This window comes from Paenibacillus sp. J31R98, from assembly GCF_056269245.1.
Map to the genome: position 1 here is coordinate 979,996 of NZ_JBWDNO010000001.1, position 57,671 is coordinate 1,037,666.

Below are 57,671 nucleotides of genomic sequence, written 5' to 3' on the forward strand. Positions count from 1 at the left end.
AGAGGAACTTGGAGCTACTACGAGCTGAATCCGAACGAAATTAACGCTCTGCTCTCTGAGCAGCTATGTTGTATATTTAGGCCGGCAGATAGCAATTCAACCTGCTGCTAATTTTTTTGAGTAATTAATCAAATAATTTTGATAAAGAAAGAGGGATTACAATGAAAATGCACGTCGCCATTAATGTTAGAAAACTGGAGGAATCGCTTGCCTTTTACAAAAAGCTGTTTAATGCTGAGCCGACCAAAGTGAGAGAAAACTATGCCAAGTTCGAGCTTGATAACCCTGCTTTGCATTTTTCGTTAAACGTTCGTCCATTTGACAATCGCGGTGTGTTAAATCATTTCGGCTTTCAAGTTCAAAACACGGAAGAAGTACTGGCGACTAAAGCACGTTTGCAAGATGCGGGATTAGTTTCGTTCGATGAGATGAATACAACATGCTGTTATGCGGTCCAGGATAAAATTTGGGTATCTGACCCGGAAGGAAATCCGTGGGAAGTGTTTTATACCAAAGAGGATAGCGAGTTTGAGGCAGCTGAGGATCACGTTAGTGCTGGGCAAGACGTTTGCTGTATCACACCATCACCAGCTCCTCAAAAAGTGGAGCTAACAGATATGCGAGTAAAAAATAAATGCTGCTAAAGAATAACTGCTGCAAGTGAGTGATTTGGGGGGACAGCATGACGGTAATAGCGTTTCTTATTTTTCTGGTTACTTTAACATTTGTTATTTGGCAACCCAGAGGGCTTAATATTGGCTGGTCAGCGAGTGGCGGTGCCATTCTTGCTCTGATCTGCGGAGTTGTGAATTTTGCTGATGTTGGCACTGTCACGGGCATCGTGTGGAATGCAACACTCGCCTTCGTTGCAATCATACTCATTTCACTTATTTTAGATGAGATTGGTTTCTTTGAATGGGCTGCATTGCATATGGCTCGTCTGGCTAAAGGGAACGGCAAGCTAATGTTTGTATACGTTGTTCTCCTCGGCGCAGCCGTAGCAGCATTCTTCGCGAATGACGGAGCAGCACTTATATTGACACCTATTGTACTTGCGATGGTACGCGCACTTAAATTTGATCAACGGATGATATTGCCGTTCATCATGGCGAGTGGTTTTATAGCCGATACGACTTCGTTGCCGCTTGTGGTCAGCAATCTCGTTAACATTGTGTCAGCTGATTATTTTGGTATTGGGTTTGTGGAATACGCCAGTAGGATGATCATTCCGAATATGTTCTCGCTATTGGCAAGCCTGTTGGTCTTATTCCTGTTCTTCCGCAAGAGTATCCCTGGCAATTATGATTTGAAACAGCTTAAGAAGCCTGTCGAAGCTATTAAGGATAAGAAGATGTTTCAACTATCATGGATTATTTTAGGGGTTCTTCTCGTTGCGTATCTGGTAAGCCAGTTCATCCATGTTCCGGTATCAGTCATTGCTGGAGTGGTTGCGATTTGGTTTATACTTGCTGCGCGGCGCAGCCCAGCTATTCATACGTGGAAGCTTGTAAAAGATGCTCCGTGGGCTGTCGTGATCTTCTCCATAGGCATGTATGTCGTTGTATATGGGCTTCGTAATGTTGGACTCACAGACGAGTTAGGAAGTGTAATACAAGCCTTAGCGGACAAAGGACTTTTCATCTCCACGCTTGGAATGGGTTTCCTTGCAGCTGTCTTGTCGTCGATTATGAACAATATGCCAACGGTAATGATAGATGCCCTCGCCATTAAAGGAACGGCAACTGAAGGCATCATTCGAGAATCGCTTGTGTATGCGAATGTAATCGGTAGTGATCTGGGTCCGAAGATTACGCCGATTGGCTCACTGGCAACTCTTCTATGGCTGCACGTGTTATCGCGTAAAGACGTGAAAATCACCTGGAGCAACTATTTTAAAACAGGCATAATACTGACAGTTCCAACGCTGTTTATTACGCTTACTGGCCTATATCTATGGCTGCACTTGATCAACTCGACAAGCATTAACGTTTGGATTTTAATCGCTGTGTTTACGGTTGTATTACTCGTTGTAGCCTTACTACTTAAAGGCATTTTCGTTTCCAAAAGAGAACGCATTGAAGAAGTCGTACAAATCAAACAAATTCACGATAAGGGAGACCATCAACAATGAACAACAAGCCGCTCGTTTACTTTTTATGCACAGGAAATTCTTGCAGAAGCCAAATTGCTGATGGATTCCTAAAAGCACTTGGCAGCGATAAATACGAGGTCAGAAGCGCAGGTCTGGAAGCACATGGACTAAATCCTCGAGCAGTTCAAACAATGAAAGAAGCCGGCATTGATATTTCAAATCACACATCGGATGTCATTGATCCTGAGATTTTAAAGCAGGCTGATTACATCATCACGCTCTGCGGTCACGCGAACGATAACTGTCCGGTTGTTCATAATGACAAAGCGGAGAGATGGCACTGGGGCTTTGACGATCCTGCTAAAGCAACAGGAACAGAGGAAGAAATCACAGCAAAATTCCGTGAAGCTCGTGATTCCATAAAAAATCGCATTGAGCAGTTTGTGAAAGAGGGTAAATAAACATATGACGCAAGAAAAGAATTATCATGCTCTACATGACAACATGATCTTCATGGGTGGGGCTGCCGATGTAGAAGCAATGGTAAAAAACGAAGGCGTTGAAGTAATCGTCGACTTAAGAGGCGAAGCGACAGAGTGCGCTTATCCGGATGCAGGTGTGAAGTGGATTCAAGTCCCACTCGAAGATAATACCGAAGAGCTAGAGGATGAACTTTTCAAACAAGCTATTTCTCACGTATTGGATGCATATCAAGGCGGCAAGAAGGTTGGTTTTCATTGCGGGGGCGGGAGAGGCAGAACAGGAACTGTTGCTGCAGGTACGCTGATTGCTTTAGGTGAGTCCCGATCAGTGGATGAAGCTGAACAAAAAGCAAAAAGTATTCGCTCGATATTAAATATTAAACCTCCGCAGCGACAGGCGCTCGAAAAGCTTTTTCCCAATAAATAAACGAAATAAATGTTGGCGTCTCGAGGACAAACGGCTGTAGCTAATGCTACAGCCGTTTTATTTTATTTATGTCATAAGTACAACCTTGTGATTTGAATGCAGCAATCTTATCTTGCATCGAGGGAAGTTGATCCAGAACTTGCATCAGATAAGGCTTATCGTCCAGGTTGATTGAATAATAAATCCATTGGCTGCGGCGTTCTTCGTTAATCAATCCGCCGTTCCTTAATTTCTTCAAATGCTGACTAATATTCGGTTGTGTTGTCTTCGTTAGATCTACAATATCGCAGACACACATCTCTTGATGCCGGAGTAGCGCCATAATCGACAATCTGGTTGTATCCGAGAGAAGCTTCAGCGTTTCGGACATTTCTTCGATGGATTGCAATCAGGAGTACACTCCTTTCGCAGGAATTTCCTCAAGTAGTCACCACGTATTATACACATTAAATATATAAGTGAAAAGTTATATAAGTGCGCAATGCATGAATATAACAATCCCTCTAGGATGAGCAAGGTTCACCATGACGTTTTTTCAAAATATAGTTAAAGAGTTATTGCAAAGTTGAAAAGAGGTGATTGGTTCTGAATCATATTTCAGTGCAAGCCTATTGTCCTCATTGTAGAGAATTAAAGTGGATTACTGCAGCTCCCGGTCATTATCAATACTCGGAATCGAATATTTTTCCAGTATCCGTTTGTTTGGATTGTATAGAAGAGATTACAGATAAAATAAAACAATATTTATATGATGAATGATCATCCCTTCTCAAGAGAAGGATGGGTTGCTTGTGCTCCGAGAAGTCGTCGCGACAAGAATAACGCAAAAGCCAGGAATATGATCACGATAAATCCATACAACAGCAGATAGCCGCCGATGCGGTAGATAAAACTCCCAACGATTGGACTAGTCGCCATGCCCATGTAACGGAAGAAGTTATAGGCGCCGACGGCTGTCGCACGGTTGTTCGTGAAAGCTCCGGTCAACAGCGTAGTCTGTACGGGTAGCGAGAGCCCGAGAGTTAATCCAAAGAGTATGATACCCGCCAGCAGCCAACCTAATGAGAATGAATAGGTGACGAGGAAGAACAACACCGACATGGGATTCAGGTAAGTCATCAGAACGAGCAGCTTTTCTCCTTCTATCCTTGCTTGGATCTTCCCGCCTAAGTAACTGCCGACCACGATGCCAAGCGACATCGGCAGAAATACCAGCCCTTTCTGCTCGGCAGACAAGCCATAACGATCGCTTAAGATGTTCGGCAGGAAGACAAGGAAATCATAGAATACATAATATTGAATAAAACCAAGATAAATAATGGATGAACCGATCCGATTCTGAAGAATCACTGCAAAATCCCGTAGTTGAAAGCGGCCAGCTACGACGTTATCCGGCTTCGTTTCTTTCAAATATAGGAAGTTGAAAATCAGAATAACGAACCCCGTTGCAGCAAGCGCGAGAAACACGGAGTGGAAATTAAACATCCCGCTAAGGAACCCGCCGATAACCGGCCCAAGTACGGGTCCTAATGAAACAAGCATTTGGAAAGTTCCCATCGCTTGCCCGCGTTCTTTGCCATCGAACAAGTCACTGATGACCGTAACGGCAACGACAGATCCCGCAGCAATTCCGATCGCCTGCAACGCGCGGAAGACGATTAGCAGTTCGATGGTTTCGGAGAAGAAACACCCTACTGAAGCGAGTACATATAGCGTAATCCCGAAAAGCATGATTTTACGGCGCCCCTTCGAGTCAGTGAGCGGACCATAGATCATCTGCATGATGGCAAGAAATAAGGTGAACACCGAAATCGTCAAATTGACGACGAATGAGGTCGAGTGGAGCTGACTGGTAACCTCGGGCAGTACCGGAGTATATATCGTCTGCGTGAACGGCCCGAGAAATGCTGCGAACGCAACAAGATAAACAATGAATTTCAGATTCATGATGTTCAATCCTTTCTGATGAAAATTGGATGTCATCATCATACTGGATATCAATCATTTATTCCAACGCATTGCATGCTATAATCTCATTGACTAGAAGGAATGAATGAGGTGTGCGAGAGTGGAACTTCTTCAACTGCAATATTTTCTCGAGGTAGCAAGATCGGAGCATGTGACCGAGGCTGCCAGGAGTCTGCACGTTACGCAGTCGTCATTAAGCAAAACGATACAACGCCTGGAGGAAGATCTGGGAGTTCCGTTATTCGATCGAAAAGGCAGGAAGCTGCAATTAAATGAGTTCGGAAGAAGGTTTCTTCGGCGTGCAGAAAGGGCCTTGTTCGAATTGGAGCAGGGGAAGCTGGAGCTGAGCGATTTATCCAGCCCTGATCATGGCACACTTGAATTAGGCGTGACTAGTGCCAGCGTATTGCCAGAGATCCTTCGTGAATTTCGAAAAAAGCGGCCTAAAATTCAGTTTCATGTGCAAATGCTGACCACGCAGGAGATGATTATGCTTCTGGAGAGAGGCGAGGTCGATTATTGTTTGTCCTCGCCTCCTGTGGAGCGGGCTGACATCGAATGCCAGATCGTGTTCACAGATCCCATCCTGGTCGCCGTTCCGAAGGGACATCGGCTCGCAGACCGGAAGAGTGTATCCTTGACCGAGCTGAAGGATGAATGGTTTGTCGGGGTTAAGGTCGGCTTCGGTACGCGTGATTTAATGGATTCGGTATGCAGATCGGTTGGGTTTGTGCCTCATTATGTGTACGAGGGAGATGAACCAGCCAGGCTGGTCAATCTGGTGGAAGCCGATATTGGCATCGCCTTCATACCAAGCACGGCACGGAATGAACGAGCGCAAATCCAATATCTTCAGGTAGAGACGCATGAAGTGGTGAGGGAAATCGCATTATTGTGGCACAGAAGTCGATATATATCGCCGGCTGCACAGGAATTTCGTGAAGTCGTTGTAGATTTTTTCGAAGCTAGATCCAAGCAGAGCATTTAATCTGTAGAGATGAGGCAGCATAAGTAGGCTGCATGAGGACACAAGAAAAGCCGCGAATACGACAATCGCGGCTTTTTGTTCTTGCCATGTATGCTTCATAAGCATTTGCATCCGCCACGGACACGCATAGGCTTCTGATGATACGGACATTAATGACCGTTAGCGGCGATTATTTGAAATTCGAGCTTTCATGCGGTCATTAGTGTCCATTAGCGAGGAAATAGACAGCGAAAACCTTGAAGTTCTCACTCTAACGGTCATTCGTGTCCCTCAAAAAAGTGGATGCACGTTATTTCGGTTCTAAGGGTCAAAATTGACCACTCGGTGGGCACTTGGATCGTCACTATAAGCAGCCCTACGCAAATACGCCGGATGTCCGTACTTATTAGTTAGTTGATAGCACCCTCTTGTCGCAATCAACGGAAATCAACGAACCAGGCTATTCGCCCAGTTCGTTAGTTCACTTCATTCTTCCTGCTGTCCGTACGTAATCGCAACCTCGATATCTTGATCGTAATTGCCGAACTGGCGTCCGAACAGGCTGATGCCGCCGCAATGCGTTGCCGTCTCAAGGCACGAAATTCGGAACCGCAGCTCGTCGTTCGGCTGTATGCCCAGATGGGCGGGCGTCAGTTCAGATAACTTAATGCCGTCGAGGAACGTGCCGTCCTTGCGAATTGTGATCGTTTTCAGCAGTCCGTGCTGTGTGCCATGATACCACCAGTCCGGCGTGAACACGCCTTTCTGTGCGCCGAAATCGCCGGGACAGGTCCACGTGCCGAGCTCGCGACCGTTCATCCAGAAGGTTATATCTGATGGCCAGTTGTCGTTATAGCCCGGTGCTTCCGAACACATCTCGAACGAGATCGTCACGCTCGAGGCGGTCTGCCCGCCGACCAAATAATTCGGAATGCGGTATTCGACGTAACCGCTGCCGAACCATAGCATCTTAGCCTTCACATGGTCCGGGTCCCAGAAATACCGGGGATCGTCGACGATGCCGATCATGGAGGTCTCCGAAGCCAGGCCACAGGTAGGCTTCACCTTGAAATCGTTGTACTGCCCAACCGGTATCGAGACAATGTAGCTGCTCGCGTCTCGGGCAACAGGAGAGCGCAGCTGCAGCGTCATCGTATCGATAATCAGCCGGCACACCTTGAGACGGCCCCGCGTTCCCGATACGCTCTCCGTACCAACGATGGCGGCTGCCTCCAGCTTCTGAATATGCTTGGTCACGATGGCGGAGGAGACGCCGAGCTCGGCGGCAAGTTCCTTGATGCTCCTCGGCGCTTGGTCTATCAGCTCGATGATGCGGACGCGTGTCTCTGAGGAGAAGCATTCGAGCAGAGCCATGTTGGCGGTCGTAACTTGAATATTCATGGGGCATCCATCCTCATTCTCTCGTCATAGTTGTCTCATTATATAACTCAGAAGTTAATTAATCAACTTAACATTGACGAAATTAGTAGAAACAAGGCATAATGTGATAAAGAAACGTGTTTCAGTTATTTTATTAACTTTGTAGTTACTTAATATGGAGGAGATTCAAATGACAGAACAACTGCGCGCGGAGCATCCGCGTCCGCAATTCATGAGGAACGATTGGGTAAACTTGAACGGGGAATGGGAGTTCGAATTCGACGATGAGCAGACCGGCGAGGCTGCTGGTTGGCACAGCGGGCGCCAATCGTTCTCGAAGCGAATCCAGGTGCCTTTTGCTTATCAAAGCAAGCTGAGCGGCATCGGCGATACCGACTTCCACGATACGGTGTGGTACAGAACGGGCTTTAACGTGCCGGCACAGTTCGATGGCAAGCGGACTTTGCTCCACTTCGGCGCCGTCGATTATGCAGCTTCCGTCTGGGTGAACGGCATCTTGGTAGCCACGCATGAAGGCGGGCATACGCCATTCCGTGCGGACATCACGAACGCGCTGCAGGCTGAGGGAAATGTGCTCGTCGTGAAAGCTGTCGATTATAGCAAGGATCTGGCTCTGCCGCGCGGCAAACAATATTGGATGCGGGAGTCAGCCAGCATCTTCTATACCCGGACGACGGGAATTTGGCAGACAGTCTGGATGGAAGCCGTGTCGCCGGTCCACCTGGACAAAGTGAAGATTACGCCGGACATCGATCGGCATGAAGTCCGCGTAGCCGCTTTTGTGAAAGGCACAACGTCTGGCGCTGCTCTTCGCGTGAAGGCGAAAGTCACTTACGAGGGACAACCTGTCGCCGAGGATGTGTTCACGATCCGCGAAGGTCGTTCATCCGTGGTACGCGCAATCGGCATTGAGGATCTGAGCGAGCTGAAGATCGGCGGATTCTGGAGTCCGGAGCATCCGCACTTATACGATGTCGAATTCACGCTTCTCGAAGGGGATACCGTACTCGACGAAGTTCAGAGTTATTTCGGCATGCGCAAGGTGTCCATTGCGGGTGGCAAGCTTTGCTTGAACAACCGTCCATACTACTTGCGTATGGTGCTGGACCAAGGCTACTTCCCGGACGGCATCCTGACAGCGCCAAGCGACGAAGCGCTTAAGCGGGACGTCGAGCTGACGAAAGCGATGGGCTTTAACGGGGCGCGCAAGCACCAGAAGCTAGAAGATCCGCGTTATCTGTACTGGTGCGACAAGCTCGGCCTCGCGATGTGGAGCGAAGCTGCGAATGCGTTCGAATACAGTGACGAGTATGTGCGTCGGTTCACGAATGAGTGGATCGAATCCGTGGATCGCGACTACAACCATCCGTCGATTCTCGCCTGGGTGCCGATTAATGAAAGCTGGGGCGTGCCAAACATCCCTGTCGACAAGCTGCAGCAGCAGCATGCGATGGCGATGTATCATCTGACCAAGTCGCTCGACGAGATGCGGCCTGTCATTTCCAACGACGGTTGGGAGCTCGTTAAGACAGATCTCTTCAGCATTCACGACTACGAATGGCGCCGCGAGGTGCTGATGGATCGCTACAGCACGGCGGAGAAAGCCGTCAAGGCGATGCCGGCTAACCGTGTGCTTGCCGTTGAAGGCTACCCGTACGAGGGCCAGCCGATTCTTATCTCGGAATTCGGCGGTATCTTCTACAATAAGAGCGATCGCGAAGGCTGGGGCTATTCCGCAGCGGCCGACGACGAAGACTTCAAGAAGCGCCTCCGCGATGTTGTGCAGCCGATGTATCTGGCTGGCGTCGTGCAAGGCTTCTGCTACACGCAGTTGACCGATGTGGAACAAGAGATTAACGGCCTCTTGACGTACGACCGTCAGCCGAAGCTGCCGCTCGATGAGATCAAAGAGATCGTGGAAGGCCGCTAAACCGCGGACCTGATTACGGTGAAATAGATGAGAGAAGCTCGCAGACGTTGGTGTCTGCGAGCTTCTTTTATTCTCTAAGTAAGATTTCGTGATTCGGGTTTGAGTAGTAGAGGTTTTGTTCTTTTACGTGATTATCTTCTGATTCCTCTAATATAATTGAATGTCCACAGCCCCGCCAATCCGATGATGACAATGGAAACGATAGGGGCGATGACGAGCATTCGATCCGCTGAAAGCACAAACACCAAATATATTTTCACACATACTTCGAGGACGAGCACAATGCCCCAGATCGCCGTTAATGTACGAAACGTTCCCCGTACCGCTGAATTTCTCTCGAATTTACTCTCGAGCTGTGGATCATTCATCATTCGTTTGGCAAAAACAAAAATAAGCGGTTGTGGAAACAGCAGTGAAACTAATAACGCGATCCCCATTATCCCCGTAGCGTAAGATTCTTTCAGGAGAATGAAGCGTTCATCGCCAGTTATGAGTGTTGCGATAACTCCAAGAATCAATGAAACGAAAATAAATAATGAAAATGCATTAAGCTTGCTGGTTTTGACAAAACCATAGATGATGTCCAGCAGTGGAACAGCCGCAGCGATGGTGAGGGCAGCCACGCTGCTCATATGGGATTCCAGCAGGCGGTAAAGTAAGAATGGAATGACGACGTTGATGATTAACATTCGTTTTAAGGCGCTTTTCGGTGATGTTCCTTGTGCAAATTGCATATAGGTTTGCGCTCCCTTGTTGTTTAATATGTCAATAATGGATGAAGTTTAGACTAGTATGACTTGGATTGAAAAACGGTATCCCACGTGCCTGAGGCAACGTTATTTGCTTACTTTCGGCAACAATGCCGATGGGATTAGAGCGACCACGGTAAATACTATCGACCACACAAAAGTATGATCAAACGCTGTAGCGACGGATGCTGGGTCATGAGCTTGAAGTGAATTGAATTGATGCTGCAAAATAATAGCGATGATCGAAGCCCCGAATGCGCCGCCAATTTGCTGCATAATGCGGGTTGTGCTGCTGGCGTGCGGAATATCTTTAGGTGACAGGCCTTGATATGCGGTAGCCATAACCGGCATGAATACGGCGCCTAATCCGGCCCCACGTACGACTAATGCCGCAATGATATACAGGTAGCTTGTATCTGCACCGATCCGGGTAAATGGCAACGTTCCTAGGATGGTAAGAATGGTACCAAGCAGAACGACCGGTCTTGGACCTAATTGATCCGTAAATTTCCCGGCAATCGATCTTGTAAGCAGCATTCCTAGACCCTGCGGCACGAGAAGCAGACCGGCCATCAACACGGATTCGCCGCGGATTTGCTGGAAGTATAATGGAAGCAGCAACATGGACCCGTAAGTGGTCAACCCGGACAAGAAGAGCAAGATGCTGGTTACGTTGAAAGAACCTATTCTGAACAAATTCACATCGAGCAGAGCTTTGCTGCCTCTACTCAATGCGTACAGCACAAACGCAGCAAGCAGCACTAAACCCGCAGCTACCGGAACGATAACATGAGCATTACCGAAGCCGTTATGGCTGCTCACTTCGCCTAGACCATAGATAATGAGCACGATGGAAGGAGAAAGCAAGAGCAAGCCAAGCCAATCCAGACGCATGGTACGGGCATCGCTATCTTCTTTCGGAAGTCCTCTCCATGCCATAACAATAGCAACCAGACAGATGGGAATATTGACAAAGAAGATCCATCTCCAGTCCAGATGATTAATAATGAGACCGCCTAACACCGGACCTAGAATCGGTCCAAGCAACGCAGGCAATGAAGCCACGGCCATCGCTTTGCCCATGCCTTGACCCTTGGAAGCGCGTGCCCCCATCGTCTGCATGACCGGCATGAGCAATCCGCCGCCGACTCCTTGAATGGTTCGGAATACGATGAGGCTTTCCACGTTCCATGCCATACTGCACAATACGGAGCCGAGAAGAAACACGATCAGAGAGAACAACCATGTTGTTTTACCGCCAAATCTCTCCACGGCCCAACCAGTAATCGGAATGACCATGCCAATAGCAAGTAGATAACTGGTCATTACCCATTGAATGGTCGACACCGAGGTTTGAAACTCCTTAACCAACGTTTCAATGGCCACGTTAGTGATCGTTGTGTCGAATAAAGGCGCCAGGATGCCGATCATTAGAATCAACATCATCTTCTTATTGGCCTTCTGATCATCATCCTGTATTGCTGTTGCTGCATTTTTTACTTCTTGCATCGTTGTTACCAACCCCTAACTGTCTAATATAAGATACTATTAGTTTCTTATTTGAGCTTATGATATACTATCCATGAAGAAAACGCAACGGATATTCATAAGGGAGTTTGATGAAATAATGAGCACTGATATAGATAAAACAAATACGAGACGCCGGGGTAAGGAATTGGAGACAGCTATATTGCAAGCTGTGCGGGATGAACTGATTGAGCACGGCTACAATCAGCTTACGATGGACAGAGTTGCGACAAGGTCGGGGACGAGCAAGGCTGTCCTGTATCGACGATGGGCCAATCGGGGAGAGATTGTATTGGCTGCGATTAGTTCACGCATTCCTCTGCCTGTCGAGGAGATACCCGATCGCGGCAATTTGAGGGATGACGTATGCGACGTGCTTCGAGCCATGAATCGGAATGTAACCGAATTAGTACCAGGAGCTCTGTTTGGGCTCATGACCGAACTGGGAGTCCAGTCTTTAGCCGACGTATTGTTCCCGCATGGCAGACCGAACAGGACGATGGACATTGTTATGAAGCGAGCTGTCGAACGCGGTGAAGTGCTTGGGGAATCGTTCTCATCACGCATTCTGACGCTGCCAAGTGATCTGGCTCGTAACGAATTAATTATGTACAACAAACCGATGTCAGACGAGACGATCGAGGAGATCGTGGATCAGGTATTTCTACCGCTGGTCTTGCGGCGGTCATAAACTTTAGAACAACGCAAGCCGCGAGATTCGCGGCTTTTTTTAATTACAGTCACCGCATGAATGTCTCGCATTCTGGACAACCTGACTGAAGAAATTGCAGGAGGGGAAAGTTTCCATGACGGAGCAGCAGCAGGATCTTGCAGATCGGATAACGGAACGGCTTGGAGCTTCCCCAGACGTTGTGCGCCGCCATCTTATGACAAGCGCGGGATTCGAGGCATCCTGTATTTTTCTCACTTCGCTAGCCGATCAGAACCAGGTGGACGCAACCATAGTTCGTCCGCTTCTTCACGCAGATCGGGAGACAGACACGGAACATCTCGAGGTTGAACCTTTCACTTGGTTGAAGAAGGTCATCTATCATGGTCAATTGAAGGAAACAGTCGGACTCGATGAGTGTTTGGATGCGGTGCTGAGTGGACATTGCCTTATTCTTCTCCCGGGGAAGAATCAAGCGCTCGCAATGGATATATGCAAACGGGAACAACGCAGCGTGGAGGAACCGAGCACGGAATCGACGATTCGCGGACCGCGAGAAGGGTTCGTCGAGGATTTATTCCGCAACCTCTCCCTGATACGCAAGAGACTCAAAAGCGATAAACTCGTTTTCGAATCCATGGTCATTGGATCCGAAACGAAAACGATGGTTTGCCTAGCCTATATGCGCGGTATTGCCTCAGCGGAGTTAGTGGATGAATTCCGCAAGCGGCTGCAGGCTATTCATACAGACAGCATATTAGAGAGCGCTTATATCGAAGAATGGATTCAAGACAAATACCTGACTCCATTCCCGCAATTAATAGCAACCGAAAGGCCGGATGCGATTACCGCGAAATTGTTAGAGGGACAAGTGGCGGTGCTGACCGACGGTACGCCGATCGCGCTAGCAGGACCTTTGACTTTCTTCCAATTGTTCTCCGCGCCTGAAGATTATTATCAGCGTGCCGATTTCGCGACGCTGATGCGCTGGCTTCGGATGGCTGCATTTATGCTCGCTATTTTCGTTCCTGCACTTTATATTTCCGTCGTTAGCTATCATCAGGAATTGCTTCCGAACCCGCTCTTGGTCAACTTGGCAGCCCAGCGGGAAGGGGTGCCTTTTCCTGCTTTCATTGAAGCGATCATGATGATGCTCACGTTCGAAGTGCTGCGGGAGGCAGGTCTGCGGATGCCGCGAATTGCCGGACAAGCGATCTCCATCGTCGGAGCGCTTGTGCTTGGGCAAGCGGCTGTCGAGGCAGGGATCGTCTCCGCAGCCATGGTTATTGTCGTCTCCGTTACTGCGATATCCAATTTCGTATCACCGATGTACAGCTTTGGTATCGCCCAGCGGATTGTACAATTTTCTTTCATGATTCTTGCCGGCATGATGGGACTGTTCGGGCTCATGTGCGGCGTTTTCTTTCTGCTGGTTCATCTGACTTCTCTCCGTTCGTTCGGAGTTCGGTATTTCGCACCATTCGCCCCTATGTATCTGCCCGATTGGAAGGATACGTTCGTTCGGGCACCTAGGCCGCTTCTAAAGCGCCGCCCGAATATCTTTCAACAGAGAAAGATCAGAAGGTGATCTGATGAAATGGGTATTGGTTGCCGCAATGCTGTTCATGTGCGCAGGATGTTGGGATATGAGAGAGATCAATCATTTGGCTATGGTCGAATTGACTGCAGCTGATATCGATCCTGAAACCAAGCGTGTAACGGCTTATTATCAAGTCATTAATCCGACCGGGCTCTCATCCCGGCAATCCGGTCCTACCAAAGCGTCCGTCTATACGTATGTCGTCTCGGAACAGAGCCCCGGCCTGCTAACCGAAAAAACAGGCTCGGTCATGTCCAGGATGCTGTTCACTGCTCACTTGCAAGGCTACGTATATACCGAGAGGATCGCAAGATATGGATTGCTCGAATTAATCAATTATCTGGAACTGAATACGGATAGACGAACCAATGTCTATGCCGTCGTGACGGATGCGCCCATTCAGAACGTGATGGAGAGCTTCACGCCTCTTGATCGGGTACCCGGGCGTAATCTTCGGATGATGTTGGACTGGCAAGCGAGAACATTCGGAATGACCAGTAAACTGGCGCAAGTGAAAGATATTGTGAGAGGGATTCCGCTGAGCCGGCCAACGGTCATTCCAATGCTTCATTACACCGGAAGTCGTCCAGCCTCCCAATCGGATCGGCTGGAGAACATCAAGGCGACAGAGCCGGGTTTTGAAATCGCTGATGGCGCGGTGTTCATCCATGCGAAGATGGTAGGGAAGATTGACCAAATCACGAAGAAGCTGTTCTATGTTCTGAACGGTGATGCCCGCAGGTGCTTGGATCACATCCAAGTAAACGGCAGCAATGTCGATTTGGAGACGAGGAATATTAAAGTCAAACGAAAATGGGGGCCATCAAGGTTACATATCTCAATCCGTACCAACCTGCGGGTTCTGCACAATTCGCAAACGAGCCCTCTCACTGTTCAGAATTCGCACGAGATCGAGAAGGCTTTCAACAAAAGCTTAAAGGAGCAGGCGGACCAATTCGTCCGATTAGCGCATGAGAAGAACTGGGATCTGCTCGGAATCGGTGATACCAGACAAGGACGCGGCAAATGGCAGGATTTCGACGTTACGTTCGAGGTGCACTCTGAAGCATCCTTGTTCGGCAACATGAGAACGCCATATCAATAAGGAGAGATGGCATTGGATAAACCGCAACAACTTGGCGGGTGGCAATTATTCGCAATGACAGCTGCGTTTGTCGCGGGGACGTCGTTCATCTTGCTGCCCGTAGGACTTATCTCTTCAGCTCATCAATATGGGTGGCTCGTCCAATTGTGGAGCACGCTGTTTGGCGTTGCCGCCGGAGCGTTCTGGCTGTACGTGGCAAACCGATATCCTGGTCTGTCCCTTGTTCAAATTTGCAGACAGGCGTTAGGGAAGTATGTAGGAGGCTTCGTAGCCCTTTGTTATATCGTGTTCTTCGTGCAAATTGCGGCATGGGTGACACGAAACATGAGCGACTATATGCAGATAAACTTAATGCCAAGAACACCGATCAGCGTATTTAACATTCTGGCATTACTTGTATGTGCCTATGCGGTAATCAAAGGAATCGATACGATATCGATGGTCAGCGTTGTCCTGCTGCCTTTTCTGATCCTCGCTTATTGGATGCCATTTACCGTTATGCTGAGAGAATGGAACTGGAAAAACTTTGATTATCCAGGCACCTTTGAAATATTGCCGACCCTAGCGGATACGAATTACGCGCTCGGGTTTCCATTCATGGAGACAGTCGCTTTCATGATGGCCTTCCCGTTAGTACGTACCAAACGGAATATCGCTTTTCTAGGCGGTATCTCTTTTATGGGCTTCCAGCTAGCGCTGTCGATTTTCTTTACCATCGGTATACTTGGCGTATACAGAGGGTCACACTTGACTTACCCGATCTATGTCATCTTCCGCGAAATGCAATTCTCTACTTTCATCGAGCATTTTGAAGCCATCATATCCGTGAATGCGCTTATGCTCGTGTTCCTTAAGCTCAGCGTGCTGTTCTATTTCGCCGTTTCGGGGATTTGCCAGCTGTTCTCTATCACGAATAGAGCAGTCGTCGCTTACCCGCTTGTGTGGGTCATCTCAGCCTACGCTTTGTTATTCGCTAATATCGTCGAAAACACGGAATGGGTCCAGAAGTATTTGTTCATTTACTACATTCCGTTCGGATTTGGTTTTCCCTTCTTGTTCCTCGTCGCGGCTTGGGTCCGCAATTGGAGTGGAAGGGCGAAGGAGGCAGCGATATGACCTGGTTAATTCTATTGTACATCGCGTTCCTGGCATTCGGGTTACGCTTGATGAAAGCGAGGCAGATTGGCCGGAAAGAAAAGACGTTGTTCGTCACGATAACGACAATCGGCTGCATTTTCTGGATGAGCTTGGTTATGCAACAGCCTCTTGATTTTAACAAAGTAATCGGCAAGGTCATCGATTTCATGTTTTGAACTAGAGAGCGCAGCCTGACACGGCTGCGTTTTTATGCGAGAATGAACATGATACGTTGAAGGAGGGTGGCTGAATGCTTGACGAACAATGGAGGAAGCCTGAATCCAGAGGAAGAAACTCGCGTCCTCTTGTGTATAAATTGCTTTTCATGCTGAAATTCGCGTTCGATCTGGCACTGACTGGTTTTTTTTATTTTGAACATTCGATTGCGATCTTCTGGCGGCTGAGCTTCATCATCCTATCGTTAGCGGCTTTTCTACTCATCAATGCCGTTTACTTTAACAAGCAGAGACGGAGCAATTGGCTGTTTCAACTGCTTATCATCGATTTCTTAGTGTCGGCCTCATATGGGTATGTGTATATTGGCGGTGGTTTCCCTAATCACCTCTTTGTCGGAATAACGACTTTAGCGATACTGATGTTCATCAGAAAGACTCGTACGCTCATTCTGACTTGTGCGTTGCTGCTCGTTCTTTATTTGGTCACAATGGGCAGTATCGATTGGTATTTGTACAAGCAGTTGGATGAAGTCAATTATTTTACGACTAGCTCGTTTATCATTTTCTCCGGCATCGTATGTGCATTGGTCAATTTCTACCGGCAGGCGCGCCAGAATACGGAACGATTGTACACGGAATTGATGGCTTCCCATGCACGTCTGCAGGAGTATGCGCTCCAAACGGAGGAGCTGGGTGCTGCCAAGGAGAGAGTGCGGATAGCTCGTGACATGCATGACAACGTGGGTCATAAACTGACCGCTCTGATCGTTCAAATGCAGGCAGCCCGCAAGCTGAGCAAGCTGGATGCAGAGCGCAGCGAACAAACCTACATGGAATGCGAGCAATTACTCCGTGAATCGTTGCAGGACATTCGTCTGTCAGTGAGGGCGATTCGGGATGAACCGGTTAGATCCGCAACGCTTGGCGATAAGCTGGAGCAGCTCGCCGTGGAATTTAGCAAGTGGGCAGAGGTCCAAACGACCCTTGATGTAGATGGGACGCCGGTCGCGCTGCCGGGAGAGCTGCAGCTGACCGCTTATCGCATCGTGCAGGAATCGCTGACGAATGCCCAGAAGCATGGTCATGCGAGAACAGCCGCCATCAAGCTCGCTTATGCCGAGAACGGATTTTCTCTCCGTATCCGCAATGACGGGGATGTGCCCTCGGCAATCAAGCCGGGGTTCGGCATTATGAATTTGCAAGATCGAGTACGGGAGTGGAATGGGGAAGTACATGTAGGGGCGGATCGGCAGGCAGGCTTTGCCGTGGAAGTCAAATTCCCTTATTCCGCGGCGGAAATGGAGCGATAGGCATTGAGAATTCTAATAGTTGACGATCAACGGCTCATGCGCGAGGGTCTCGCGACCATCATCGGGTTGGAAGAGGGAATGGAAGTCATCGGAACGGCCATTGATGGAAGAGATGCGTATACGAAGGCGCTTGAGCAGCGGCCGGATGTGGTGCTGATGGATATTCGAATGCCAGGCATGGATGGCATCGAAGGGGCTGATCTGATCCTAAGGCATATTCCTGACACGAAGGTGCTCATTCTGACTACGTTCGACGACGCGGAATTAATCATGCAGGTACTCGAGAAAGGCGTCCATGGCTATCTTCTGAAGGATCTGCCCTCCGAGGCGATCGTAAGCGCGATTCATACGGTATACAACGGTGGCACCGTGCTTCAACCGGAAATAACCGAAGTGCTGCTGATGGAAATGAAGAAGATGTCGGAATGGAATCCGGCTAAGCTGCAGCCTTTAAGCATGGAAGCGCCTGAAGGATTAATGACGCTGACCGAACGGGAGAAGGAGATACTCTCCTTATTAGGCCTTGGATTAAACAACAAGGAAATTGCGGAATCATTGTCGATAACGGAAGGTACGGCGAAGAATCACGTATCCAACCTGATCGCGAAGCTCGGGCTCCGCGACAGAACGCAAGCCGCCTTATTCGCGGTTCGGCATTCAATTTGATGGAGCAGGCATTACTTTTGGCATAGGGCATGACATTGATCATGACCGATGACCGGAAGTGGTGCTTTTTTTTGCGTGAAATCATGACTTTCAATAGATTTGCGCAATCGTATTCCTTGTTAAGATCAGAGGGCAAGGAAACGAGGAGGACGCTTGAGCAGTAAACCTCCCGCAATGCCAAAAACGTTTAAGGAGAGTGAACGCGATGATGGAGAACAAAACAAGCTTCAAGCTGCGGTTCGTGACGATAGCTCTGCTTGCTATGCTGGTGGTTGGATCCTTTTTTGAAATCAATTGTTTCTTGAACTATTAATCGATTCATCGCTTCAGACTGCCATGATCGATTCTCGCGGAGGTGAGGGTTATGAGAAAGAATCTAATACGATATGCGCTGCCTGCAGGGCTTGCCGCCATGATCTTGGCCTTCGTGTATGCTCCGTCTCATGAGCGCAGTACCGCGGAGGCGTCGGGATTACGGAATCAGCTTAACCAAATAACCGCTGCGAATTACGAGACCGCAATATTTGCCGGAGGTTGTTTCTGGAGCGAGGAAGAGCCTTTCGAACAACTAGACGGCGTCTTGAGCGTCGTCACGGGATATACGGGTGGACATACGACCGATCCCACTTATTCGAAGGTATCTTCCGGCAGTACGGGACATCTCGAAGCCGTACAGGTACAGTATAACCCGGATCGGATAACGTATGATGAGCTGCTCCAGGTTTTCTGGCGCAACACGGACCCGACGGACGCTAACGGCCAATTCGGTGACCGCGGCACGGAATATCGTTCTACGATCTTCTACAACAGCAAAGAGCAGCAAGCGTCAGCAGAAGCTTCGAAGGCGTCGCTCGCCGCGAATCATAAATTCGATCGTCTGCTCGTGACGAGCATTGCACCGGCTGCCGCATTCTATGCAGCAGAGGATGAGCATCAGGATTTCTTCAAGAAGAACCCTGAAGCTTTCCAAATGAACATGATCGGCTCCGGCCGGGATGCCTACCTCGATCGCGTATGGGGAAATGATCGCGTCTTGAGGAAACTCGAGAGCCGCTATGCGGTGATCGACAAAGCGGCAAGACTGGATTCACTGACGGAGCTTCAATACAACGTTACTCAGCATGATCAGGACGAATCGCCGTTTCACAACGAATACTGGGACAATAAGGCAGAGGGTATCTACGTAGATATCGTGTCAGGCGAGCCGTTGTTCAGCTCGAAGGACCAATTCGACGCCGGAACGGGCTGGGCGAGCTTCACAAGACCGTTGGAGTCTAGCCATATCGTGTACCGCGAGGTCGGCGGCGCATTCTCATCCACGACCGAAGTGAGAAGCCGCTATGCGGATTCTTTCCTCGGCCATGTATACGGCGACGGTCCCGAACCAACCGGACTACGGTTCTGTACGAATTCTGCCTCGTTGCGGTTTATTCCCATTGATCAACTCGCAGGGCAAGGCTACGCCGAGTATGTCCAAGCTTTTCAAGAGGATGGCAAACGAATCGGCTAATACATGAATGGGGTGGTTCAAATGACTATGATGAAAAACGATTCTATAGATGCCAATGAGCCCTTGGAAACCGCTGTTTTTGCCGGTGGCTGCTTCTGGCACATGGAGGATTCTTTTCAGAAGCTTGATGGTGTCTCGCATGTCTTTGCCGGATATACTGGCGGATTGATGGATAATCCAACTTACCACAAAGTTGTTTCTCATCTCTCGGACCATATCGAGGCAGTCGAAGTTCATTATAATCCGAATGTGATTACGTATAACGAGTTGCTCGACAATTTCTGGCGAAATGCAGATTTAAGGGAATCCGGCATCTTCTATGCAACCCATCAACAAAGAGAGCTCGCAGAAGCATCCCGAAACGACGCAGCTGCACGTTCCAATAAACGTATCGCAACGACAATTAGCGCTGCAACAACGTTCTATTTGGCAGAGGACGAACATCAGGACTATTACGCTAAAAATACATTAGCAGCTTGCGTGAACAAAGTCTGGAGGTTAGGGAAATGAGAAGCACTTCCATGTTCAACAAAGAAGAGAAGCTGCGAACATTGACGAAGCTTCAATATAATGTGACTCAGAAAGGCGCCGATGAGCCGCCATTCAACAACGAATACTGGGATAATGACGCAGAGGGAATCTATGTTGATATAGTCTCGGGTGAGCCACTGTTTAGCTCTAAGGACAAATATGATGCGCAGACCGGCTGGCCCAGTTTTACTAAATCTCTGGATACGAACAATGTGGTGCTGAAACGTCCGGCATTCTCCTTCGGGCCGACCGAAGCCAGAAGCCGCAATGCCGATTCCATCTTGGGACATGTGTTTAATGACGGCCCACAGCCAACGGGGCTCCGATACTGCATGAATTCTGCCTCCATGGCGTTTATTCCGAAAGCCGATCTGGAGGAGAGAGGCTACGGAGAGTTCTTAGCACACTTCAGCGATTAATCTTAACCGCAAAAAAAGTCCGCAGACGCCGATGTCTGCGGGCTTTTTTACGCCCTCAATCTCTGAAATAAATTCTTATATTTATAGCGTTCCCCTCATATAAATAGAGATGTAGATTCGTTGACAGAGAGGACGGGAGACATGGAACTTTATCAGAGACTGATCAACTCGATCGAGAATCGCAAAGGGGTTGCTTTAATCACAGTCACCAAGATCAGTCTTCATGCCTCTAATCACAATCGACGAACCATAGAAGCTGCTGTTGGAACCAAGCTCTTGTTGTTCTCTGATGGAGAAGTATTCTCCGAACAAGAAATAGCCATAGAACAATGGCAGCCTCTATTGGAACATGCAAGAACGGCACTTGCTAAGCGAATATCGAATATGTTCATCACGCGACTTCATGACTGTGAATTGGAGTATTTTGTGGAAGTGTATCCGCCGCCGCTGCATCTCATCGTAGCGGGAGCCGGCCATGTGGCCAAGCCGTTGGTCGAAATGGGCCATAAACTTGGCTTTTCTATCACGGTCATTTGCGATAGGCCTCAATACGCAACAGCCGAACAATTCCCTTTCGCAGACGAGGTTGTATGCATGCACTATGAGGAGTTTTTCCGGAGTTTGGATATTTCGGACAAGCCATATATCGTGCTTCTTACGCGAGGTCATCAATTCGATGTCGCAATCCTCCGCGAGATCCTGCATCTGCAGTTATCTGTACCGTATATCGGCATGATTGGGAGCCGCAGACGTATCTCGGGCGTGTTCTCTCAACTCCACGAGGAATATCCGGACATCGGATTTCAGAACATATATGCGCCTATCGGCCTCGATATAGGCGCGCAAACGCCTGAGGAAATTGCCGTCAGCGTATTGGCTGAAATTCTGCGAGTGAAGAATCATGCGTCCGGTAATTCGCTTAAAGAAGAGATCAGCCATTTTATCGTGAACAGATAGGGGGGCGCGTAAATGACCGATCTTGAGTTGTTGAAACGGATCGTGACGATTAGAGCTGACGGTGCTGAAGCGGTTCTCGCTACGGTCATAAGAACGAAGGGCTCTACGCCAAGAAAGGCCGGCGCCAAAATGATCATTTATGCCGATGGCACGTCAGCCGGAACCATCGGAGGGGGCTGCGGAGAAGGAGAAGTGATTGAGCTCGCCATACAGGTTATCGCTACCAAACAGAGTATCCATCACACGGTCGATCTGACGGCTGGACTGTTTTATGAAGATGGCGGGATCTGCGGCGGTGTGCAGGTTGTATTTATTGAACCCATCCATTGAGGGCGAGCTAGGAGGCCATATGGCGGAATCGTTGGAAGCGGTCATTCTCGCAGCTGGATATTCTAGCCGAGCATCAGCATTTAAAATGACTTTACGTTTAGGGACAATGACCGTGTTGGAGCATACGGTTTCCAAGTTTGATGGTATTTGCAATCGAGTCATCATCGTTAGCGGGTTCCAGTGGGAACGGGTCCATGATGCCGTAACCATGATGCAGAGGAAGAACGCGTATGACATGGAGATCGTATGCGCATATAATCCGAGCTTTGACCGAGGTATGTTTAGTTCGATTCAAACAGGCTGCGGAGAAGTGAAAGCCTCTCAGTTCTTCATTACGCCTGGAGACTTTCCGCTTGTCTTGAAGGATACGATTCGGGACTTAGCGATCGCAGAAGGGAAGATCGTTATTCCGAGTTACCAGAAGAGGGCCGGTCACCCCATCAAATTAACAGAAGAGATGAAGACATGTATTACTGAGGCTAAGGCAGATCAGAATCAGAATCTGAGAAGGATTCTTCAAGAGTATGACAAGCATTACTTGAATACCGATGATCCCGGCGTTCTGATGGATCTGGATACACCGGAAGATTACATATTCGCCAGCAATTATTACAACGAATACAGCAAGAACAGATAACAACTATAAGGGTAGTTATGAGTTTTACAGCACATTTGTATCAAGGCATGAAGAAGACCGCTTTTCCCTTTTGGTACATCACAGGGGATCGGCGGTCTATTATTATTTCACGTTCTTCATGATCGTATTGAATGATGCGTTTACTAATTGTGTGGGAGTCTACTCACATGCGACTCCATCGCCGTCACGGTCCAACTTTCTGCTATATCCAGGGTCGCCCTCATATATTGGATCTGCTCCCGCTTCTCTGACAGCAGTACAGTTTTTATAATAAACTTGTGTAGATGGTTGTGCTGCAGGCTTCTTCGTTGGTCTTGATGACTGCTTTGTAGTAGAGCTGCTGCTTTTAGTTGAAGTTGAGTTCGTGCTCTTCGTAGCTGTCTCGGGAGTAGCCGAATATTTCCCGCCATCTATTACGAATAATACCCTCGTTCCGTCGGAATAGCCTTCCAGTTTATTTCCGACCCATGATCCTGAGCCGCGGTTGTCCGAAGAGTGAACATAAGCGATATCTGCACCAGTTCCGCCTTCTGCACACATTGCCATTGGCCACTCGTCCCGATCATACTCTTTCTTTGTCGGAATGCCAGCCAAAGACTCACTTCGGTTTTCATCCGCACCGTCACGATCAATCGTGCATACTGACGATTCACCATGCTTAATTGCGTTTTTAATATGCGCAGCTGTTTCCGGGTACTTATCGGCAGGGAATACGATTGTGATGTCGTATGATTCTTGCTTTGCTGGTGTTGTTGTCTTGTTTGCTTTTGGAGCCTGTTGTGTAGTTGCTTCTGACGCTACTGGTTCCGTTTTATTCTCTTTAGGAGTAACAGGAGTAGCAGAGGAGTCCTTCTTTGGTGCAGTCGTGGATTCTTGAATAACTGCAGTCTGAGTTGTACTCTCATTACCACCAGGTAACATACTACCCAATACAGGTAACAAGCAAATAAATGCCCAGATTAAAGCGAGGACTCGGACAGTTGCACCGATCCTTCTCCAATTGAAAATAATCATGATGTAAGGAATAAATAACCAACCTAAAACTTTTAGAAGCCGCAAAATGAAATCCCCCTGTATGAAATGTCATTGACCATTCTACTATAGGGAGTTAATCCATTACGATGTAATATTTGTAAAACTGGAATGTTGTAAATTATTACCTGCTATGCAAAACGATACTTTCACAGTAAAATCAATGGGAATATAAAACTATTAAGGGGCATACTTGAAATGAAGAAAATTATTGTTGCATCTGTTATCGGAACAGCGTTTCGACGGATGGTACAAGCACAGGAGCTCCATCCGGTAACGCAATCACCATTAATAATGTAACACTCAAGATCGACAAGGTTGTACAGGACAATGACTCTCTTCGCCTGTATGTCTCTTACACGAATAATACAGATAAGTCTCTAATGACGGCTGACTCACTGGCTAAGGTTGTTTTCAATGGGAAACAGTACAATTATGACCATGATTTCAATTTTGAACGCTACTATGATAAAGTCGATGTTGAAAAAGCGCCGGACTCTATCGAGCCGGGAGTTACAGCACATTCAACCATCTTCTTCCCATCGATTGATAACGTGGGCAAAATTAATGTCGTACTTGATGCAGGATATGAGGATTTCAGATTCAACGGTGTAAGTGTTCAACACCCATAACTTGTTATGACGCTCGCTCGTCTTGAATGCATTGCTGAGCGAGTGAAGGAGTCCGAGCAGCAGCCATTGTTTATTGTGAGATGAGAAAAAGAACCGTGAGGGTAAATCCCAACGGTTCTTTTTTTTGCAATTGTACATCTCTACGCGTATGTCATATGGAACAAAGCAGATTACTTGAATACTGCCGCAATATACTGCCCAAACTTCTTCGCAATTTCTGCCCTAACAAGACTTCTTAGCATCTCGAATACACCGCGGTAGCCTTTATTCGAGTATTCGTATTTGAACGCCGATTTCTCACGTACTTCAGCGTTATCGACCTTCCACATCTTGATGTCTGCGGCACGGAGATGCTTTCGAGTATTCACAAGATCGGAATGAATAGTATCCTGCAGTCTGACGAGAGCTGCCAAGTACAGGGTCTTCATTGGTGATGTAGACTTATCCATCTCCAAACGTTGCTTCTCAACGACATCCAGCATGATCGGCAACAAGCAGCACTCTTTAATCATCACAATTTCTTCTGGTGTCGAATTCACACATATCACCTCAATGGTAGTATATGCGAACACTTGTTCTTTATCAACTGACTAACTAACCCGTTTACCAATAAAGTGAATAATTGCGGTATCAGTAAAGCTACTCAGTTCATGAGCATATCTCAGTCGGCATAAGCTTGTATTAGGAGACTTTTAGAATGTTTAACTCAGTTTATGTTACTAACAACCATAAGGAGGCTGTTCCCATGCAGGCGAAGGATATAAGTAGCCCAGTGAAAAAGAAAGATCACGATGGGAAAGTATCCGGTCAGCTCGCTTATATTGGCGACTTGAAACCAGATTCAATGCTCTATGGTGTCTTGTCTCGCTCTCCTGTCGCTTACGGGAAAGTACGATCGATCCAGCTGCCGCAGCTGCCTGCAGGTTACGTCAAGATAGGGGCAGAACACATCTCCGCCGGAGCAAATTTTGTGAAGTTGCTGCATCAGGATCAACCGATCTTTGCGGATGAATGGGTCAATTATATTGGCGAACCTATATTTATGCTCGTTGGCCCAAATCTGGCTGTGCTCCATCAATTAATAGAAGAAGCAGAGGTGGATATTGAAGAACATCAAGCCATCTTTACTCTGGAGGAAGCCATTCGGCAAAAGGATCATACGGGCGTATTCGCTAGTCATGAATTCGGAGAAAGCCTCGAAGTGATACAAGCAATCGAAGCAAATGCGTACTTAGTCATAGAGGAAGAGTATGAGACAGGCTATCAAGAACATGTCTATCTGGAACCACAAGGCATGCTTGGGATTTATAACGATCAAGAAATTCTTGTACAAGGGTCGATGCAATGTCTTTATTATGTGAAGAATGCCTTGGTCAGCGCTCTAGCTTGCGGGGAAGATGAGGTGCGTGTCATACAGAGTCCAACTGGCGGCGGATTTGGCGGGAAAGAAGATTTCCCTTCCATGATGGCTTGTCACGTTGGCATTGCGGCTAAGGTTGTCCAGAAACCGGTCATGCTGCTGTTTGACCGGGCCGAAGACTTTGAAGCAACGACGAAGAGACATCCCGCGATATTCAAATACCGAACCGCTCTAGATGATCAGTGAAAGATCCTAAGTATGACAGTGGAGTTGTATCTTAACGGCGGGGCAAATGCTGGTTTAAGTCCAGTTGTCCTGCAGAGGTGTTTATTGAACAGTGCGGGTGTATATCGAATACCGCATTTCCATGCGAAAGGGTATGCGCTGAAGACCAATACGGTGCCCAATGGAGCTTTCAGAGGTTTTGGCGCGCCTCAAAGCTTTGCAGCCATTGAAAGTGTTCTCGGACACATCAGCAGCAAGCTGAACATGGATCCCATTGCCTATAAACGGAACTACTTGGTGAAACAAGGTGATCCCACCATTACGGGCGGCAGGTTCAAGGATCCGGTATTGATGGACAATATGATCAATGACATGCTGCAAACGACGGACTATGCGAAGAAGAGAGAAGCCTTTCATAACTTGAACAAGCAGAATAAACGCTACAAAAAAGGAATCGGTGCTTCCCTTTTCCTGCATGGCTGTGGATTCACAGGGAGCGGTGAACGAGACCATATTAAAGCTATAGTGAAGTTAGCCAAAGATGAAAACGATCAAGTATTAATCAAGATTTCCAACTCGGATATGGGTCAAGGCGCGATTACCTCGATGTGCAAGATTGTAGCGAATGTAATTGGATTGCCTTACGATGCTATTTCGTTCCCCTATCCAGATACGAAGGTAGTTCCGGATTCCGGTCCAACCGTAGCATCCAGAACCACGATGATTGTCGGCAAATTGCTGGAACGAGCCGCAAGTAAGTTAAAGGCGCAGTGGCAAGATGGCGCAGCTCAAGAAGTGATTGAACATTATGTTCATGAACAAATGATCCCGTGGGATGAGAGCAAATTTACGGGGGACGCGTACCCTGCTTATTCGTGGGGAGTGAATATCGTGGAGCTCGAAGTGGATACCTTAACCGGATTTGTGAAAGTGGAGAAGGTTTACGGCGGGTTCGATATCGGCAAAGCAATCGATGAACAGATCGTTAAAGGTCAGATCGATGGCGGCATGGCACAGGGACTCGCTTACGGGAGTATGGAGAAAATGACGTCTAATCGAGGCCGAATAGAGCAGAAGAGCATATCAGACTACGGGCCTCCTACCGCTATGGATGTCGTCCGAATCGAAAGCAAGCTGTATGATAATCCATTCGCGGGCGGACCTTATGGCGCGAAAGGCGTAGGTGAATTGCCGCTGACCGGAGGGGCTCCCGCGGTGCAAGCAGCAATCGAGAATGCATTGCAGGTCGACTTCTATCACATCCCCATCACACCGGAATTGATTATAGACAGCTTGATGAAGAAGGGAGGGAGCCATGGATGAAATTCCGTCTGAATGGAACGGAGGTAGAAACAGAAGCTCCTTCTACCGTAAGATTAATCGACTTATTAAGGGATGAGTTCCGATTAATCGGCTCCAAAGAAGGCTGCGGCGAGGGAGAATGCGGAACTTGCAGTGTCCTAGTCAATAATCGTTTGCAGAATAGCTGCCTTATTCCCATTGGCTCCATCGAAGGAAAGGACATCGTTACCATTGATGGATATTGCAGCACGGAGCAGTTCCGTGTGTTAAGCGAATGTTACTCTGAAGCGGGCGCGGTTCAATGCGGCTTCTGCATACCGGGAATGGTTATGGCAAGCGCAGCCCTGCTCATGAACAATCCTCATCCTACTGAAGATGAGATTCGTGTAGGAATCTCCGGCAATTTGTGCCGCTGTACCGGCTACAATATGATTGTTGATGCGATTGACTTGGCCGCGAAGAAGGGGGATGGCTTATGGTAATGAACGCCATAACTTCCTACCGGGAGATAAGCTTGGATGATACCATCTCCAGGCTGAGCAAAGAAGAATGCCTCATCATCGCAGGCGGCACGGATGCCATGGTACAACGTAAAAGTCCGCGAGGCGCTCCGGCAAACTTTGATAAACCTGTTGTTTTTATTGATCATTTACAGGAGTTAAAACAGATTTATGAGAAGGGGAAAGATCTTCATATTGGCACTTGCTGCACTTATAGCGAAATGATGGAACATGCCCTCATACCGAAGATTATCAAGAAAGCCATACATGAAATTGCTGCGCCGGCGATTCGGAATCGAGGCACGATTGGCGGAAATATATGCAATGCATCCCCTGCAGGGGATACATTGCCATTGTTATATATTTGCAATGCGAGAGTACGACTAAGGTCCGCTAAAGGCGAACGGGTAGTCGAGCTTCATGATTTTATTCAAGGACCAAGAAAAGTTTCAAGGAATCAAGATGAATTGGTCACTGAAGTTATCTTGCCAGAGTTGCTGGAGGATCGTACTCACTTTACATTTGAGAAAGTGGCAAACAGAAGAGCAGATGCCATCGCAAAAATCTCATTCGCAGCATCAATGCGCTCGGAGAATGGCATGATTCGTGATGCACGCTTTGCCTTCGGCGCTGTAGGACCAACCGTTGTGCGCGCGATGGATATTGAACATAAATTATCGGGGCAAGCCTTCCCGCTCAATGATCAGATCATCGATGCGGTTGTTGCTGATTACGATCACATTCTACACCCAATCGACGATCACCGCTCCACGGCGGTTTATCGGAAGACAGTGGCACTCCGTTTATTGCGTCACTTTCTGGAGAACACAAAGATGATTACTTCAGAAACTTAACGCCTGTCATTTCCTCGCTGAGCTGCCACAGCCTGGCCGCTAAAGCAGGATCTATAGCCCAAGGAAACACGCCTTGTACAACTTGTCCCAAGCCATCTAAGCCATCCGGTGATATCAGTTCGGCAATATCCACATCCATACAATATACGCCGCCTTTTCCATCTAATTGAGGGCTTGTCGCACACCATATGCTGGTAGCTGCGCCTTGTTCGGCCGTTTTGAATTCTCCGCCTGCCGCAATTTTCTCTTCTTCCGACATATGGCGAACCAAGTCAGTCATAATTCTGCCGGGATGAACGGAGAATGCGCGAACACCATGTTGATATCCCAGGCGATCCAGCTCAACCGCAAATAACGCATTGGCCGATTTAGACTGCCCATATGCTTTCCATTTGTTGTACTCTTGGTGCTCAAAGTTGGGGTCTTCAAAGTCAACGCCACCGAATCGGATGCCGGTTGAGGATACCGAAACGACTCGAGCCTTGTCTGCTTGTTTCAAGGCTGGCCATAGCCTTGCGGTCAATTGGAAATGACCGAGATGATTGGTTGCGAATTGGGATTCAAAGCCGCGGGCGTCGCGTACAAGCGGCGGAGCCATGATGCCTGCATTATTAATAAGCATATCTAGCGGACGACCTGAATCCAAATACCTCTGGGCAAATGAATCGATAGAAGAGGGGCTGAAGAGATCCAATGCTTCGAGTTCTACGCCAGGAATACCCGCAACCATCTGAGAGGCTTTGTCCGGAGTGCGTGCAGGGACGATGACCTTCGCGCCTGCTTGAGCTAATGCCCGCGTCGTTTCAAGACCGACGCCGGAGTACCCGCCTGTTACGATTGCATGCTTACCGCTCAGGTCAAGTTTATCAAGAACTTCTTGAGCGGTGGTTTTCGGACCGAAACCCGAATGTATAGGATGCTGTGGTGTCGTATTGTAGTCCATTTCTATTTGCACAATTATTTGCCTCCTAAGCCTGAACGTGACATCAATTCTTGAAAATGTTCGAGTTTGCGTGTTATCATGGCAAGCGCATCTTCTGTTTCGGCCATCTGTAACTCGATTTGAATCTTGTGCTGATGAAGCCTTCTGTCCATTATTCATCCGTTCAACAGGCGGGAGCAGACCGCTTTTCTCATAATAACGAATCGTATCATAGCTAAGACCGGTCTCATTGGCGATTTCTGATATTCTATATATCCGCTCCACCTCGATCATTCACCTCCTCGAACGCATCATAGCGTATGGAGTGTACTCCATGTCAATGCGCATATGAATGTGCTGGCTATCCATTCTTTATGATTGAAAAAACCATCGCCTCAAGAAGACGATGGTTTTTTGTTATCCGCCAATTTCGATTCAATCGAAGCAAGGAGCTGTTTGATCTGCACCAGTTCAGCGTTGAACTGTTCCTTGTTGCGGACACCGTTTGCTTCAATGCGGTGCAGATGGTTCTGCATATCCTCGATTTCTTGTTCAGCCTTATAGTTGATGGCGAAATCGATGACCGACTCGTGCTTGTCCCGGGCATTTTGCCGATTCTGGCTCATCATGATGATCGGCGCTTGGAAAGCAGCCAGAAATGACAAGCACAAGTTCAGCAGAATAAACGGCGGTTCGTCAAAATGAAACGATGTGATAAATGGAATCGTATTCCAGATCATCCAAACCACAAGGAATCCGCCGAAGTATCCGATGAATATCCAGCTCCCGCCAAGCTTGGCGATGTTATCGGCGAGGCGATCTGAGAAGGAAGAATTAACCGAATACTCTTCATCCACGCGGCTCAGTATGCTTTTCTCGTAATCGTCGACCAATCCGTCGATGCGCTGGGCGTTCTTCTCGCTGAGCTCAATGTCAAAGCCTTGAATGATGGAAGCTTCATCGAATTCGGCATCGGTTATTGCATGGTTCGTATCCACTGTTCAATCTCCGCCTTGGCATGCAATTCGTGCTTATTTTCACTGCTGTTAGGGTTTACCCATTCGGACGTTCATATTCAATTGGCCCCCATGAATTGGCCTCGATCCGAAGCTGTTCGTTTCATGCCGATCCACACGGCTCCTACGATCACCAGAACGAGAAATGCTGCGCCGCAAGTTAGGAACAAAGTCTCCAGATGATGTGCAACGTACAATTTCGCACCGATTACCGGACCGGCGGCCATGCCTAGATAGCGAATAAAGTTGTATACACCGACAGCTGTGGCACGCTCCTCCGGAAATTGTTCCGCCAAGATAGTCATTGGCAGCGATACGGTCAATCCCATGGCCAAACCGAACAAAGCAACATCAGCAATCAGTGCCGGCAGCGACAAACCGGCTGTTAGCGCAAACAGAATGACGGTGCACGACTGGCTGAGGAATGTACCGATCAGGCTTGTTTTGTTGCCGAGTTTGTTACGCATCCAGCTGCCGATCCGAATGCTGGCGATGGTGCAAGCTGACATAACGAGCAGGACAATGCCGATCTTGCTTGCCGACATACCATAATAATCGCTGAGAATATGCGGCAGGAATACGATATAGACCAAGTAAACGGCGAACTGCACGAAGCCGTAGAGCAAGACAACCGCGCTAAAGGAATCGCGAAATACAACGCCGAACGATTTCAAAGCTAATGGCGCAGTCACCGCTCCTTGAGGGCGAGTCTCGGCCAGCAGCTTCATGTTGGCGATCAGCAGAATAAGGATGAGAACGGTCAAGAATAGAAATACGCCTTGGTAACCGAACCGCTCACCGATCAATCCGCCGAGCAGCGGTCCGACAGCCGGAGCGACAAGCAGCATCAGTTGGTACGTAGCCATCCCTTTGGAAAGTTCATTGCCGCGGAACAGATCACCGATAACGGCCGCACCTACCACTGGAATTGCTGCTGATCCGATCCCTTGAAAAATGCGGAAAGCCAGAAACAGGCCAATGGAATGCGACAATGCGCAGCCGAGCGACGCTACTGTGTAAATAACTAGTGCCGGTATGAGAATTTTCTTTCTGCCTTTCGAATCGGCGAGTGATCCGAACACGACCTGCATGACTGCGAGCGCGACAAGGAATAAGGACACGGTCAAGCTCATCATATCGTTCGAAGTATGCAGTTCGTGCTGCATATCGGAGAGCAGAGGAGTGTATAAATTCTGTCCGAGAGAACCGGCAAAAGCACTGAATCCAAGCATGTACAAGATGAGTTTGAGTTTCATGATTATCGACTCCTTTCGTAAGTGACTGACGATCAGTCAGTTGTTATCTGATGTCTTTCATTTTACTGACTAATAGTCAGTCAGTCAATAGTTTGACTTAAAGTCAGTCAATTCTTACAATACGAATAAGGAACTAACAACGGGAAGGATTGTGTTCACGATGCGAATATCCAAGAAACCGGACATCAGACGCCAAGAAATCATAGATGTTGCTTTAGCGCTATTTGGCCAGAAAGGTTTCGAACAAACAGCGGTCAGCGATATCGTCAAAACGATAGGCGTGGCACAAGGGACGTTCTATTATCACTTCAAGACGAAAGCCGACATCCTGGCAGCGATTGTTGAAGGCTTGGTTACAGAGAAAGTGAATATGGTCAAAGCATTAGTCGAGAGCGATCTGGCAGCGAGAGATAAACTTGATGCCCTTGTGCGAGGAGATTCGCCTAGTCAAGAGGGGGACGGCAGCTTACTTGCGTTTCTCCATCACGAGAACAACGCGTTCATCCATCAGAGAGTCCTCGTACAGACCATCCAACTAAGCGTGCCCTATGTCGTGCGAATTTTGGAGCAAGGCGTCGCAGCAGGCAACTTCCGTATTCAGCATCTGCAAGAAACAGCCGAATACTTGCTCACTGGGATTCATCTCATGTTTGACCCTGGCATATTCGCATGGCCTGAGGGAGAGCTATCGCACAAAAAGCTGGCTTTTCAGCAAATTATTGAACGGATGCTTGGAGAAACTGTAGGTAATGGATGACACAAGGTATGTGAGGGGGAGTTAGCGATGTCTCAATTAATCGCAGATATTAAGATACCCGACAGTAAGCTAGCCGCCCAAGCAGCTGAATTATTGCGCGAGCATGGCGACGAGCTGTTGTGGAACCACTCGAACCGGGTATTCTTGTTTGCAGCTATGAAGGGTAACCTCAATCAAATCAAATATGACCCCGAACTACTCTATATTAGCTCGCTGTTTCATGATCTTGGCCTCACTGCCGCATTCCGAAGCGCAGACAAACGCTTCGAGGTCGATGGGGCAAATGCTGCCCGCGATTTTCTCCAGAGCAGAGGTGTCCCTGAGGAGTCTATCCGGCTCGTATGGGATGCTGTTGCTCTTCACACGACCACAGGAATCGTGGAATATAAAGAAGCCGAAGCAGCGCTTATGAATTTCGGCGTTGGCTATGATGTGGTGGGGAAGAACTTCGATCTCATCTCGGCCGCAACGCGAGAGCAGGTCGTCAAAGCCTTTCCTCGAAACGATTTCAAGCATAAGATCTTGCATGCTTTCTTGGATGGATTCGGATACAAGCCGGAAACGACTTACGGCACGATCAATGCCGACGTCTGTGAGATGTTTCTTCCGGGATTCAAACGGCCCAACTTCTGCCAGCATGTTCTTCATTCCAGATGGGATGAGTAGCCATTGATTCGAACAACCATTCGAAGCGACCAGTCAGGGAGACACTGAATGGTTGCTTTTTTTTTCATCAGATGCAGCGGATTTCTTACTCATGCCGTCTAATAGGTTGGAGGTGGTTATAGTGAAGCCGGCCGGCTTGAAATATCATAAAGACTTCTCGCAAGACCCTGCTGAGGCGCTCGAGCAGCTTATGGAAGCGTTCGGTACCATCGTAATGCGTACAGCCTACTTCTACACAGGCGATCGTCATCTCGCTGAAGATATAAGCCAGGACGTTTTCTTGCGAGCGTATCGGAATTGGTCATCGTTTCGGGGGGCTAGTGCCGTTAGCACATGGCTGACAACAATTACAGTGAATGTATGCCGTGACAAAATGGGAGTTCGGATGTTCACGGAGCAGCCGACCGATCTCAGTCATAAGGAGCTGGGGCGAACAATCAGCGTCGAGGATCAGGTGCTCGAGCAGCTGATGAAGAGCGAAGTGCTGCAGCATGTGCTGCAGTTGCCTTTGCCCTATCAGGAAGTGCTGTATCTGTATTATTATCTGGAGCTAAGCACCAAGGAAATTGCGGATGCCACTCGGGCTCCCGAAGGAACAGTGCGGGGAAGGCTGCATCGGGCGCGCGAGCTGCTCTCCCGTCGAATGGATAAGGAGGAGTATGCAAATGACAGACATGGATCATAAATTAGGTCAGCAGTTAAGAGAGGAGTCGGATGAGATGCTGTTTGCCAATATTAAACTTAGTGATCAAATGAAGCAGAAGATACGGCAGCAAGCACAGCAAGAACAGCAAGAACAGCAAGTACAGCAAGTTCAGCAAGCAGCTGTGAAGGAGAAAAGCCGCAAATTCGTTTTCTCGAAAGCTTGGAAGAGCGGAGTTGCCGCAATGGCCGCGGCAGTGCTCATTATTGCTGGCATTCTGGCGATCCAAGGACCGTTCGCACAGTCGCCAAATCAGAATCAAATTGGCAGCGTAGACACGCCATCGACGAATGGAGGTGTCTCTGGCTCAGAGCTGTCCCAATTGGTAACCACGAAGCTTAACACGTTGGAAGAAGCGCAGCAGGCGTTCGGTTCTGGTCTGGTCGTTCCGAGCGAATGGCCGCAGGGCTTCGCACTCAAGGAGATCACTGCAGTCGGGATGAGTGGCGAGCCGGCGAGGGACATTCTGTTCACGTATATCTCTGGCGACAAGTCGATTACGTATTCCGTAAGCCGCATGCAAGCCGCTTTTCCGACTGATCTATTCACCAAGACGAAGATTGGCGGGAATGACGGATTAATCTTTGAACAGCCGGAGCTCACTGAATTGTATTGGATGGTGGATGCGGTCCAATATTCCATTGTCGGCAATCTGACTGGCGATGAAGCAAGGAAGGCTGCAGAGTCAGCGAAGTAAGGCGAGGAATCGATTGAAACCGTCCATTGGGACGGTTTTTTCTTTTGACTTTTTGTAATTAGAACAATATAGTAAGTAGTAAGTAATAAGTAGTAAGTAGTAAGTAAATGCAGCCGAAAGGGTGAGACGATCATGTTAACGAATTTATCCATCCCTCAAGAGTTTGTCTTGCTTGCCTTAGATCGTGAAACCAACAAATTGAAGTCGATGTTTCGCATGAATGTTGCCTTGTATACGATTATGGCTTGCATGGTGGAGCTTTCGATCCGTGGCAGCATTACTTTTGAAGAGGATGATACAATTCGAATTGCCAACTCTGCAACGACAGGCGAACCCTATCTGGACAGATTGCTCGAAGTGATCTCAACCGAGAAGCCTAAGAAGCTGAAGAAGTGGGTTTCTTACTTTTATTACAGACAAAGGGAAATATATAAAATGGTTGTAGAAAGCCTTGTAGATAAAGGCGTTCTGGAGATTGAGAATACGGAAGTGCTATTCGTTGTTCCCGTAAAGAAATATTCGGATATCGCAAATACACGGACCCACATAGTGGAGAAAATACGCGCGGAGTTATTAGAAGATGGGAATGTAGACGAACATACAGCAGCATTAACATTATTCTTATATACGAAGAGCATGATTAACGATTATTTTTCTGATTACGAACTTAAGACGTTGAAGCACAGACTTGAGGTCTTGCGTAAAGAGGACATTTATAAAAAAATAAGAACGATTGAGATCACGATTTCAAATATCGAATCAGGAATGTAGCCTCGAGTGCAGCAGAGGAGAATAAGATGGGGAGAAAACGAAGCTTAGATAAAATTTCAACATCCGAGTATGTGAGTATCAGCGAGTTGGTTGAACTTTCTGGCGTTCGATACAGCACCATTAAGTATTACACGGAAGAGAATATGATCGCATTTGAGCAAGAGGATACAAGGCTGACAAGAAGATATCCGCGTGAAATCGCACTACAGCGACTTGAGGCCATTCGTGTCATGAAGGAAGTAGAAGGATTGACGATCAAACAGATTAAAGAGAAATTATGAGTATGGAAGAAGCATTACTTTTGGCATAGCGCATGCAAACGAACATGCGTAATGACCAAGGGCGATGCTTTTTTTTGTTGCACATTCATGACTTTCATCAGATTTGGCGATTCGCTATCCTTGGTAAGATCAATGTGCAAGGATGAAGGCAAGAACAACAGGTACAAGCGAACCTAATCTGGATTAGAGAGGATATGGTGCATATGCTTCGCAATTTATTCATGACCCGAATTAAAGAGGCATTCCAGGCTTATGGCAAATGGATTGAGGAGAATCAATACTACCTGGATTGCTACGATTGGTAAACCCAGCCAGAACATGTATATAGATGAACACAACGGATATCCTTATAGTTGTTTCCAGAAATCAATATGAGATGATGAACAGGAGAGTATGCATAATGGACAAAATTGAAAAGAAGCTATACACAGCGAGTGTTAACGTTCAAGGTGGAAGAGATGGCAAAGCGGTTTCCAGTGATGACCGGCTGAATGTGGATTTGCGATATCCGACGGAATTAGGCGGTAACGGTGAGGGTACGAATCCAGAGCAACTGTTCGCCGCAGGCTTTGCGGCTTGCTTCGAAGGCGCGATGGGCACCATCATGCGAATGAAGAAAATCAAAGCCGATGGCATTTCCATTGTGTCTAACGTCACGCTCGGCAAAGATGCGAACGACGGATATGCGCTCTCTGTAGCAATGGACGTTACTCTTCATGGCGTAGAGCGCAGTGTTGCTCAAGAAGTCGTCGATGAAGCGCATAACGTTTGTCCTTATGCGAAAGCGACTCGCGGCAATATTGAATTTGTTGCAAACCTGGTCAGCTAAGACTTCAAGCAGCTACGTTAGGAGGTCGTAAAGTGGAGATCCATTCATTAGTCAAGGAAACGTTCCAGGGACAGATCGATCATGGAATCACGCTCGTAGACTTCTTCAGATCTGGAGACGAGCTTTGTCAAGAACAGCTTCAGATTGATCATAGCCTAGCTCAAGACGTAAGACATCAAGCAGCTGTAGCCAAAGTGGATATTGATCAGGAGAAAGAACTCGCGATGGAATACGGTGTGTCGAGCGTGCCGACATTAATGCTGTTTAAAGATGGCTATAAAGTAGAATCTTTAGTCGGACAACAAAGCAAAGATGTATTGCAGAAGCATATCATTAGCTATGCAACGATGAGTGATTCTTGCGTGTGATGGTCTTTACTAACGACGCAAACGTATTTTAGCGCAAGCCCAGGATGTTATTCCTGGGCTTTTTTCTTATGCGAAGAAGGCAACTATTGCTTCGTAGATGGAGGTGAAACAGAATATTAGGAATACCCTAAAAAAATTAATAACAAAAAAACTAAAAATTGCAAAATCGATATACTAATTTTTTACTGTTTGCTATAGTAGAGTTGTGGAAATGAAATCGCTTACCGAAACAATGCCGCTTGATGAAGGGGGATTGATTTTGCGTGGATTAGAGGCTTCAGGAGCTCCAATATTGGATGTCCGCAACGTGACGCGCGTTTTCGGAAGAGGAGAAACACAAGTTTACGCACTAAGAGGCGCTACGCTCAGCGTCGGTACGGGTTCTTTAATTGCATTGAAGGGGCGTTCCGGCTCGGGCAAGACGACCTTGCTTAATATTATGGGCGCGCTGGATGCTCCGAGCGAAGGCTCGGTCTTCTACGGCGACAGAGACGGAAGCCGAATGAGTGAACAGCAGAAGAATGAGATGAGAAAGAGAGAAATCGGGCTGATTTTTCAATCGTTTGCTTTGGTTCCGTACTTGAGCGCGTTTGAGAATGTCGAACTGGGACTTCGGATTGCCGGCGTGCCAGCTTCTGATCGCAAACGGCTGGCCGAGGAATCGCTTGCCTTCGTCGGGTTGGCGCAGCGGATGCACCATCGTCCGCAGGAGCTTTCCGGGGGCGAGCAGCAGCGAACCGCGATCGCGAGGGCTATCGCCCACAAGCCGAAGCTGATCCTAGCGGACGAACCGACGGCCGAATTGGATTCCCGAATGGGCAAACAAATCATTGAAGTATTCCGTGAACTGGTTGGCACCTTAGGCGTAAGCGTCGTGCTCACAACCCACGACCCGCACATCATGGATCTCGTCGATCAGGTTCATGCACTGGAGGATGGACGAATTGGTTCGGAAAGCATCAAGCTTGTATAATGCCCGGGCGCTTGCGCTCGGCGTGCTGCTCATCGCAAGCTCCGCTTCGGCAGGCTGCAGCCTGCTGCCGAAAGAGCAAGCGCCGTTAAAGCCTCCGCTCGTCAAGCCTGCGCAGGCCGAGGTTCGGACGATCGACGCCAAGAACGGAAGCATCGTGAAGCAGGTCGCGGGCTCCGCGACCTTCGTGCCAACCAAGATCGAGTACTACCAACTGCCTGATGCCGGCGTCATTCATTCGGTGGACGTCAGGGCAGGCAGCGCCGTGAAGAAAGGCGATGTGCTCGTAACCCTTGAGAACAACGGTTCCGACATCGAACTTCTGGAACGCCAGATTGAATACGAACGCAAGAAGAAGACGCTTAACGACTCGGTCAAAGCCGGAGACGTGGAAAGCATGCATATCGCCAAGCTGGATTTCAAGCTTGCGGAGCTGCTGTACAACAAGGCGAAGTCGAGGGTCGACAGCAGTGTCATACGTGCCAAGACGGAGGGAGTCGTCTCCTATTCGACTGATTTGCAGCCAGGCGATCATTTCGATGCGGAGAGGGTACTGACAGCGGTCGCTCAGCCAAACGGCATGCGATTGGCTCTCGAGGTGGCCGCGAATCCGGCGCTGGCCGATATTAAGATCGGAATGGCAGCGGATATCACATATAAGGACAAAACATACAAAGGCAAGGTGGCGCAGACTCCTGCCTCCGCACCGGAAACCGCTGATGAACGGCTTCGCGACGAGTACAGTAAGACCATTTACATCGAGCTGAACAAGCTGCCCGAAGGTGCCTCATTCGGCGCACATGCGGAAGCGAAGATCATCGCAGCTCGCCGCGATAACGTCATCGTGCTTCCGAAGAGCGCAATCCGCGCGTATTTTGGCCGGACGTTCGTTCAGGTGATGGAAGGGGAGCGGCGCAAGGAGATCGATATTGAGACTGGTCTTACAACCGCGACGGAATACGAGATCGTGAAAGGCGTACAGGAAGGAATGAAGATCATTCTTCCGTAAGCCACCTGGGGGGATCGAGGGGATTATGTCCGTTCTCATCATGCTTCTGCGAAAGATGGCCAGAAACTATTGGCTCGTCATCTGCTTGTTCGGCGGTATGCTCCTATGCATCGCGCTGACGTCAAGCATGCCGATCTATAAGAACGCCGTGCTGCATCACATGCTCGTGCAGGATTTGGAGCGGAGCTACGAACAGACCGGGGATCACCCAGGTATGATCGCCGCGCAGTTCACCATGCAGACTGACGATGCGAAGGTACAGGCGAATATATTGAACCGGTTCGACACTTATTGGACATCGCACATCGCCGGTAGTCCGCTGCTCCATGTCACGCAGGATCAGCGATTGGTCGAGACGGTTCGGTTCGGGCTTACGCCAGCCGATCCTACGCGCGTCGATCCGAAAGTAAAGCGCAGCGCCAAGCTGGCCATGCGCTCCGGCATTGAAGAACATGTTCGGCTGATCGATGGGAAACTGCCTTCGGCGGCGAAGACAAACGGTGTCTATGAGGTCATGGTCACGGACAGCGCGCTCGGACAGCTCGGCATGCTGCTCGGGCAGGAGTACGACATCAAGGATCCGAAGGTGAAGGATCAAGTGATTCGCATCAAGCCCGTCGCCGTCATCGTGGAGAAGGATCTGAACGATCCTTTCTGGGGTATGCAGGATTTAAAGAACGATCAGAACACGCTCTTCATGCCAGATCAACTCTTCAAACAGGATTTCATTGCGAAGCGTCCGATCATCATCGGTAAGCTTGGCGGGACGGCGATCGGGGATTATTCGCAATTTGATCTCGATACGGCGGCCTACGTCCTGCAACTGAAGACGAACCTAGCGCCGGATATGATGGGGGCCTACAATTATTCGGTCAGCTCCTCAGTGTCGGTGCCGGGCAGCGAGGCGATGACAGCTTACAGCGAAAGGGAGAAGACGCTGCGCACGCTGCTCTGGTCGCTTAACGTGCCATTGTTTATTCTCATCACATTCTACTTCTACATGGTGACGAGCATGCTCGTCGAGCGCCAGCAGTCGGAAATCTCCGTGCTTCGCAGCCGCGGAGCGTCGCGATTCCATCTCGTCTTGATGTATGCGGCCGAATTCGGGTTGCTTGCCATCGCGGCCTTCGCCATTGGTCCTTGGCTTGGCGTCGCCTTTACGCGCGTCCTTGGATCGACGAGCACCTTCCTGAATTTCGTCGACCGTGGATCGATGAAGGTGGAGATGAATGCGGATAGCTGGAGATATGCGGCAGGCGCGGTCATTGCCGCCTGGGTACTCAACCTGATTCCAGTCTACATCGCAACGAAAAATTCAATCGTCGACCAGAAGCGCGCGAAGGCGCGTGAAGGCAAAAGGCCCATCTGGCAGCTATTCGGCGTCGACTTCGTGCTCATTGCCGTCGCGTTATACGGCCATTACATGTTCCGGCAGCGGATGTCGGACCTCGTCAAGCTGGGACTTGACGGCAAATCGCTGTCCGCCGATCCCCTCCTTTATACAATCCCGACACTATTCATTCTAGGGTTCGGCTTACTAATGATTAGGCTGTATCCTCTGTTCGTGGCGATTTTCTACCGAATGGGCCGCAAGCTGTGGGCTCCTCAATATTACACGACGCTGCTGCTGGTCATTCGCCGGAATCGCATCTACCACGGGCTCATGCTGTTTCTGATTCTGACCGTAGGTACTGGCATTTATAATGCCAATACGGCACGCACGCTGAACGTGAACATGGAAGACCAGATCTGGTACGCAGCCGGCAGCGACATCGTGCTTCGCCAGCACTGGGAGAACGATGCACCGCAGGCCGCTTCGCCAATTCCGCAGGCGACACAGCCGGTGCAGTCGGCGCCGCCGCCAGACATCATCCACTATATGGAGCCGCCGTTCGAACTAATCGAATCGCTGCCTGGCGTCGATACGGCCGCCAAGGTGTTTACGAAGGAAGAAGGGGAAGCCTGGCTGGGCACGAAGAGCGGCAAGGTCAAGCTGGTGGGCATCGACACGGACGCTTTCGGCAATGCTGCGTGGATGAAGGACAGTCTTACGCCGTACCCGTTCTATGAATATATGAATTTGATCGCATCGGATACGCATGCGGTGCTGCTCTCGACAACCGCCGCCGATTATTACGGCGCCAAAGTCGGCGATACGCTGGATGTCGGCTGGGAAGGGATTCGTCCGACGCGCCTCGTCGTATATGGCATCGTACCGTATTTTCCGGCATTCAACCCGAATCCGGTCGCTGGACCTAAGGAAGGCGACGGGAAGCCGCGGAATCCGATGCTGATCGTCGGTCACTTGGATACGATCCAGAACGAGCTCGGCATGGAGCCGTATGACGTCTGGCTGAAGCTGAAGCCTGGCGTGGACAGGCAGACGCTGCTTGACGAGATGGATAAGCGCCAGATCAAGCTCGAGAAGTTCGAGGATACGATCGGCCAAATTTCCGAGAGCCGAATGGACCCGTTCCGGATGGCGATCAACGGCGTCATGACGCTGGGGTTCATCATTTCGCTTGCGATTAGCTTCCTTGGTTTCATGCTCTTCTGGCTGCTCTCGCTCCAGGGACGCATGCTGCAGTTCGGCATTTATCGCGCGATGGGAATATCATTCAAGCAGCTGCTCGGTATGATAACACTAGAGCAACTGCTGACGACGGGGGCAGGTTTCTTCATCGGTATTGCGACCGGATTCGCTGCAGGGCAGATTTACGTGCCGTTGTTCCAGCTTTCCTTTGACCCCGGCCGGATCGTGCCGCCGTTCCAAGTTATTTCCGATCACGCGGACGTCTTCAGGCTCGGCATCTCGACCTGTTTCATGCTTGCCGCCGCGCTTGTCATTCTGACTTGGCTGCTGAAGCGGATGAATATTCACCAAGCGGTCAAGCTCGGGGAGGATTAGCTATTGATTACGTGCGAGAATCTAGTTAAAATCTATAAAACTGCCGAAGTAGAAGTCGTTGCGCTGCAAGGATTGAATTTGCAGGTGAACCAAGGCGAAATGATCGCTGTCATCGGCAATTCAGGCAGTGGCAAGTCAACCCTGCTCAACATGCTGGGCGGCTTGGACCGCCCCTCGGCAGGACAATTGTCGATCGCAGGCAAGGATATGCTGAAGCTGACCGACAGCGAGCAGAACGTCTATAAACGTGAAACAGTCGGGTTTATATGGCAAAATAAAGCGCGAAATCTCGTACCTTACTTGACTGCAAGAGAGAATGTTGAAATTCCGATGCTGCTGCATGACCGGAAGAAGAAACGGCTCCGGGCGATCGAGCTGCTCGAAGCAGTTGGGCTCGGTTCTCGGACCGGCCACAAGCTCCAGCAGCTCTCGGGCGGCGAACAGCAGCGCGTAGCCATCGCGATCGCGCTAGCCAATCGGCCGAAGCTGCTGCTCGCCGACGAGCCGACAGGCGCGCTGGATACGAGGACGTCTGACCAAATCATGGCATTGCTCCGTAAGCTGAATGCCGAGATGGGCCTCACCATCGTCATCGTGACGCATGATTTGGATTTGGCGAAGCAGGTGCAGCGGGTCGTGCTCATTCGGGACGGCCGAACTTCGTCTGAGATGATTCGGCGAACGGATGAAAGCGTGGCGGGGGAGGAGTCAGGAGAAGAGACGGAGCTTGATACCCATATTGAATATGCCGTCATGGATCGTTCCGGCAGGATTCAAGTGCCCGAGCGATACTTGGAAGCTGTAGGCGCCAAAGACGCGGACAAGGTATTGCTGCGACTGGAAGAGGATCATATCGTTCTGCGCCCCGTTGCGCCTGCAGGCAAAGCGGAGGGCTGATCGATCGAACAGAGTCACGTCTAAACGAAAAATATAAAGAGAAACGGACGGGTCATCATGAGAGGAAAAGTGAGAATTCAAGAAATCGCCGATTTAGCAGGTGTATCCAAGTTCGCCGTCTCTCGGGCATTGTCTGGGAAGAGCGGCGTAAGCGCCCAAACGCGGGAGAAAATCTTGCGCGTCGCAGGCCAGTTGGGTTACTTCAAGAATAACGAGCAGCAGCAGCAACAGCAGCAGCGCTTCACGGGCGAACTGCAAGAAATAGAAGACATCAAGTGGGACGGCACGATCGTTGTCATGTTTCCGAACTTGCGGTATCAGAACCGGGAACACATCTATTGGGGACCTGTATTCGAAGGTGTTTCCTCGCGCCTTCGTCAGCGCGGGCTTGACATTATTACCATAACAGAGCCTTCCGATGATAATGTCTTCAAGCTGCTGAATCCGGATGCAATTCAGGGCATTATTACGATTGGAACCGTCTCGACGCAGATTTTGCTTAAGATCAAGCAAATGGATATTCCTGTCGTCATGGTCGACCACAGCGATCCCGTCTTTGCGTGCGATACGATCTTTACGGATAATTTCAACAGCATGCAGCAGATGATGATGAAGTTGATCAGCAAAGGCTACCGCAAATTTCAGTTTGTCGGAAACATCAAGGATGCCCAAAGCTACTTCGACCGTTGGCTTGCGTTCCGTTCCACGCTGGAGAGCTGCGAGATCGAGCTGCATCAGGACCCGATGCTGATCGGTCCCGAAGCGCAGGATATCTTCCTCTTGTTCAAGCACTATAGGCCGGTCGAGCTGCCGGAAGTTTACGTATGCGCGCATGACGTCAATGCGAGGTTCTTCATTGAGCAGCTTGGCTATCTAGGAATCGAAGTGCCAGCTCGCTGTGCGGTAACTGGCTTCGACAACACCTGCCATACCCATCCGATTCTTGCGACGGTGAATGTGAATAAGGAGCTGCTCGGCATGCGTGCCGTGGATCAAATGCTGTGGCGCATTCAAAACCCTGGAACCGCTCATGAGAAAAAACTGATTTATGCGGACGTTATTCTAAGGGAGAACTACGCCTACTTGCTGAATGGGGAAGTCGAGCGGGTAGAAGCCGATGCGGAAGCTCAATAGCTTGTTTCGGTTAACCTAAAATTTTGCTAAAGAATTTGGTTGGGATTGCTTTCTGTTTGTTCCCGTTTGGAAATATCGCATGACCGAATAACACTCACTTTTCCCTCTGCCAGTTAATACGGACCGTTCCTGGGGTCTCCGCTTCTCCGTTTCGTTTGTAAGTGCTGCAAACGATAACGATAAGAGGCGGAGGCTCCTTTTTGCATACGAATGAAGGCTATTGAAACACCCTAATTAAATAACAAAATGAAAACAAAATTACAATAATGTTGCAAAAATGTTGTGAAAGTTGCAAAAATTGAATTGACTATTTTTGGCTGACGATGCTATTATTGGCATGTAAGTCATCAAACACTTCGCAAACCGGTGGTGATGGGGGTACGATAAAACAAAGAATGAAAACGGTTACGAAGCAGAAAAACGAATAAAACACCTCGGAAACCGGTGGACCTTGCCGGAGCAAACAAGTATTGCTCACTAAAAAGCGGGAGGTTGTTTTGCAAATGAAAAAAATGAAAGCACTTACAATTTTGCTTGCGGCAACAATGCTTACCTTAACGGCGTGCGGAAGCGGCAGTAACAACTCAGGCGGCAATACCGCTGGCAATCAGCCTGCCAACGATGCGGGAACAAACACGGCAACGGGCAATGACGCTGCGGCGAACAACACTTCGTCAGGCAACGACGCCGCCGGTAATAACGCAGCAGCGACGAATGATGCAGCACCAGCTCCAATCGACCTTGGCGGGCGCGAAATCCATATCTCCGCATGGTGGGACGGAACGCCGAAGGGCGACACGGCCGATTCCAAGAAAGCGCTCGATAAACTGCACGAAGTCGAGAAGAAATACAACGTCAAGATCAAATACGACAACATCCCGTTCGATAAATACATGGATAAGTTCACAACGGCCGCACTATCCGGAACGCCAATGGCCGACATCTCCATCCTTGAATTCAAGCGTGCGCTTGCCCCGATCAAACAAGGCTTAATCCTTCCACTCAGCGAGTACACTCAAGCTACTAGCGATATCAACAACGAACAAGAACACACCATCAAGCTTCCGCAGCTCCTTGGCGAAGAATATTTCTTCGGCGGCAAGGGCGTATCAACCGTAGGCATGTTCTACAACCGCGATCTCTTCAAGAAACTGGGCTTGCCGGATCCGCAAGAGCTGTACGCGAACGGCGAATGGAATTGGGACAAATTCCTCGAAGTCGCGAAGCAAGCGACGACGGATACGAATAACGATGGCAAGCCGGATACATGGGGCTTCGCGGACTGGGCGCCAGGCGCGGCTCGCGACTTCGGCGCAACGAACGGCGCGCTGTTCGTCAACGACGACCTGACTGTCGGCTTCACAGATCCGAAGATGATCGAAACGTTGGAATTCATCAACCGGCTCTACAACAAAGAAAACGTCGTGAAAGTGAAGAAGGGCGACAAGAACAGCTGGGATGAAACGTCCACGTTCAAAGACGGCGACGTTGCAATGTCCTCGAACTTCGACTGGAACGTCGGCGGTCTGCCGTTCGAAGTCGGCGTCGTACCGAACCCGCAAGGACCAAGCGGCGACGGCAAATACACTTACGCGAACACCGCTCAGAACGGCTGGGTTATTCCGAAGGGCGTAAAAGAACCGCAAATGGTTTATCAAATCTATGAAGAACTGCAAGACTTGCCTTCAACGGAAGAGTACCTCGGCCAAAACGGACTGGAAGCGCTCTTCAAAAGTCAAGCGGACATCGATATGGCGCTGGAGCATATCAACAATACCGGCCGTATCTCGCTTGAAGAGGGCGTTGCCGACTACCCATGGTTCGCGGTCTTGGATGACATCATCAAGAAGAACCAATCCGTTACGGCTACAGTCGAGAAGTATAAAGCACCTGCACAAGCCGCTCTTGATAAATTGAAATAATTTATTGACACTTGCTGGTATTGAAGGGAGGGGAGACCGGATGTGCCGGTACAACCCTCCCTTTTTATGCAAATCATGCCTAACAATCAGCAAATAAACAAGATAACAAATACCAAACATGAGGATAACGTGGTTGGTATGTAGATAGTTAGTTATTTTCCAGTAGGACGATGGTACTCGAGTGCGCTTTCGTCAGCGGAATGCGTGATCCGCAGATCAAGCCGCCGCCTAGGAGGGCTGACATTGAAAGGGAGAAAACGGCTTAAGAAATGGGGAATGACCGCCGCATGCGTCATCATCGCGATTGTACTGCTCGTCGTGTGGACAAGGTCGGGCAATGACGGCATGGCAGCCGCGGGCAGCCAATCGGCATTCGCCGAAGGCGCTTGGTCGACGCTTCAGGATGGCCGCGGCGATTATGCGGAATATCTATCGAAGCATGAGAACACCGGCTTCGCCAATCAGGAGCTTGTTCTGGATGCCACCAATTATGCCAAGACGGAGGGAGACGGCTTCGAGAAGCTGGACAATTATGAAGGCCAGCCCGGCACGTCGCTCAAGACCGGAGAGCAAGGCAGCGTTTCCTGGGACATCGATGTAGCGCAAGAGGGATTCTACAACATTGCGCTTCAGTATTACCCAATCGCGGGCAAGAGCTCGAGCATCGAGCGCTCACTGCAAATTGACGGCGTCGTTCCGTTCACGGAAGCCTCCTACCTGCAATTCGATCGCGTATGGGACAACGAGCTGGAGCATGTGAAAGCAGACAATCTAGGCAACGACCTGCGCCCGGAGCAAATCGAGAAGCCGGCATGGCGCGATGCGCTGCTCGAAGATTCGGACGGCTACTATGCCGATCCGTTCAAGTTTTACTTGAGCGCCGGCCATCACACGCTCACATTCGTCTCGCAGCGGGAGCCGATGGTCATACATCAGCTGAAGCTATATCAGCAACAGCAGCCCGCAACATATGAAGCAGCGCTCAAGCAATACGAGAAAGACGGACTGAAAAATGCGGGCAGTCAGCTGATTACCGTTCAAGGTGAGGCAGCCGTCGCGAAGTCGTCACCGACACTGTATCCGCAGACAGAGCGTTCCACCTCCTCGGTTACGCCTTACAGTCCGAAGCTCATTCGAGTCAATACAATCGGCGGTTACAACTGGCGTCTGCCAGGGCAGTGGATCGAGTGGGAAGTAGACGTGCCGGCAACGGGACTCTACAAGATCGCCATGAAATCCAAGCAGGAGTTCGTCCGAGGACTGTACTCGACGCGCCGTCTGCTGATTAACGGCGAGGTTCCTTTCAAGGAAGCTGAGCAGATCCCGTTCCGCTACAAGAACGGTTACCGGATCGACGTGATGGGCGGCGACGAGCCTTACCTGTTCAAGCTCGAGAAAGGCAAGAACATCATTCGCATGGAAGATACGCTCGGCGAATTCGCTCCGCTCATCCGCGAAGTGAAAGAGAGCCTGTACAATCTCAATGCTATGTATCGCAAGATCATCATGATTACCGGCGCATCACCGGATAAGTACCGCGATTACCGTTTAGACAAGCAAGTGCCGAAGATGCTGGAAACGTTCCAATCCGAGAGCGACCGGCTGACCGCCGTCAGCACCGAGCTGAAACGGCTGTCGGGCGGAAGCAGCGACTCCGAAGCACTTCTGAAGACCATGGCGCTGCAGCTGAAGGAATTAGTGAAGGAGCCCGATACGATTCCGCGTCGCCTTGCCGCATTCAAGAGTAACGCCGGCGGGCTTGGCACTTGGCTGCAGAAGGCGATTGAAATGCCGCTCCAACTCGACGAGATTTACATCGCTCCGCCGGACAAGAAATTCCCTTCGTCAGGAACGGGCTTCTTCTCCAAGCTGAAGCATGAGCTGTCGACGTTCGCGTATTCCTTCGTAATCGATTACAACCAAATCGGCAACGATTCGGACGCGAAGAGCCAGAAGTCGATCACCGTCTGGATCGGCAGCGGCCGCGATCAGGCGAACACGCTGAAGGCGATGATCGACGAAACGTTCACGCCGGAGACGGGCATCAACGTGAATTTGAAGCTCGTACAAATGGGCACCTTGCTTCCGGCAACCTTGGCTGGCCGCGGTCCGGACGTCGCGATGCAGATCAGCAACGACATTCCGGTCAACTACGCGATGCGCGATGCAGCCGCGGACTTGTCGCACTTCTCCGATTATCAGGAAGTGGCGAAGCGGTTCCGCGACAGCGCCCTTGTTCCATACACGTATGAGAAGGGCGTATATGCACTGCCGGAGACCCAAACCTTCAACATGCTCTTCTACCGCAAGGATGTGCTCTCGGAGCTGGGCCTAGAAGTGCCGCAAACCTGGGACGATGTGTATAAGCTTCTCACCGTCCTGAGCAAGAACCGGATGCAATTCGGCATGCCGATTACGGTTCCGCAGACATCAGTGCCAGTGCCTGGCCAGAACATCCCGCCGAACTCGATCTACGGCTCGCTGCTGATGCAAAGCGGCGGTCAATTCTACCGCAACGATGGCAAAGAGTCCGATCTGGATTCGAAGATCGGCGTCGAAACGTTCAAGACATGGACGGACCTGTACAGCGACTACAAGCTGGAACGCGAATTCGACTTCGCGAACCGCTTCCGAACCGGCGAGATGCCGATCGGGATCGTGGATTACACCACATACAATCAGCTCACCGTATTCGCCCCGGAGATCCGCGGCATGTGGGGCTTCGCGCCAATTCCGGGCACGAAGGAGCAAGATGGCACCATCCGCAGAGATACGCCGAGCACGGGCAACGGCACGCTGATGCTGAGCAGCGCGAAGGACAAAGACGCGTCCTGGGCATTCATGAAATGGTGGACCAGCGAGAAGATCCAAACGAATTTCGGCCGGGAGATGGAAGCGCTGATGGGAGCTTCCGCGCGATATCCGACGGCGAATATCAAGGCGCTTGACAGCTTGCCTTGGCCGGTCGTCGATTACGATAACCTCAAAGCGCAGTTCGAATATGTTAAAGGCGTTCCCGAGGTGCCGGGCGGCTACTTCACCGGACGTCATCTGCAGAATGCGTTCTTGAAAGTGGTTGTCGAGAAGAATACGGAAGCGCGCGAATCGATTATGGATTACACCCAGTACATTCAAGACGAAATCAAAGCGAAGCGCAAAGAATTCGGCCTGTCGGAATAAGGAGGGATCCACGTGTCAACGATCGGTACACCGAGTCAAACTTCAGTGACTGTAGCCGCAGGGAAGCCAGCCGTAAAAACGACAAGTTGGTGGGCGATCAAATGGAAGGAAATGAAGGCGCAGAAGCATTCCTATATCCTCATGTCGCCTTACATGTTGCTGTTTGCCGTCTTTACCGTGCTGCCCGTAATCATGTCCGTCTTCATTAGCTTTACATACTTCAACATGCTTGAATTCCCGCGCTTCATCGGGTGGCAGAACTACTCCCGCCTGTTCTTGGAAGACGATGTGTTCTTGATCGCCATCAAGAACACCATTCTATTCGCGGTCATTACCGGACCGCTCAGCTATATGGCTTGCTTCGTCTTCGCCTGGATCATCAACGATCTTCGCCCGAAGCTGCGCGCGTTCATGACGCTGATCTTCTATGCGCCGTCCATCTCGGGGAACGTCTACTTCCTCTGGCAGATGATCTTCTCGGGAGACCGTTACGGCATCGCGAACGGTTTCCTGATCAAGATGGGCGTTCTGCTCGACCCGATTCAGTGGCTGAAGACGGAGCAATACATTATGCCGATCATTATCCTCGTGCAGCTCTGGCTTAGTCTTGGAACAGGCTTCCTTGCTTTCATCGCAGGTCTCCAAACCGTGGACAAAACGCTGTACGAAGCAGGCGCGGTCGACGGCGTCAAGAACCGCTGGCAGGAGCTCTGGTACATTACGCTTCCTTCGATGAAGCCGCAGTTGATGTTCGGCGCCGTCATCCAGATCACTTCATCCTTGGCAATCGCGGACGTTTCCATTTACTTGGCTGGCTTCCCGAGCGTCAACTACGCGGCCGAAACCATCGTAACGCACTTGATCGACTTCGGTACGATTCGATTCGAGATGGGGTACGCATCCGCGATTGCGACTGTGCTGTTCACCTTGATGGTCGGAACGAACCTGGTCGTGCAGCGACTTCTCAGGAGGGTGGGGGAATAGACGATGAGGTTAGCGATTCCTATTCGCAAAAAACAAGTGAACCGTTCGTTTGCCGGAACGTTCTGGATGTTCGTGTTTCTGGCTGCCGTCGCCGCTTTCATGGCACTGCCGCTCGTATATGCGATCAATGCGGCATTCAAGCCGCTTGACGAGATCTTCCTGTTCCCGCCGACACTCTTCGTTCGGCATCCGACCACGAGCAACTTCATTGATCTGATGACGCTGCTCGGACAATCGTGGGTTCCGTTCTCCCGTTACATTTTCAACACCTTCTTCATTACCGGGATGGGCGTGGTCGGACACGTTCTGCTGGCTTCGGCCGCGGCATATCCGCTCGCGAAACACAAGTTTCCCGGATCGAAGCTCATCTTCACCGTCGTCGTGCTCTCTCTGATGTTTACGCCTCAGGTAACGGCGATTCCGAACTACATGGTCATGTCCTGGATCGGTCTCATTGATACGTACTGGGCTGTTATCGTGCCGGCATTCGCATTCTCGCTGGGATTGTACCTCATGAAACAGTTCATGGAGCAAATTCCCGATGCGCTGCTGGAGTCGGCCAAGATTGATGGAGCCAATGAATACCGGATATTCTGGCAAATCATCATGCCGAACGTGAAGCCGGCTTGGCTCACCTTGGTCATCCTGCTCTTCCAGATGCTCTGGGGAACGGATGGCAACGGCTTCATCTATAGCGAGCAGCTGAAGACGCTTCACTATGCTTCGAACCAGATCATCTTCGGCGGCATTGCGCGCGCCGGCGTCGGCTCGGCTGTAGCGCTTATTCTGATGAGCGTGCCGATCGCACTGTTCGTATTCTCGCAAAGTCGCATTATCGAAACGATGACGACATCCGGCATGAAAGACTAGGGGGAGGTGGAAGCGTGCAATTGAAGAGAGTTTTGCTGCTGGTCGCCATCATATCGCTGGTCGCTTCGCTCGGCATCCCGGCTGCATCGGCAGCTACGCCATACGAAGCTTACACGTACGATTATTACGGCGATTCATCGCCGCTGCCAGCTCCTTACGTGCCGGATGCCGCGATTACGGGCGTAAGCCTAGGCGTCGGCGACTTCAAAGAGCCGAGCGACATGTACGTTGCTCCCAATAATACGACGTATATCCTGGACAGCGGCAACGCGCGGATTATCGTACTTGACGCTGACTTGCACGTGAACCGTGTCATCAAGACGTTCACGAACAATGGCAAGGAGGATGGCTTCGCAGCGCCGCAAGGGCTGTTCGTCTCGGACAAGAACGAATTATACGTGGCGGATACCGATAATAGCCGCGTCGTCGTGCTATCGGAGAAAGGTGATTTGATCCGCATTATCGCGAATCCTAAGTCGGATATCCTGCCAGCTGGCTTCAAGTTCGTGCCGCTCAAAGTCACGGTCGATGCGGCGGATCGCGTATTCGTCATCGCTCGGGGCGTATTCGAAGGCATTATGCAGTTCGACGACAAGAACAATTTCATGGGTTATGTCGGTACGATCAACGTGTCGCCTACTGTCTGGGATCGGCTCTGGAAGTCGTTATCCACCAAGGCACAGAAATCGCAGATGCAGCTGTTCATCCCGACCGAATTCTCGAATGCCGACATCGATAGTAAGGGCTTCGTGTATGCAACCGCTATCGACATCACGTCCGACACTCCGATCAAGCGTCTGAATCCGTCCGGAGACGACGTTCTGAAGAGGTTAGGTTACTGGGATGTCAAGGGTGATATCCGATTCCGGATGTTCGGCAACAATTCGGGTCCGTCCAAGTTCACCGACATCAAGGTGCTTGGCGGCGGCATGTATGTCGCGCTCGACTCCAACCGCGCTCGGCTGTTCACTTACAACGATGAAGGCGATTTGCTGTATGCCTTTGGCGGCCGGGGCAACCAGCTCGGGGTCTTCAATACGCCAGTCGCCGTTGAGAAGATTGGCGATAAGCTCGCCGTGCTGGACAGCGGCAAGAAGAACATCGTCATCTTCCGTCCAACGAAGTTCGGAAGCCTCGTTCGAAAGGCCACGACGGAGCACTACAACGGCAACGACGACGTCGCCGTCAAGATATGGAGCGATGTGCTTCGCTTGAACACGAACTATGAAATCGCTTACCTTGGCATCGGCAAGTCGCTCCTGATGCAGAAGAACAACGAGAAGGCGATGGAATATTTCAAGCTTGGCATGAGTCGCAAGAACTTTTCGGTCGCGTACAAGCGATATCGCCGGGAAGAGCTGAAGGAACAGTTCGGCACGTTCATGACTGTCGTGCTTACCCTCATCATCGCGTTCATCGCGTATCGCGTTGCAAGACTAATCATCAGAAGGAGGGCTGTGAAACATGAAGCAGGACTTTCTTAAATTTCCGCTCCATCTTATCGTGCGTCCTTTTGACGGATTCTGGGATATGAAGTATGAGGGCAAGGGCAAATTGAAAGTTGCTCTGCTTATCTTGCTTGCGCTCATCCTGACGACGATTCTGCAGAAGCAATTTGCCGGCTATCTCGTCAATATGATAGATCCGCGTTCGTTAAACAGCTTGGACGATCTGCAGTTTACGGTTCTTCCCTTCTTATTGTTCTGCATCGCGAACTGGTCAATCACGACGCTCATGGAAGGGGAAGGGAAGTTCAAAGAGATCGTGATGGCGACCGGCTATGCGCTCCTGCCGATCGTGCTCATCAACTTGCCGATGACGTTCATCAGCCGATTCATGACGCAGGAGGAGACGGCGTTCTATTATCTCTCGAACAGCATCGCCAGCATATGGTTTCTCGTGCTGCTATTCGTGGGGATTATGACCGTCCACCAATACACGCCGGCGAAGACGGTGCTGACTTTGCTGCTGACCGTCGTCGCAATGGGGTTCGTCGTCTTTATCGCCACCTTGGCATTCAGTCTCGGTTCGCAGATCTACTGGTTCATCTACGACGTATACCGTGAAATCATATTCCGGACCTAAAGGAGGCCGCACCCTTGAAAAGACGAACAAAATGGTATGCGGCGCTGACCTGTATCGGGATTGTCGGTGTTGGGGCACTCGCCTATAGCGTATATACAAAAGGCGCTCCTTCTGTAGACATTGCTGCTTTCGCACAGTCGGACATGAAGCCTGCCGCGGCGACCAAACTGAAATATATGGCAGACAGAAGCAAAGCCGTACCGGGCATGAAGCTCGTTGCGAAGACGGATGCGCTCGCGCTCTACATGAATTCGGAAACGACCGAAATTGCCGTCCTTAACCTGGCGAGCGGCAAGGTGTGGCACAGCAATCCGGGGGATATCGGTTCGGATGCCAAAGCATCGCCATTCGAGAAGGACCGTTTGGCCGCACAGGTAACGCTTAACTACCGCGATTCGATTGGGACGCTGGGCGTAATCACCAATTTTACGGATAGTATCCAGCGGAAGCAGTTCAAGGCGGAGGGGATCGAGCACGGCGTCCGGATTACGTATACGATCGGGGATACATCGCTCGGGATCGATGCGCTGCCTAAGCGGATTAGCAAGAAACGGTTCGAGGAGAAGGTGCTGAGCAAGCTGGATGAGAAGTCGGCCGCTTACGTATCGAACCGGTACTATCCGCTCGAGAACAATCCTGACGTGCTGGAGAGGCTGGATGCGGAAGTATCTAGAGCGCTCGTGCTGAAGCGGGTGCTTGATGCCTTCACCAATGCCGGGTACACGGCGGACGACCTGAAGGCGGACAACGACGAGAACGGCATGTCCGGCGGCAGCGCTTCTACGAAGCCGAACTTCACCATTCCAATCGAGTATCAGCTCTCCGGCGATTCGCTGCTCGTACATGTTCCGGTGAAGGACATCCAAGAGAGTACAGGCTACCAGATCCGTTCCGTCGAGCTGCTAGACTTCTTCGGGGCAGCAAGCCAGGATGAACAAGGCTACATGCTCGTTCCCGACGGATCAGGCAGCTTGATCAACCTGAATAACGGCAAAGTGGGCGAAGAGGTCTACGTGCAGCGGGTGTACGGAGACGATCAGAATGATAATTCGAAGCGGCGCGGGCAGATCGCCGAGGCTGCGCGGCTGCCGGTGTTCGGCATGAAAGCGGGCGATGAGGCGTGGTTCGCAACGATCGAGAAGGGCGAAGGCATTGCCAGCATTAACGCGGACATCAGCGGTCGCAAAAATTCCTACAACAATGCCTATGCCAGCTTCGCCATTCGCGGCGAAGACGAGCTCGAGCTGTACAAAGGCAATAAAGTGGACGAATTCCAGCTGCTGACTGAAGATCGCTTCGCTGGCGACATCCAGCTCCGGTATAACTTCCTCTCCGGCAACCAGGCTTCGTACTCGGGCATGGCGGCGCTGTACCAGAACAATCTGGTGAAGGAAGGCGTGCTGCAGCCGCTGAAAGCGCAAGGCCAATTGCCGTTCTACGTCGATCTGCTCGGCGCGGTGGACAAACGCAAATCATTCCTCGGCGTGCCTTATAAAGGTCTAATGACGATGACGACGATCGATCAAGCGAGCCAAATCGCCAAGGCAATCAAGGATGCTGGCGTGTCCAACGTGCAGATGCGCTACGTAGGCTGGTTCAACGAAGGGATCGACCACAAGATTCCGGAGACCGTCAAGCTCGATAGTCAGCTGGGAAGTAAATCAGATCTGTCCGGTCTTGCGGCTCAGCTGAAGGACATGGGCGGCAACTTGTATCCCGACGTGGCATTCCAGCATGTGCTGCGCGAGAACCGTGACTTCAAGCCGGCTTCGGATGCAGCGCGCTTCGTCACGAGAGAGCAGGCTCTGCTGCAGCCATTCGACCGCGCGCTGAACGCGATGAACACCGAATGGGGTTCCTTCTACTTATTGTCGCCGTCGAAGCTGCCATACTTTGTGGAGCACTTCGTCGATAGCTATAAGAAATACAAGATGGATTCGGTCGCGCTTCGCGACATGGGCGATACGCTGACGGCCGATTATCGGGTCAATCGCGTCGTGTTCCGGGACGTCGCCAAGAATATCGTGACTGATCAGCTCGGCCAAATCGAGAAGAGCTATCCGAACGTGATGATGACCGGGGGCAACCAATACGCCTTGAAGTACGCCGACCAGCTGGTGAACGTGCCGATGGGCTCCAGTTCATTCAGCATTGAGGACGAGGTCGTTCCGTTCTATGAGATGGTCGTCCACGGCTACAAGAATTATGCCGGAGCGCCGATCAATCTGGATGACGAGCAGGACTTGTCGTACCATCTGCTCCATTCGCTGGAATATGGTGCCGCGCCGCATTTCTTCTGGTCGTACGAGTCGTCTTCCAAGCTGAAGCTGACCACTTACGAGTCATTGTTCTCGACGCATTACTCCGATTGGTTGGGAGGCGCTGCGGAATTGTATAGCAAGCTGAACAAAGTGCTTGCCGGATTGCAGAGCGAGACAATCACGGAGCATGCGCAGTTAAAGCCTGGGGTGGTCAAAGTAAGCTACAGCAACGGAACATCGATTTATGTGAACTATACGAATCAGCCGGTCAACGTTCAAGATGTGCAAATCGGTGCGAACAATTTTATGGTGGGTGGTGACAACCTGTGAACATGAAACGATTAACCTTGACGCAGAAACGTTCGCTGCTCGGCATCTTGTTCATCTTGCCTTGGCTGCTTGGCTTCGTGTTTTTGTTCGCGACGCCGCTGCTTCAATCGATTCATTTCAGCTTCAGCAACATGAAGATCGCCCCGGGAGGCGGGTATACGCTAGACTTCATCGGGTTGGGTAACTTCAAGAACGCGCTGTCGATCGATCCGAATTTCAATCGCATTCTGACTCAGTCCTTGAGCGAGATGGCGTGGAACGTACCGATGATCCTGTTCTTCAGCTTGTTTACGGCGACGCTGCTCAACACCAAGTTCGTTGGACGCCCATTCGCACGCGCAATCTTCTTCCTGCCGGTCATTCTGGCATCCGGCGCCATTGCCGCAGCCCAGACGTCAGGCCTTATTCAATTGACCGGCAGCTCGGAGATAGCGAAGGAGCTCGGGCAGCAGCAGAACGGCTTTGACCCGCTCTCGCTCGCCTTCATGTTGTCCGACGCGGGACTTCCGATGTGGTTTATCGAATACATCATCAGCGCCGTACAGCGAATCTATGAAATTATTAAGAGCTCCGGCGTGCAGATTCTAATCTTCCTTGCCGCGCTCCAATCCGTTCCCGTCTCGATGTACGAGGTAGCCAAGATGGAAGGTGCGACGGCGTACGAGACGTTCTGGAAGATTACGTTCCCGATGGTCAGCCCGTTAATCTTGACGAACATCATCTATACGATTATCGATTCGTTCACGAACAGCCAAGTGACGACGACGATCTACAACACGGCGTTCCAGGCGCAGAACTTCGGGCTCAGCGCTGCAATGTCCTGGATTTATACCGCAGTTATTAGCGTAGTGCTCATTATTGTCGGCATTCTCGTTTCTAGAAAAGTGTTCTACTACAATTGATGGGATAGGAGGGCGAAGGCAATGAAATTCCCCGATTTGCAAAACGAAGCCGTCGTCATACAAATGCAAAAGGCGCGCAACAAGACGGCATCCCTGCTATGGCTTATTTTCCGCTACATTCTGATCATTGGCATCTCGTTCATCATTCTCTATCCGATCCTGCAGCAGCTGTCGGTCGCCTTTAAGGATAAGTCGGATATCTACAATCCGACGATCTACATGATTCCGGTGCATTTCACGATGGAGAACGTGCGGTATGCGATGGCTGTGCTGGACTACTGGCCGCTGCTGAAGAACACGCTCCTCTTCGCGGCATCTACGACGCTTCTCCAGGCCGCTTCTTGCTCGCTGGCGGGCTACGGCTTTGCCCGGTTTAATTTCAGAGGGAAGAACATCCTGTTCACGCTGGTCGTGCTGACCATCTTGATTCCGTCAAGTACGCTGATGGTGCCGATGTACATTCATTTCCGCTCGTTTGATTTGCTCGGCGTTATCAATCTAATTACAGGCAAGGAAGGCATCAACATGCTCAATACGTACGGCCCATCGCTGATTACGGCTGCATTCGCCAACGGCTTGAAGTCGGGCTTGTACATTTATATTTTCCGCCAATTCTTCCGCGGCATGCCGGGTGAAATCGAAGAGGCAGCACTCATTGACGGCGCCGGAGGTATCCGCACCTTCTTCACGATTATGCTGCCGAACGCGATTCCCCCGCTCATTACCGTCATCTTGTTCGCATTCGTCTGGCAGTATAACGACATCTTCTACGCATCGCTGTTCAACAGTGCCAGCAATCTGATGTCGATCAAAGTATCCTCGCTCCCTGCCGATGTGAACCAGTACTTGCCGGGCATTATGGGCATTGGCACCGGAACGAACGTCAAAGTGGATCCAAACCAAGTGTCTATGATCGTCGACACAGGAATTCTGCTCGCCATTACCCCTCTGATTGCAATGTACCTCTTCGTGCAGCGCTTCTTCGTCGAGAGCGTCGAGCGTTCGGGCGTCGTCGGCTAAGCGCGAGGGGAAGGGGAGTACAGCATGAACAGACGAATGCTTGCCTTCGTCTCCATTGGAGGAGTCTTGCTGGTGGCGGCTACGATTCTGCTGACCATCCCGGCTACTAACAACGGACCTAATAACGGACGTAACGAGTCTCCTCGGTCTGAGCTAAACGCTCAGGCTGAGGAGACTTTAACAACAGCTGGAAAAGCACCTCTCATTCGCAACGTGAGAGCGAGTTCAGCGGATGTCGGCCTCTATGAGAAGTTTGAGCTAACTTTCGACGTGGACGGCGAGTATGACAATCCTTACAATCCCGAGCAGATCGACTTAGCTATGGTGCTCTCGTCGCCTTCAGGAAAGAGCTGGAACATTAATGGCTTCTATGACGCGATGGAAACGAAATGGAAGTTTCGATTCGCGCCCGACGAGAAGGGGATGTGGCATTACCG

The 57,671-nt window shown here is 50.0% G+C and carries 58 protein-coding genes and 3 pseudogenes (2 of these 61 only partly in view); 48 read left to right on the forward strand and 13 right to left on the reverse strand.

The annotated features are described in order from the left end of the window. The 5 genes in view from AC0YNX_RS04425 to AC0YNX_RS04445 are tightly spaced (at most 50 nt apart) and all read left to right on the forward strand, a layout consistent with a single transcriptional unit that may run on beyond the window. Positions 1-111 carry the 3' portion of an ArsR/SmtB family transcription factor gene (locus tag AC0YNX_RS04425; protein WP_475814425.1) on the forward strand. 234 nt of this gene lie to the left of the window's left edge, so 111 of the gene's 345 nt are visible here — the last part of the coding sequence; its start codon lies beyond the left edge, outside the window; its stop codon occupies positions 109-111. Between the two features lie 50 nt (positions 112-161). After that, on the forward strand, positions 162-644 hold the full coding sequence (locus AC0YNX_RS04430) for an ArsI/CadI family heavy metal resistance metalloenzyme (protein ID WP_475814426.1): 483 nt from the start codon (positions 162-164) through the stop codon (positions 642-644). A 38-nt stretch (positions 645-682) separates the two neighbouring features. After that, entirely contained in the window at positions 683-2,131 is a 1,449-nt protein-coding gene (locus AC0YNX_RS04435; protein ID WP_475814427.1) for an arsenic transporter, read from the forward strand. Continuing rightward, complete coding sequence (gene arsC, locus AC0YNX_RS04440) at positions 2,128-2,553, forward strand: arsenate reductase (thioredoxin) (protein WP_475814428.1); 426 nt, start codon at positions 2,128-2,130, stop codon at positions 2,551-2,553. The genes AC0YNX_RS04435 and arsC overlap by 4 nt, the downstream gene beginning before the upstream one ends. A 4-nt stretch (positions 2,554-2,557) precedes the next feature. Beyond that, positions 2,558-3,001, forward strand: a complete 444-nt coding sequence (locus tag AC0YNX_RS04445) for a protein-tyrosine phosphatase family protein (protein WP_475814429.1) — start codon at positions 2,558-2,560, stop codon at positions 2,999-3,001. Positions 3,002-3,047: 46 nt separating this feature from the next. On the opposite strand, the gene AC0YNX_RS04450 is transcribed toward AC0YNX_RS04445, so the two are convergent. Together AC0YNX_RS04450 and AC0YNX_RS04455 are read right to left on the reverse strand one after the other, a co-directional pair. Next, positions 3,048-3,389, reverse strand: coding sequence for an ArsR/SmtB family transcription factor (locus AC0YNX_RS04450; protein ID WP_475814430.1), 342 nt, complete (start codon positions 3,387-3,389; stop codon positions 3,048-3,050). Between the two features lie 371 nt (positions 3,390-3,760). Further along, entirely contained in the window at positions 3,761-4,948 is a 1,188-nt protein-coding gene (locus AC0YNX_RS04455) for an MFS transporter (protein ID WP_475814431.1), read from the reverse strand. A 121-nt stretch (positions 4,949-5,069) separates the two neighbouring features. Here AC0YNX_RS04455 and AC0YNX_RS04460 point away from each other — a divergent pair, with 121 nt between their 5' ends. Beyond that, the gene (locus AC0YNX_RS04460) at positions 5,070-5,957 is read left to right on the forward strand and encodes a LysR family transcriptional regulator (RefSeq protein WP_475814432.1); all 888 of its coding nucleotides are present in this window, start codon (positions 5,070-5,072) and stop codon (positions 5,955-5,957) included. A gap of 465 nt (positions 5,958-6,422) precedes the next feature. Here the strand turns inward: AC0YNX_RS04460 and AC0YNX_RS04465 are convergent, their stop codons facing one another. Next, positions 6,423-7,337 carry an ArsR/SmtB family transcription factor gene (locus tag AC0YNX_RS04465; RefSeq protein WP_475814433.1) on the reverse strand — a complete coding sequence of 305 codons (915 nt, stop codon included), beginning with the start codon at positions 7,335-7,337 and terminating at the stop codon, positions 6,423-6,425. 169 nt (positions 7,338-7,506) lie between these two features. Here AC0YNX_RS04465 and AC0YNX_RS04470 point away from each other — a divergent pair, with 169 nt between their 5' ends. After that, positions 7,507-9,267 (forward strand): glycoside hydrolase family 2 protein, encoded by a 1,761-nt coding sequence (locus tag AC0YNX_RS04470; RefSeq protein WP_475814434.1) that lies wholly within the window; start codon positions 7,507-7,509, stop codon positions 9,265-9,267. Between the two features lie 131 nt (positions 9,268-9,398). Here the strand turns inward: AC0YNX_RS04470 and AC0YNX_RS04475 are convergent, their stop codons facing one another. Both AC0YNX_RS04475 and AC0YNX_RS04480 read right to left on the reverse strand, forming a co-directional pair. Beyond that, complete coding sequence (locus AC0YNX_RS04475; RefSeq protein ID WP_475814435.1) at positions 9,399-10,001, reverse strand: VC0807 family protein; 603 nt, start codon at positions 9,999-10,001, stop codon at positions 9,399-9,401. A 102-nt stretch (positions 10,002-10,103) separates the two neighbouring features. Further along, positions 10,104-11,525 carry an MDR family MFS transporter gene (locus AC0YNX_RS04480; RefSeq protein ID WP_475814436.1) on the reverse strand — a complete coding sequence of 474 codons (1,422 nt, stop codon included), beginning with the start codon at positions 11,523-11,525 and terminating at the stop codon, positions 10,104-10,106. Positions 11,526-11,643: 118 nt separating this feature from the next. Between AC0YNX_RS04480 and AC0YNX_RS04485 the strand changes: the two genes are divergently transcribed. The 13 genes from AC0YNX_RS04485 (at position 11,644) to AC0YNX_RS04545 (ending at position 22,591) form a co-directional block, all read left to right on the forward strand. Then, positions 11,644-12,234 (forward strand): TetR/AcrR family transcriptional regulator, encoded by a 591-nt coding sequence (locus AC0YNX_RS04485; RefSeq protein ID WP_475814437.1) that lies wholly within the window; start codon positions 11,644-11,646, stop codon positions 12,232-12,234. Positions 12,235-12,349: 115 nt separating this feature from the next. Next, positions 12,350-13,801 (forward strand): spore germination protein, encoded by a 1,452-nt coding sequence (locus tag AC0YNX_RS04490; protein WP_475814438.1) that lies wholly within the window; start codon positions 12,350-12,352, stop codon positions 13,799-13,801. Positions 13,802-13,805: 4 nt separating this feature from the next. Continuing rightward, the gene (locus AC0YNX_RS04495) at positions 13,806-14,918 is read left to right on the forward strand and encodes a Ger(x)C family spore germination protein (RefSeq protein WP_475814439.1); all 1,113 of its coding nucleotides are present in this window, start codon (positions 13,806-13,808) and stop codon (positions 14,916-14,918) included. 12 nt (positions 14,919-14,930) lie between these two features. Then, positions 14,931-16,034 carry a GerAB/ArcD/ProY family transporter gene (locus AC0YNX_RS04500; RefSeq protein ID WP_475814440.1) on the forward strand — a complete coding sequence of 368 codons (1,104 nt, stop codon included), beginning with the start codon at positions 14,931-14,933 and terminating at the stop codon, positions 16,032-16,034. Further along, positions 16,031-16,231 carry a hypothetical protein gene (locus tag AC0YNX_RS04505; RefSeq protein WP_475814441.1) on the forward strand — a complete coding sequence of 67 codons (201 nt, stop codon included), beginning with the start codon at positions 16,031-16,033 and terminating at the stop codon, positions 16,229-16,231. Before AC0YNX_RS04500 ends, AC0YNX_RS04505 begins: the two co-directional genes overlap by 4 nt. A 149-nt stretch (positions 16,232-16,380) precedes the next feature. Next, a complete protein-coding gene (locus AC0YNX_RS04510) occupies positions 16,381-17,541 on the forward strand; it encodes a sensor histidine kinase (RefSeq protein WP_475814442.1) in 1,161 nt (386 codons plus the stop codon). Between the two features lie 3 nt (positions 17,542-17,544). Next, positions 17,545-18,207: a response regulator gene (locus tag AC0YNX_RS04515; RefSeq protein WP_475814443.1), complete on the forward strand. Its 663-nt coding sequence runs from the start codon at positions 17,545-17,547 to the stop codon at positions 18,205-18,207. A 364-nt stretch (positions 18,208-18,571) separates the two neighbouring features. Next, positions 18,572-19,717: a peptide-methionine (S)-S-oxide reductase MsrA gene (gene msrA / locus AC0YNX_RS04520; RefSeq protein ID WP_475814444.1), complete on the forward strand. Its 1,146-nt coding sequence runs from the start codon at positions 18,572-18,574 to the stop codon at positions 19,715-19,717. 27 nt (positions 19,718-19,744) lie between these two features. After that, the gene (gene msrA / locus AC0YNX_RS04525) at positions 19,745-20,227 is read left to right on the forward strand and encodes a peptide-methionine (S)-S-oxide reductase MsrA (protein WP_475814445.1); all 483 of its coding nucleotides are present in this window, start codon (positions 19,745-19,747) and stop codon (positions 20,225-20,227) included. Further along, positions 20,224-20,667 carry a peptide-methionine (R)-S-oxide reductase MsrB gene (msrB, locus tag AC0YNX_RS04530; RefSeq protein ID WP_475814446.1) on the forward strand — a complete coding sequence of 148 codons (444 nt, stop codon included), beginning with the start codon at positions 20,224-20,226 and terminating at the stop codon, positions 20,665-20,667. Before msrA (AC0YNX_RS04525) ends, msrB begins: the two co-directional genes overlap by 4 nt. A gap of 141 nt (positions 20,668-20,808) precedes the next feature. Then, positions 20,809-21,624 carry an XdhC family protein gene (locus tag AC0YNX_RS04535; RefSeq protein ID WP_475814447.1) on the forward strand — a complete coding sequence of 272 codons (816 nt, stop codon included), beginning with the start codon at positions 20,809-20,811 and terminating at the stop codon, positions 21,622-21,624. Between the two features lie 12 nt (positions 21,625-21,636). Further along, on the forward strand, positions 21,637-21,954 hold the full coding sequence (locus AC0YNX_RS04540) for an XdhC family protein (protein WP_475814448.1): 318 nt from the start codon (positions 21,637-21,639) through the stop codon (positions 21,952-21,954). Between the two features lie 19 nt (positions 21,955-21,973). Further along, on the forward strand, positions 21,974-22,591 hold the full coding sequence (locus AC0YNX_RS04545; RefSeq protein ID WP_475814449.1) for a nucleotidyltransferase family protein: 618 nt from the start codon (positions 21,974-21,976) through the stop codon (positions 22,589-22,591). Between the two features lie 159 nt (positions 22,592-22,750). Here AC0YNX_RS04545 and AC0YNX_RS04550 read toward each other — a convergent pair whose 3' ends face one another. Beyond that, positions 22,751-23,005, reverse strand: coding sequence for an excalibur calcium-binding domain-containing protein (locus tag AC0YNX_RS04550; RefSeq protein ID WP_475815176.1), 255 nt, complete (start codon positions 23,003-23,005; stop codon positions 22,751-22,753). Continuing rightward, positions 23,003-23,338, reverse strand: a pseudogene (locus tag AC0YNX_RS04555) (sporulation protein); the annotation flags it as partial. The gene AC0YNX_RS04550 and the pseudogene AC0YNX_RS04555, both read right to left, overlap by 3 nt. Positions 23,339-24,006: 668 nt before the next feature. Between AC0YNX_RS04555 and AC0YNX_RS04560 the strand changes: the two are divergent. Then, positions 24,007-24,255, forward strand: a complete 249-nt coding sequence (locus tag AC0YNX_RS04560) for a hypothetical protein (RefSeq protein ID WP_475814450.1) — start codon at positions 24,007-24,009, stop codon at positions 24,253-24,255. A 170-nt stretch (positions 24,256-24,425) separates the two neighbouring features. On the opposite strand, the gene AC0YNX_RS04565 is transcribed toward AC0YNX_RS04560, so the two are convergent. Beyond that, complete coding sequence (locus tag AC0YNX_RS04565) at positions 24,426-24,794, reverse strand: YhjD family protein (RefSeq protein WP_475814451.1); 369 nt, start codon at positions 24,792-24,794, stop codon at positions 24,426-24,428. A gap of 503 nt (positions 24,795-25,297) precedes the next feature. On the opposite strand from AC0YNX_RS04565, the pseudogene AC0YNX_RS04570 reads away from it, so the two are divergent. The 4 genes and pseudogenes from AC0YNX_RS04570 to AC0YNX_RS04585 all read left to right on the forward strand — a co-directional run. Further along, a pseudogene (locus AC0YNX_RS04570) lies at positions 25,298-26,116 on the forward strand (molybdopterin cofactor-binding domain-containing protein); the annotation flags it as partial. A gap of 96 nt (positions 26,117-26,212) precedes the next feature. Then, on the forward strand, positions 26,213-27,163 hold the full coding sequence (locus AC0YNX_RS04575; protein ID WP_475815177.1) for a xanthine dehydrogenase family protein molybdopterin-binding subunit: 951 nt from the start codon (positions 26,213-26,215) through the stop codon (positions 27,161-27,163). Next, positions 27,160-27,624, forward strand: a complete 465-nt coding sequence (locus AC0YNX_RS04580; RefSeq protein WP_475814452.1) for a (2Fe-2S)-binding protein — start codon at positions 27,160-27,162, stop codon at positions 27,622-27,624. The genes AC0YNX_RS04575 and AC0YNX_RS04580 overlap by 4 nt, the downstream gene beginning before the upstream one ends. After that, the gene (locus AC0YNX_RS04585; RefSeq protein WP_475814453.1) at positions 27,618-28,496 is read left to right on the forward strand and encodes an FAD binding domain-containing protein; all 879 of its coding nucleotides are present in this window, start codon (positions 27,618-27,620) and stop codon (positions 28,494-28,496) included. The genes AC0YNX_RS04580 and AC0YNX_RS04585 overlap by 7 nt, the downstream gene beginning before the upstream one ends. Here AC0YNX_RS04585 and AC0YNX_RS04590 read toward each other — a convergent pair. The 5 genes and pseudogenes from AC0YNX_RS04590 to AC0YNX_RS04610 form a co-directional block, all read right to left on the reverse strand. Continuing rightward, positions 28,480-29,445 (reverse strand): oxidoreductase, encoded by a 966-nt coding sequence (locus AC0YNX_RS04590; RefSeq protein WP_475815178.1) that lies wholly within the window; start codon positions 29,443-29,445, stop codon positions 28,480-28,482. The genes AC0YNX_RS04585 and AC0YNX_RS04590 overlap by 17 nt on opposite strands. Positions 29,446-29,453: 8 nt before the next feature. Beyond that, positions 29,454-29,591, reverse strand: coding sequence for a hypothetical protein (locus AC0YNX_RS04595; protein ID WP_475815208.1), 138 nt, complete (start codon positions 29,589-29,591; stop codon positions 29,454-29,456). Between the two features lie 13 nt (positions 29,592-29,604). After that, positions 29,605-29,712, reverse strand: a pseudogene (locus tag AC0YNX_RS04600) (MerR family DNA-binding transcriptional regulator); the annotation flags it as partial. Positions 29,713-29,813: 101 nt separating this feature from the next. Continuing rightward, positions 29,814-30,416: a DUF1003 domain-containing protein gene (locus AC0YNX_RS04605; protein WP_475814454.1), complete on the reverse strand. Its 603-nt coding sequence runs from the start codon at positions 30,414-30,416 to the stop codon at positions 29,814-29,816. Positions 30,417-30,493: 77 nt separating this feature from the next. Further along, positions 30,494-31,690 carry an MFS transporter gene (locus AC0YNX_RS04610; RefSeq protein WP_475814455.1) on the reverse strand — a complete coding sequence of 399 codons (1,197 nt, stop codon included), beginning with the start codon at positions 31,688-31,690 and terminating at the stop codon, positions 30,494-30,496. Between the two features lie 160 nt (positions 31,691-31,850). Between AC0YNX_RS04610 and AC0YNX_RS04615 the strand changes: the two genes are divergently transcribed. The 23 genes from AC0YNX_RS04615 to AC0YNX_RS04725 form a co-directional block, all read left to right on the forward strand. Beyond that, positions 31,851-32,447 carry a TetR/AcrR family transcriptional regulator gene (locus AC0YNX_RS04615; protein ID WP_475814456.1) on the forward strand — a complete coding sequence of 199 codons (597 nt, stop codon included), beginning with the start codon at positions 31,851-31,853 and terminating at the stop codon, positions 32,445-32,447. A gap of 27 nt (positions 32,448-32,474) precedes the next feature. Next, on the forward strand, positions 32,475-33,113 hold the full coding sequence (locus AC0YNX_RS04620; protein ID WP_475814457.1) for an HD domain-containing protein: 639 nt from the start codon (positions 32,475-32,477) through the stop codon (positions 33,111-33,113). 121 nt (positions 33,114-33,234) lie between these two features. Then, positions 33,235-33,798, forward strand: coding sequence for a sigma-70 family RNA polymerase sigma factor (locus AC0YNX_RS04625; RefSeq protein ID WP_475814458.1), 564 nt, complete (start codon positions 33,235-33,237; stop codon positions 33,796-33,798). Then, entirely contained in the window at positions 33,779-34,513 is a 735-nt protein-coding gene (locus AC0YNX_RS04630; protein WP_475814459.1) for a DUF4367 domain-containing protein, read from the forward strand. The genes AC0YNX_RS04625 and AC0YNX_RS04630 overlap by 20 nt, the downstream gene beginning before the upstream one ends. A gap of 132 nt (positions 34,514-34,645) precedes the next feature. Then, positions 34,646-35,284 (forward strand): GOLPH3/VPS74 family protein, encoded by a 639-nt coding sequence (locus AC0YNX_RS04635; protein ID WP_475814460.1) that lies wholly within the window; start codon positions 34,646-34,648, stop codon positions 35,282-35,284. Between the two features lie 71 nt (positions 35,285-35,355). Further along, the gene (locus tag AC0YNX_RS04640; RefSeq protein WP_475814461.1) at positions 35,356-35,565 is read left to right on the forward strand and encodes a helix-turn-helix domain-containing protein; all 210 of its coding nucleotides are present in this window, start codon (positions 35,356-35,358) and stop codon (positions 35,563-35,565) included. A gap of 400 nt (positions 35,566-35,965) precedes the next feature. Then, positions 35,966-36,394, forward strand: a complete 429-nt coding sequence (locus AC0YNX_RS04645) for an organic hydroperoxide resistance protein (protein ID WP_475814462.1) — start codon at positions 35,966-35,968, stop codon at positions 36,392-36,394. A 32-nt stretch (positions 36,395-36,426) separates the two neighbouring features. Next, the gene (locus tag AC0YNX_RS04650) at positions 36,427-36,762 is read left to right on the forward strand and encodes a thioredoxin family protein (protein ID WP_475814463.1); all 336 of its coding nucleotides are present in this window, start codon (positions 36,427-36,429) and stop codon (positions 36,760-36,762) included. Between the two features lie 232 nt (positions 36,763-36,994). Beyond that, positions 36,995-37,735 (forward strand): ABC transporter ATP-binding protein, encoded by a 741-nt coding sequence (locus AC0YNX_RS04655; RefSeq protein ID WP_475815179.1) that lies wholly within the window; start codon positions 36,995-36,997, stop codon positions 37,733-37,735. Next, positions 37,707-38,741 carry an efflux RND transporter periplasmic adaptor subunit gene (locus AC0YNX_RS04660; RefSeq protein WP_475814464.1) on the forward strand — a complete coding sequence of 345 codons (1,035 nt, stop codon included), beginning with the start codon at positions 37,707-37,709 and terminating at the stop codon, positions 38,739-38,741. Before AC0YNX_RS04655 ends, AC0YNX_RS04660 begins: the two co-directional genes overlap by 29 nt. A gap of 25 nt (positions 38,742-38,766) precedes the next feature. Next, the gene (locus AC0YNX_RS04665; RefSeq protein WP_475814465.1) at positions 38,767-41,649 is read left to right on the forward strand and encodes an ABC transporter permease; all 2,883 of its coding nucleotides are present in this window, start codon (positions 38,767-38,769) and stop codon (positions 41,647-41,649) included. A 3-nt stretch (positions 41,650-41,652) separates the two neighbouring features. Continuing rightward, entirely contained in the window at positions 41,653-42,546 is an 894-nt protein-coding gene (locus AC0YNX_RS04670; RefSeq protein ID WP_475814466.1) for an ATP-binding cassette domain-containing protein, read from the forward strand. A gap of 57 nt (positions 42,547-42,603) precedes the next feature. Next, positions 42,604-43,680 (forward strand): LacI family DNA-binding transcriptional regulator, encoded by a 1,077-nt coding sequence (locus tag AC0YNX_RS04675; protein WP_475814467.1) that lies wholly within the window; start codon positions 42,604-42,606, stop codon positions 43,678-43,680. A 503-nt stretch (positions 43,681-44,183) separates the two neighbouring features. Then, complete coding sequence (locus AC0YNX_RS04680) at positions 44,184-45,602, forward strand: ABC transporter substrate-binding protein (RefSeq protein ID WP_475814468.1); 1,419 nt, start codon at positions 44,184-44,186, stop codon at positions 45,600-45,602. Between the two features lie 276 nt (positions 45,603-45,878). Further along, the gene (locus tag AC0YNX_RS04685; protein ID WP_475815180.1) at positions 45,879-48,782 is read left to right on the forward strand and encodes an extracellular solute-binding protein; all 2,904 of its coding nucleotides are present in this window, start codon (positions 45,879-45,881) and stop codon (positions 48,780-48,782) included. A gap of 111 nt (positions 48,783-48,893) precedes the next feature. After that, the gene (locus AC0YNX_RS04690) at positions 48,894-49,766 is read left to right on the forward strand and encodes a carbohydrate ABC transporter permease (RefSeq protein ID WP_475815181.1); all 873 of its coding nucleotides are present in this window, start codon (positions 48,894-48,896) and stop codon (positions 49,764-49,766) included. A gap of 3 nt (positions 49,767-49,769) precedes the next feature. Then, a complete protein-coding gene (locus tag AC0YNX_RS04695; RefSeq protein WP_475814469.1) occupies positions 49,770-50,636 on the forward strand; it encodes a carbohydrate ABC transporter permease in 867 nt (288 codons plus the stop codon). A 14-nt stretch (positions 50,637-50,650) separates the two neighbouring features. Further along, entirely contained in the window at positions 50,651-52,120 is a 1,470-nt protein-coding gene (locus tag AC0YNX_RS04700) for a gluconolactonase (protein ID WP_475814470.1), read from the forward strand. Next, positions 52,101-52,721, forward strand: coding sequence for a Yip1 family protein (locus AC0YNX_RS04705; protein ID WP_475814471.1), 621 nt, complete (start codon positions 52,101-52,103; stop codon positions 52,719-52,721). The genes AC0YNX_RS04700 and AC0YNX_RS04705 overlap by 20 nt, the downstream gene beginning before the upstream one ends. Before the next feature lie 14 nt (positions 52,722-52,735). Next, positions 52,736-55,312, forward strand: coding sequence for a DUF5696 domain-containing protein (locus AC0YNX_RS04710; RefSeq protein WP_475814472.1), 2,577 nt, complete (start codon positions 52,736-52,738; stop codon positions 55,310-55,312). A gap of 2 nt (positions 55,313-55,314) precedes the next feature. After that, positions 55,315-56,214 (forward strand): carbohydrate ABC transporter permease, encoded by a 900-nt coding sequence (locus AC0YNX_RS04715; protein WP_475815182.1) that lies wholly within the window; start codon positions 55,315-55,317, stop codon positions 56,212-56,214. Positions 56,215-56,235: 21 nt separating this feature from the next. Further along, positions 56,236-57,234: a carbohydrate ABC transporter permease gene (locus AC0YNX_RS04720; RefSeq protein WP_475814473.1), complete on the forward strand. Its 999-nt coding sequence runs from the start codon at positions 56,236-56,238 to the stop codon at positions 57,232-57,234. 24 nt (positions 57,235-57,258) lie between these two features. Continuing rightward, positions 57,259-57,671 carry the 5' portion of a DUF5060 domain-containing protein gene (locus tag AC0YNX_RS04725; protein WP_475814474.1) on the forward strand. Its footprint extends 1,318 nt past the window's final position, so only the first 413 of its 1,731 coding nucleotides appear in the window; its start codon is at positions 57,259-57,261; its stop codon lies beyond the right edge, outside the window.

Coding starts and splice junctions, on each gene's coding strand:
- AC0YNX_RS04430 (WP_475814426.1), top strand. CDS start 162: ATGAAAATGCACGTCGCCATTAATGTTAGAAAACTGGAGGAATCGCTT.
- AC0YNX_RS04435 (WP_475814427.1), top strand. CDS start 683: ATGACGGTAATAGCGTTTCTTATTTTTCTGGTTACTTTAACATTTGTT.
- arsC (WP_475814428.1), top strand. CDS start 2,128: ATGAACAACAAGCCGCTCGTTTACTTTTTATGCACAGGAAATTCTTGC.
- AC0YNX_RS04445 (WP_475814429.1), top strand. CDS start 2,558: ATGACGCAAGAAAAGAATTATCATGCTCTACATGACAACATGATCTTC.
- AC0YNX_RS04455 (WP_475814431.1), bottom strand. CDS start 4,948: ATGAATCTGAAATTCATTGTTTATCTTGTTGCGTTCGCAGCATTTCTC.
- AC0YNX_RS04465 (WP_475814433.1), bottom strand. CDS start 7,337: ATGAATATTCAAGTTACGACCGCCAACATGGCTCTGCTCGAATGCTTC.
- AC0YNX_RS04470 (WP_475814434.1), top strand. CDS start 7,507: ATGACAGAACAACTGCGCGCGGAGCATCCGCGTCCGCAATTCATGAGG.
- AC0YNX_RS04475 (WP_475814435.1), bottom strand. CDS start 10,001: ATGCAATTTGCACAAGGAACATCACCGAAAAGCGCCTTAAAACGAATG.
- AC0YNX_RS04480 (WP_475814436.1), bottom strand. CDS start 11,525: ATGCAAGAAGTAAAAAATGCAGCAACAGCAATACAGGATGATGATCAG.
- AC0YNX_RS04485 (WP_475814437.1), top strand. CDS start 11,644: ATGAGCACTGATATAGATAAAACAAATACGAGACGCCGGGGTAAGGAA.
- AC0YNX_RS04490 (WP_475814438.1), top strand. CDS start 12,350: ATGACGGAGCAGCAGCAGGATCTTGCAGATCGGATAACGGAACGGCTT.
- AC0YNX_RS04495 (WP_475814439.1), top strand. CDS start 13,806: ATGAAATGGGTATTGGTTGCCGCAATGCTGTTCATGTGCGCAGGATGT.
- AC0YNX_RS04505 (WP_475814441.1), top strand. CDS start 16,031: ATGACCTGGTTAATTCTATTGTACATCGCGTTCCTGGCATTCGGGTTA.
- AC0YNX_RS04510 (WP_475814442.1), top strand. CDS start 16,381: ATGCTGAAATTCGCGTTCGATCTGGCACTGACTGGTTTTTTTTATTTT.
- msrA (WP_475814444.1), top strand. CDS start 18,572: ATGAGAAAGAATCTAATACGATATGCGCTGCCTGCAGGGCTTGCCGCC.
- msrA (WP_475814445.1), top strand. CDS start 19,745: ATGATGAAAAACGATTCTATAGATGCCAATGAGCCCTTGGAAACCGCT.
- msrB (WP_475814446.1), top strand. CDS start 20,224: ATGAGAAGCACTTCCATGTTCAACAAAGAAGAGAAGCTGCGAACATTG.
- AC0YNX_RS04535 (WP_475814447.1), top strand. CDS start 20,809: ATGGAACTTTATCAGAGACTGATCAACTCGATCGAGAATCGCAAAGGG.
- AC0YNX_RS04540 (WP_475814448.1), top strand. CDS start 21,637: ATGACCGATCTTGAGTTGTTGAAACGGATCGTGACGATTAGAGCTGAC.
- AC0YNX_RS04545 (WP_475814449.1), top strand. CDS start 21,974: ATGGCGGAATCGTTGGAAGCGGTCATTCTCGCAGCTGGATATTCTAGC.
- AC0YNX_RS04560 (WP_475814450.1), top strand. CDS start 24,007: ATGACGGCTGACTCACTGGCTAAGGTTGTTTTCAATGGGAAACAGTAC.
- AC0YNX_RS04575 (WP_475815177.1), top strand. CDS start 26,213: ATGCTGCAAACGACGGACTATGCGAAGAAGAGAGAAGCCTTTCATAAC.
- AC0YNX_RS04580 (WP_475814452.1), top strand. CDS start 27,160: ATGAAATTCCGTCTGAATGGAACGGAGGTAGAAACAGAAGCTCCTTCT.
- AC0YNX_RS04585 (WP_475814453.1), top strand. CDS start 27,618: ATGGTAATGAACGCCATAACTTCCTACCGGGAGATAAGCTTGGATGAT.
- AC0YNX_RS04595 (WP_475815208.1), bottom strand. CDS start 29,591: ATGGACAGAAGGCTTCATCAGCACAAGATTCAAATCGAGTTACAGATG.
- AC0YNX_RS04610 (WP_475814455.1), bottom strand. CDS start 31,690: ATGAAACTCAAACTCATCTTGTACATGCTTGGATTCAGTGCTTTTGCC.
- AC0YNX_RS04615 (WP_475814456.1), top strand. CDS start 31,851: ATGCGAATATCCAAGAAACCGGACATCAGACGCCAAGAAATCATAGAT.
- AC0YNX_RS04620 (WP_475814457.1), top strand. CDS start 32,475: ATGTCTCAATTAATCGCAGATATTAAGATACCCGACAGTAAGCTAGCC.
- AC0YNX_RS04630 (WP_475814459.1), top strand. CDS start 33,779: ATGACAGACATGGATCATAAATTAGGTCAGCAGTTAAGAGAGGAGTCG.
- AC0YNX_RS04635 (WP_475814460.1), top strand. CDS start 34,646: ATGTTAACGAATTTATCCATCCCTCAAGAGTTTGTCTTGCTTGCCTTA.
- AC0YNX_RS04645 (WP_475814462.1), top strand. CDS start 35,966: ATGGACAAAATTGAAAAGAAGCTATACACAGCGAGTGTTAACGTTCAA.
- AC0YNX_RS04655 (WP_475815179.1), top strand. CDS start 36,995: ATGCCGCTTGATGAAGGGGGATTGATTTTGCGTGGATTAGAGGCTTCA.
- AC0YNX_RS04665 (WP_475814465.1), top strand. CDS start 38,767: ATGTCCGTTCTCATCATGCTTCTGCGAAAGATGGCCAGAAACTATTGG.
- AC0YNX_RS04675 (WP_475814467.1), top strand. CDS start 42,604: ATGAGAGGAAAAGTGAGAATTCAAGAAATCGCCGATTTAGCAGGTGTA.
- AC0YNX_RS04680 (WP_475814468.1), top strand. CDS start 44,184: ATGAAAAAAATGAAAGCACTTACAATTTTGCTTGCGGCAACAATGCTT.
- AC0YNX_RS04685 (WP_475815180.1), top strand. CDS start 45,879: ATGACCGCCGCATGCGTCATCATCGCGATTGTACTGCTCGTCGTGTGG.
- AC0YNX_RS04690 (WP_475815181.1), top strand. CDS start 48,894: ATGAAGGCGCAGAAGCATTCCTATATCCTCATGTCGCCTTACATGTTG.
- AC0YNX_RS04695 (WP_475814469.1), top strand. CDS start 49,770: ATGAGGTTAGCGATTCCTATTCGCAAAAAACAAGTGAACCGTTCGTTT.
- AC0YNX_RS04705 (WP_475814471.1), top strand. CDS start 52,101: ATGAAGCAGGACTTTCTTAAATTTCCGCTCCATCTTATCGTGCGTCCT.
- AC0YNX_RS04715 (WP_475815182.1), top strand. CDS start 55,315: ATGAAACGATTAACCTTGACGCAGAAACGTTCGCTGCTCGGCATCTTG.
- AC0YNX_RS04720 (WP_475814473.1), top strand. CDS start 56,236: ATGAAATTCCCCGATTTGCAAAACGAAGCCGTCGTCATACAAATGCAA.